The sequence below is a fragment of the Pedobacter cryoconitis genome (genome assembly GCF_014207135.1).
GTDB classification, from domain to species: Bacteria; Bacteroidota; Bacteroidia; order Sphingobacteriales; family Sphingobacteriaceae; genus Pedobacter; species Pedobacter cryoconitis_D.
Genome location: NZ_JACHCC010000013.1, coordinates 115,343 through 173,013 on the forward strand (window position 1 = coordinate 115,343; position 57,671 = coordinate 173,013).

Genomic DNA, 57,671 nt, shown 5'->3' on the forward strand with positions numbered 1-57,671 from the left:
AAAGGTCCAGGTAAATAAACTCTGGCCCCGCTGATGATACATATAAATTAAGCCTACTGCCAGTGAGGCACTGTCAAAGGTCAGTGAGGCTGCAAAATAAATCAGCGGCATTTTAAAGACCACCAGTAAGACCTTAACTACAGCCGAAAGTACGACACAGACATTCTGCACCTTAACCACATATTTTGAGGCGACCTGCGATTGAAAATAAGAGTCAATTACATTAAACGATTTGAAAAATGCAGCGAAAGATAAAATCAGTATCACCCAGGTCAGCGGATCTCCCGGTTTTTCAGAATAATGATGAAAAAGTAGGTAAATGCCAACTGTAACAGGAATTAAAAACGCGGTCACACCCAGACGCATGAATAAAGAAGTACCTAAAATTTCATCTTTCTGGTGGGGTTCATTAATAATCTCCCGGATAATAAAAGTATCCAGTCCCAATGCGCCTACAGCGGCTATAATCGTGGTAAACGCATCAGCAAAACTCAGTTCCCCGAAGGAAGAAGGCCGCAGATAAATCGCAATAACGAAACCAATCACCATGCTCAGGATTTTCCCAAACATCAGCCAGCCAGTATTTTTAAAATACTTGTTGAACGCTTCTTCATCAAAACCTTTTAAACCGGGTAACTTCATCTGCGCAAAGATGTGAAATTAAAAGCTCTTCTCAATCCGCTTTAATTGCTTGAGATGATGTTTCAGGTGGATCTCTGTAAAACGAAACCACTGTTCTGCATTCAGGTACCCTAAACGGGGATGCCGTGTTTTGAGAGCGGGATCTGCAGTGTTCATACCTGGGTAAGTACTGTCCAGCAGCTTTGTAAATCTTTCTATAAACGCTGCTGCGGCTGCTTTATCTATCTTTTTCTCCCTGTCTAAAAGTATTTTTGGTACTTTGTACCTTGCAGCAGGAGGAAAACTTCCGAAGAATAGAATAACCTTTACCACAAAAGCAGTAGATTTTATCTTTCCTTCTCCCCGGACACAATTTTTAACTTCCTCCAGACTGAGTATACTTGCATCAAATATATGCGAATAGACTTCACTGTAAGACCAGCCGCCGATAGGAGGAGTGGTTTGAAACTGCCCTTCCGGGATGCGCTGTAATACGGCTTTATAGGCCGCTGAAATCTTTTTCAGCGAAGAAAGGACTGAAGAATTGCTCATGTGATGGGATAAAGGTTCAGCTACTAAACAGCAGAGCATTAAAAATGGTGCATTAATTCATCCAGCTTTAAAATCTGCCATTCCACATCTGCCGGCGGGTCTATGTTCAGCGGATTAAAGAAAATAGCTTTGATACCGAAATTCTGCGCACCGCGGATATCAGCTTCCAGACTATCACCAATCATGATACTTTCATCTTTCTCTGCACCGGCTTTTTCCAGTGCATATTCAAAGATTGCCCTGTCTGGTTTATTGACACCTACATCTTCCGAAATAATCACATTTGTAAAATAAGGGTTTAAGTTGCAGGTATCCATTTTAGTCAGTGTAGTTTCCTTGAACCCATTCGAAATAATATGGAGCGTATATTTTTGCTGCAAATAAGCCAGTACTTTTTCTGAGCCTTCAAAAAGATTCTTTTTCCTGGGGCTGAGTCTTACATATTCGGCTTCAAATTGTGGAGGGACCAGATCTGCTGAAACACCCAGCTGTACAAAAGTTTTACTGAACCGTTCCGATCTTAACGTTTCCTTGGTTATCCGCCCTAGATGATAATCGGCCCATAACAGGTGATTGTTCTCTGTATAAACATCAATGAAGGTCTCACAAGAGGATAGTCCTAATGTATTCAGTTCGTACCTGTGATATAATTCTGTCAGGGTTTCTCTTGCGTTTTTATCAAAATCCCAGATCGTATGATCCAGGTCAAAAAAGATATGTTTAATCATCCGATACTAGATTTTGGATCCGTAGGCAAGATCACCTGCGTCACCCAGTCCGGGTACGATATACGATTTGACAGTCATCTCATCATCTATAGCCCCCAACCATAATTTTGCATGAGGCAAATGTGCGCGGACGTGTTTCACACCTTCCGTACTGGCAATTGCCGCAACAATATGGAGTTCTTTAATTTTATACTTCGTCATTAATTCTTTGCAGCATAATACCATGCTCAGGCCTGTTGCCAGCATTGGATCTGCCATAATCAGGATTTTGTCAGTCAGGTCAGGAGAAGAAATATAGTCAACCAGGATTTCGATAGTCCCGGATGGATTTGATTTTCTGTAAGCAGTTACAAAAGCAGCATCTGCACGGTCAAAAACATTCAGCATGCCCTGTTGCATAGGTAATCCGGCGCGTAAGATCGTAGCCAGTACCGGTTGGTGGTCCAGTATTTTGGTTTTTGCTATACCCAGTGGCGTTTGTGTTTCCGAATCGCTGTAAGTCAGGTTTTTGCTGATTTCCCAGGCAAAGAATTCACCGAGCCTTTCCAGGTTTCTGCGGAAGCGCATCGTGTCTTTCTGTATATCTACATCGCGTAATTCCGCCATGAAAATATTCGCTATGGAATTTGTTTTACTCAGGTCAAATATCATTTGACAAAGATAAAAAATTGCTTAACAATTGCGTGTATAGTCTTCTGCCAACTTTTCCCTTACCTGATTCAGGAAGCGATTCCCGATGCCATAAGATATAAAAATGACCGTTAATCAATTTCACATTTTCAATGAGCTTACCCCATTTACCATTGATTTCATCGATATTAAATGTCCTGTTTTGTAAAAGAATTGTATCGTTGACCGCTACCGGAAACACTTGCAGGTGCGTGGTCTTTTCCAGTTGAAGATCGTACCAGTGAAAAGGGGTACAGGTACCTGCCCTGAAACCGATAGTCGTGGTATAACCCATCCGGTAATCTTTATCAATCCCATTTTTTAGTAATTGGAGATAACTTCTGGGAAAAATTAGCTGTTTATCGCAGGTCAGGTCAATTTCGGGAGCTGGTTTGAAGAAATAAATGGGGTTTAATTTATATTTCTCATGCTGTTCATTCAGGAAAATTGGTAATCCGCCATTTTTTGTTGCTGCTACAGGTTTTGAACCGGACAGCAATTGGAATTTTCGCAGGAAACTGAATACATGTTTAAGGACGTTGAACGATCTGGCTCCCGGCGCTGTATACATACAGATCAGAGGGATAAACTCAAATTTTTTCTGACCAAAATGGAGTTTCGGATAACGCTTCAAAAGCATGTTTTTCAGCATCAGGGTCCAGCCGTCAATCACCGGGAATTCCAGTAGTTTAAGTTTAAACTGCAAACTCGCTTCGGGAGGAAAGTTCCCATCCTGATCGGCAGTAAAATCCATATACTCTTCATATCTGCTCACAAAATAGAAAGAAGCTGCAAAGACATCGAAAGGCAAACTACTGTGATCTACTGCAAAAGGCACAATCATATCCCCAAAGGTCGTCGTCTTGAGATGAGGCGGCGAAATGGTATGAGAGAGCAGAAAATCAGCATTCTTAAAAAAGAGTTCGTCTGCAACAGGCTGATCGGCATAAGTTATTTTTGGCAGGGCAGAAGCCTTGAATTCGGCCACATTTGAGCTGAACCCTACCTGCGTTCTGAGAATATCGTTGAAAATAAAGCTGAAGACATACTTAATCCTGGGTGTAAGTATGGGAACATAAACCAGTAATTTCATGATGCCACTAAATTTAGGATATAATCACGACAATCCAATACATCAATAATTGTTATCTTTGAATAGCTATGAAATTTCAACTTGTTTCAGATTATAAACCTACGGGTGATCAGCCCGGTGCCATCGAACAATTGGTTGCAGGTGTCAATGATAACGAAAACTATCAGACATTATTGGGTGTAACGGGCTCAGGTAAAACATTTACAGTTGCAAATGTGATCCAGCAAACCCAGAAGCCGACACTGATCCTGAGTCATAATAAGACTCTTGCTGCACAATTGTACGGAGAATTTAAAAATTTCTTCCCCGAAAACCAGGTTAACTATTTTGTATCCTATTATGATTATTATCAGCCGGAGGCTTATATGCCCAGCAGTAATACTTATATAGAAAAGGATTTGAGTATCAATGAAGAAATCGAGAAACTGAGGCTGAGGACAACCTCTGCTTTAATGTCCGGCAGAAGAGATATTATTGTCGTTTCTTCGATCTCCTGTATTTACGGTATGGGAAATCCGGAAGATTTCTCCCGCTCAGTGTTCCGTTTTGCAGTAGGAACGAGAATTTCAAGAAATTCATTTTTGCATAGTCTGGTTGAAATCTTATACGCCCGGACAATTAATGATTTTAAAAGAGGAACATTCCGTGTAAAAGGAGATACGGTGGATATCTTTCCGGCCTATCTCGATACCGCCTATCGCGTGTCTTTCTTTGGGGATGATATTGAAGAACTCAGTATTATCGATCCTGTAACAGGTAAAACCATTGAAAAGCTTGAGGATATGGCTATTTATCCGGCTAATCTTTTTGTGACCCCAAAAGATAGATTTACCTCATCGATCTGGGGAATACAGGAAGAGCTTGAAGTGCGTAAAAACCAATTGATCGGGGACAGGCAGTTGCTGGAAGCCAAACGGCTGGAAGAACGTGTCAACTTCGATATTGAAATGATGAAAGAACTGGGTTACTGTTCCGGAATTGAGAACTATTCCAGATTCTTTGATGGTCGTCAGCCGGGAATGCGCCCTTTCTGTTTACTGGACTATTTTCCGGATGATTATTTAATGGTTATTGATGAAAGTCATGTGACCGTTCCGCAGATCAGAGCGATGTACGGTGGTGACAGGTCCCGCAAGCTCTCACTGGTAGAGTATGGGTTCCGTTTACCATCTGCATTAGATAACCGGCCTTTAAATTTTGAAGAATTTGAGAGCCTGGCACCGCAAACGATTTATGTCAGCGCGACGCCGGCAGATTATGAACTTCAGAAATCAGATGGTGTGGTCATTGAACAGGTTATTCGCCCTACGGGTTTGCTGGATCCGTTGATTGAAGTCAGGCCAGCGATCAACCAGGTAGATGATCTGCTGGAAGAAATCGCACTGACAATTAAAATGGGTGACCGGGTACTGGTCACCACACTGACTAAAAGAATGGCTGAAGAACTGGCCAAATATATGGACAGGCTGAATATCAAGTGCCGTTATATACACTCTGAAGTCAAAACACTGGAAAGGGTAGAGATCCTGCGTGGTTTGCGTTTAGGAGAATTTGATGTACTGATCGGGATTAACCTTTTAAGAGAGGGACTGGATTTACCAGAGGTATCTCTGGTTGCTATACTCGATGCAGACAAAGAAGGATTTTTAAGATCTGACCGTGCCCTGATCCAGACTGTCGGACGGGCAGCCAGAAATGACAGGGGCAGAGTGATTTTATATGCGGACAAGATTACTGACTCTATGGCCAGGACGATGGATGAGACCAACCGCCGCAGGGAGAAACAGATTTTGTACAATACCGAGCATGGAATTACACCTAAGACTGTAGGCAAAAGCAGGGAAGCCATTCTGGAGCAGACTTCTGTTCTTGATTTCTCTGGTAATGCAGCGCATAAAAATACTTATCAGGAGATTGATCAGGTAAGCATTGCTGCAGATCCGATCGTGCAGTATATGACCAAGCCGGAAATGCAGAAATCCATTGATAAAACTCGTAAGGATATGGCCAAAGCCGCAAAAGATATGGATTTTCTGCTGGCCGCCAGGTTGCGTGACGAAATGTTCGCGATGGAAACCGTGTTTGCGGAAAGGTTTGGAAAGCAAAGTGTTAAAAAGGTATAATAATTAATAATGGACGGAAAAAACAGAGCGGATATTTATCCCGGACTAGAGGTGGATATAATTTTAAAGAAAGATCAGCGCAGCGGTAAGCTGACCAGGGGAATAGTAGCGAACTTATTAACTTCATCTGCTTTTCACTCCCGTGGAATTAAAGTAAGACTGGAAGACGGACAGATCGGAAGGGTTGCTGAGATTGTTGAAGAGGACTAAACGATGGTTTAAATTCCCGGTATTTGTTTGTAAATTGTAAATATAATATAACAAACAGCCGGGACTTGTAATAATCAGGATTGAATTCTGTCTATATTTGTAGATTAACTGAATATTAAATAATGGGACTTATAAAATTTCTTTTCTTTACTATACTGATACTCTGGATTATCCGTATTTTGTTGAGACTGATATTTCCAATGATCGTTAAAAGCGTTTTTGGGAAAATGCAGTCTTCTTCAGGTTACGCCGGACAGCAGCAACAACAACAGCAGAGGAGGCCTTCAAGACCTGAAGGATCATTGTCGATTGATTATGTACCACCACAACCTAAGCAGGGGAATGCTGATAAACTGGGTGACTTCGTTGATTACGAAGAGGTTAAATAAAAATATCCGTCTTATCGAGATATTTCCTTCCTAATCTGTATCAATTTTATATTTTTGGGGTTAGTTTAAATATAAACAGACCCTTAATGAACAATTGGTTAAAAAGGAATGGCATACACTTAGCCATCAGTGCATTTTTTGTAATTTTATGTTTCGCCTATTTTAGTCCTGTTTTACAGGGAAAAGTTCCGGATCAGGGCGATGTAATGCAGGCAAAAGCCATGCAGAGAGAGATCATGGATTACAAAGCCAAAGATGGCAAAGGCCCTCTCTGGACAAATGAAATGTTTGGCGGGATGCCAGCTTATCAGATCTGGGTTCAATATCCATTAAATTTAACAACTTACGGTATTTCGCTGATCAAAGATACCCTGCCTGATCCTGTTGGAACGGTGTTATTGTATCTTTTAGGGTCTTATCTGCTTTTCTGCGTGTTAAAGGTTAATCCCTGGCTTGCAGCGGCGGGTGCGATTGCCTTCTCCTTTACTTCCTATAACTTTATCATTATCGCCGCAGGGCATAGCAATAAGGCACTTGCGATTGGTTTTTTTGCCCCGATTTTAGCCGGAATTATTTTAACACTCCGGGGTAAATATTGGATGGGTGCAAGTTTAACTGCACTTTTCCTGGCATTGAATATCAGGTCTAACCATGTTCAGATGACCTATTATTTCCTGCTGGCGCTGCTGATTTACATTGGTATCGAAATCTACCATGCTTTCAAAGCAGGTAAAACCAAAGAAATTTCCAAAGCTATCGGGTTCCTGGCTGCTGCAGTACTGCTTTCAGTAATGGTCAATGCGAGTAACCTGTGGACGACCTACGAATACGGAAAAGAAACTATACGTGGTAAATCTAATCTGACTGCTGATGCAGCTGAACCGGCCAATGGTCTTCCTAAAGATTATGCTTATCAGTGGAGCCAGGGTGTTGGTGAATCCTTCACCTTTCTGATCCCTAATCTTTACGGTGGTGGTACAAACCGCCTGGATGCAAGTTCAAATGTAGCCAAAGCTATTCAGACAGTGGGAGCCTCACCAGAGCAGGCGGCTGATTTTGCGATGCGTATGCCTGTTTACTGGGGTGATAAACCAGGAACGGCCGGCCCTTATTATTTTGGGGCTATCATCTGTTTACTGTTTGTATTCGGTTTGTTTATTGTACGCAGCCGGATGAAGTGGTGGATCTTATCTGCTTCCATCTTGTGCCTGCTTTTATCATTCGGTAAAAACCTACCGTTCTTATCAGATATATTCTTTGATTACGTACCGTTTTATAATAAATTCAGAGCTGTAGAGTCAATTCTGGCGGTGGTTGGTCTGTTGTTCCCGATATTAGCTGTGCTTGCGGTAAAAGAAGCTCAGGAAGGACAATACGATCAGAAGTACCTGGTTAAAAAACTGATCTGGTCTGCTGGTATCACCGGTGGTTTTGCTTTGCTGGTTGCAGCTATGCCAACCTTGTTTTTTAGTTTCAGAACGTCTGATCACGAAGCGTTCCTGGGTTCATTGGCTCAGGCGTTAAATAACGATAAAAATATTGCAACGACGATCGGTAATGCGCTGATTCAGGACAGGGTAGAGCTGGCCAGGGCCGATGCTTTAAGAACTTTGCTGTTTATTGCCATAGGCTTCGGACTGACCTGGGCATTGATCACTAAAAAGATGAAAGCGGAAGTTGTCTGTGGTTTACTGGCCTTTTTTGTGCTGGTAGATATGTGGTCAGTTGACCGCCGTTATTTAAATAACTTAAATTTCGTGGCTAAATCAACATTGGACAGTCGTTTTCAACCAAGAGATGTGGATACTTTTATCCTTGCTGATAAAGATCCGGATTTCAGGGTATTTGATACCACTATACCTACTTTCACCAGTGCTGATGCTTCATATTTCCATAAAACTGTTGGTGGTGCCCATTCTGCAAGATTGAAACGTATTCAGGAACTAATTGATCATCAGTTTACCAAAAGCGTAAACCATGATGTTCTGGATATGTTCAATACGAAATATATCATTACCCAGGATCAGCAGACTGGTGCTTATAAAATGCAGCGTAATGAGTCGGCAGCAGGGAATGCCTGGATTGTGGACGGCGTACAGTTTGTGAAAAACTCTGATGAGGAAATGAAAGCAATCAGTAGTTTTGATCCAAAGAAAGAAGCTATTGTGGATATCAGGTATAAAAACTTAATTGATACCGCGAAAGCAGGATTGGGCGGACCTACTGCCAGTATTAAACTGGATAGTTATCATCCTGACCACATGGTTTATTCTTACAGTGCACCAAGAGATGTGATTGCCGTATTCTCGGAGATTTATTATGATAAAGGCTGGAAAATGCTGATAGATGGTGTTGAAAAGCCATATTTCAGAGCTGATTACGTATTACGTGCGGCACAGCTTGATGCCGGAAACCATAAACTGGAATTTGTTTTCCACCCGACTTCATATTATACCGGAGAGAAGATTTCTCTTGCAGGTTCCGTGCTGTTAATGCTGGGACTGGGATTTGCTGTTTACAGCGATCAGAAGAAAACTAAGAAAACTGTTTAAAATTCAGATCCGAGGATTTACCAGGGCCGTTAAGAAATTAACGGCCCTTTTTATTGGTGTCAAAACTAGCCGTATACAATGGGTTTGAATGCTATTTGGTTCGGACTTTGTTCGGAGATCGTTCGGAGATTGTTCGAAGATCCTTCGAATGCTGCCGAAGAAAATATGTACCCAATCCGAACCTTTTATCAGTCAGACCAAATCAGTAGTCAGATGAGCTACCTTCTTAGGCTTATCTATACGATAATGTTTACTTAATACATTGTTAACCTGAGTTTTGCACATTTGTGTATATAAACTGAAAAGCTATGCAGGAAGTAATTACGTTTGTCTGTGTCATTGCCCTGATAGCATTCTTTTTCAGCCCCTATGATTTGACAATAGATGAAGATGATGTGTAAAAGAGACGTTGATATCGTGGTAATTTCTGATGTCCATCTGGGCACATACGGTTGTCATGCTAAAGAACTTCTCAAATATTTAAAAAGCATTAAACCAAAAATGCTTATCCTCAATGGAGATATCATCGATATCTGGCAGTTCAGCAAGAGATACTGGCCCGAGACGCATATGAAAGTAGTCAGAAAACTGATGAAATTTGTTGTTGAAGGGGTACCTGTATATTACTTAACCGGAAACCACGATGAGTTGCTGCGTAAATTTGCAGATATGCACCTGGGGACTTTTCATCTTCAGAATAAACTGGTTTTAGAACTTGATGGTAAAAAAGCCTGGTTTTTTCATGGCGATATTTTTGATGTAACCATGCAGCATTCCAAATGGCTGGCTAAACTGGGTGCAGTAGGATACGATACACTGATTCTGATCAATAGTATGGTAAACTGGGGTTTAAAATTATTCGGCAGAGAAAAAATGAGCTTTTCTAAAAAAGTTAAGGCACAGTTTAAGGATGCGGTAAAGTTTATTAATAGTTTCGAAGATACAGCTGCTCAGTTAGCAGCGAAAAACGGATATGAATATGTGGTATGCGGACACATCCACCAGCCGGAAATGAGAACAGTGACTACCGAAGACGGACAGGTACTATACTTAAACAGCGGTGACTGGGTAGAAAATCTGACTGCCCTGGAATATAATCAGCAAGCCTGGACTGTCTTTAAGTACGATCATAAAGATTTCCAGACCGATGAGGTAGAAGAAGGAATTCTTTCTGATAGCGAGGATTTGCATAGTAAGCTGGATATCAATATGTTGCTACAAAAGATAAAATTAGAAATTGTCTAGCAAATAAAATTACAGATATTCGGCGGGAATGAAGATACTTTATGCTATTCAGGGTACAGGAAACGGCCATGTAAGTCGTGCAAGGGAAATCGTACCCTTATTGCAACAGCATGGTGAGGTTGATTTGCTGATCAGCGGTACGCAAGCCGATGTAAAACTTAATCAGGAGATTGCTTATCAGCTTCATGGCTTTAGTTTTATTTTTGGTAAAAAAGGTGGTGTAGATCATTATGCTACCTGGAAATCCATGAACCTTCCTAGGTTTGTGAAGGATATGCGCAGGCTTCCTCTTGATCAGTATAACCTGATCCTAAACGATTTTGAACCTGTCACAGCCTGGGCATGCAAGATGAAAGGTATTGAAAGTGTAGGTCTGAGTCATCAGGCTTCCTTCCAGTCAAATAAAGTACCTAAGCCCAAAAGCATAGACTGGGCACAACTGGTGATGAAGTATTATGCGCCGGCGACACATTATGTTGGTTTCCATTTTAAAGAATACGACAGTTTTATCCATACACCGGTTATCCGGTCAGAAATCAGAAACCTGGTTGTCAGTAATCTGGGGCATTATACCGTTTATCTTCCTGCTATAGATGATAAATTATTGGTGCCTATTCTGAAACAGATCCCGCATGTGAAATGGGAGGTATTCTCTAAACATACACACTCTAGTTTTACGGATGGAAACGTTTATGTCCGTCCTGTGAACAATGAACAGTTCAACAGCAGTCTGGCCAGTTCCGAAGGACTGTTTACCGGAGGAGGATTTGAAGGCCCTGCGGAAGCTTTGTTCCTGGGAAAAAAACTATTGGTTGTTCCGATGAAATTTCAGTATGAACAGCAATGTAATGCCTATGCCCTTCAGGAAATGGGTTTGCCTGTCATCTGGGGTTCTAATAAAAACTGGTTGCCTGTGATTCAGAAATGGGTATTTCAGCCACAGGAACACCGATTTGATTTTCCTGATGAAACCGCTGCGGTCATTGCAAAAGTTGTCAAAGAGTTTGCCAGATAAATTTCTTTACTTTGCCTTTCTATTTATGGCATGATTAATCAATTCAAAACGTTAAACCCCATTAACCTGCTCCTGTTATTTGCATATACTTTTTTTATGCGGATTTCTATTCTTATCCATCCGCCTGAGCGGTTGAATTTTGAATTCCTCGAGCCCTATACCAAGTTTCTGATCCAGATCCCTATAGGTGATAATTTTTCGGTGACTACGAATATACTGATTGCCGGAATTCTGGTTTATATACAGGCGATCCTCTTTAACAGGATTGTCAATAATCATACACTGCTTACAAAACCCAGTTTTTTACCCGCACTCCTTTATATCACTGCGGCAAGTTTATTTGGCCCTTTTCTGATTCTGAGCCCGGTGTTACTCTGTAATTTCATGCTGATCCTGGTTATGGATAAATTGCTGAAAATTGGTAAATCTCCGAATGCGATCATGCTGATGTTTGATATCGGGATATTTATTGCTGTAGGTACATTGATGTATTTTCCGTTTGTGATGATGCTACTGCTGATCTGGCTGAGTTTATTATTGTACAGATCGTTTAACTGGAGAGAATGGGTTTCGGGATTGATAGGTTTTTTATCAGTGATTTTTTTTCTGGCTGTTTTTTATTACTGGAATGATAACCTGGGGATGTTTTATAAAATATGGCTGCCTTTAAAGAATAAGTTCCCGTCCATGTTTAAAATCATGTATAATGATTATCTGGTTCTGGTCCCGGTAGGTATCATCATGGTATTGGCAACCTTACAGCTCCGCGAGAATTTCTTCAGAAGTTTTATCAGTACCCGAAAAGCTTTTCAGATGTTGTTTTTTATGTTTCTGATTGCAGTGCTGAGTGTTTATACCAAACCGAATTTTAAGTTGTACCACTTTTTATTGTGTGTGCCTCCGGGAGCAGTCTTACTTGCGTACTATTTTTCGAACGCAACAAAACGCTGGTTTTACGAAAGTTTGTTCTTCATTCTTGTCGTAACAATCCAGTTCTTTTTGTTTGTTTAACTTTTTTTAACAATTTGGCGGCTTGAAACTTGGTAAAGATTAATAGCTTTGTAGGATGAACTGTGGATTGGTAAATGCATAATCTTGTTATAGATATCGGCAATACTAACAGCAAGATAGCTGTTTTTAATGATAAGGTGCTGGTGTTTTTTCAAAGCCTGGAGCATTTAGATCAACAGGTCCTGACAACATTAATAGAGGAATATCAGATAGTAAATTCTACGGTTTCCAGTGTAAGGGAGGATGTGGAAGCTGTAATTGATGTTTTAAGAGCCAAAACCAAGTATAAGCAGTTTTCTACCCGGTTAAACACAGGAGTGAATAACTATTATAAAACAATATCTACCCTGGGTCAGGACAGATGGGCTAAAGTACTAGCTGTTCATGAGGCTTATCCCAAACAAAATTGTTTAATTATAGATGCAGGGACCTGTATTACCTATGATTTACTGAACAATGAGGGGAACTATTATGGTGGGAGTATAAGTCTTGGCGTGAATATGCGGTTTAAGGCCTTAAATCATTATACCGGCAAACTGCCTTTGGTCAGATGGGATAAGGAAATGCAAAATATTCCTCTGGGCACAGATACGGATACAGCCATTGCAAATGGCGTTTTACAAGGCGTAATCAACGAAGTTGAGGGTTTTATTGAACTTAACAATAAAAATAATAAAGAACTGAAGGTAGTTATAACTGGAGGGGATGCTACTTTTTTGCTGGAACAATTAAAAAACAGCATCTTTGCACCTCAAATTATACACGATCCCTATTTGGTATTAAAAGGATTAAATGAAGTCATTGTATTTGAATATGTACAAAAAAATTAATTATATAACTGCAGTTTTAGTTCTGCTGGCCAGCCTTTCTGTTAATGCGCAGGTTACTACACAATCGCCATATTCTAAATATGGGATCGGAAATCTCAAAGGCGAACTGCTTCCTCAGTTCAGGGCGATGGGTGGTATTTCCACAGCAATCAACAAACCTACAGGTTATAATAATATTAATATGCAGAATCCTGCTTCCTATGCGGGAATCACGATGACGACGATTGATGTTGGACTGGGAGGTACATTTACCAATCTGTCAAAAGGTTCTGCAAGTGATAACAGTTTCAATGGTACATTAAGTCACCTTGCACTTGCTTTTCCGGTTACCCAGCATTCAGCACTGAGTTTTGGTATCATTCCTTATTCTGAACTGGGTTATAATTTCACTAATCCACAGACGATAACCGGCTCAGCAGGTAACCCTTCTTCAGCGACGGTGAATAATGTATATTCAGGTGAAGGTGGTTTAACAAAAGCATATATTGGTTATGGTCAGCGATTTGGTGAGCATTTCAGAATAGGTGGTAATGTTGAGTATCTGTTCGGAAACCTGATAGAAAATAAAGCTGTTGAGTTTACTAACGATCCAAGTGCTTTCGCAACCCGTCTGCAGAATAAAAACAGTGTCGGTGGGATTACTTTCTCTTATGGTGCACAGTATGATATCCGTTTAGACAGAAAAACATTACTGACATTTGGTTATTCAGGTTCATCTCCATCCAACGTGAATTCAACGAGAACTTATTCGGCAAGCAAATACTTGTATGACGGAACCACGGGAGAGGGTAACGTAACAGTTGAGACTGTGGACTCGATCAACAATGCAAAGGCCCACCTGAAGCTTCCTTTAATCCATAATTTCGGTATCGCTCTTCAAAAAGATAATAAGTGGCTTGTAGGTGCTGATTTTAGAATGGGTAACTGGTCTGCTTTCACTATTGATGGTGCAGGACAGGGATTACAAAATAGCAAAGGCGCGTCTATTGGCGGTCAGATTACTCCGGATATTACTTCTATCAACAGCTATTTCAAACGTATTGATTACCGCTTAGGTTTTAGTTATGATCAGACCTATATTAAACTGGCTGATCAGAGTGTAAAACAGGCGGCACTAACTTTTGGTCTGGGCTTACCATTGGCAAATGCAATGTACAGAGGGGCATTCTATAAACTGAACTTTTCTACTGAAATCGGACGCAGAGGTACATTGACTTCTGGTTCTTTACAGGAAAACTATGTGAGTTTTCATTTGGGCTTTGCGATTAATGATACCTGGTTCAAAAGATTTAAATTCGATTAATGAAATTGGCCAGTATATTATCACGTATAGTTATACTGTGCTTTATTCCGCTTTTTTTAAGCTCCTGTAATGAGGATGACTTGAAAAAAGCGGCTACTATCTCTTCCAAAAAGCTGACCCTCAGCAGGGACAGATCCTTAAAAGTAGAAATCGTCTTCAGTGATTCGGCGGTGGTTAAAGCGAAAGGGTTTGCACCAATACTGGATCAGGTAAACCCATCTACGGGTAGTAAATATGAGGAAATGCCAAAGGGGATCAAGATCACCTTCTTTGACCCTCTTCAAAAACCAACAGGCACCATTACTTCAGATTATGCGATCAGGAAAGAAACTGAGCAGGTAACCATTTTTAAGAAAAATGTGGTTGTGGTCAGGGACGAACTGACATTTAATACAGAAGAACTTACCTGGAATCAGCAGAAAAAGATGTTTTTCTCTCCAAAAGGGATAGTGACCAGACCCGACGGCACTGTCTTAAATGCGATCAATTTTAAAGCCCCTCAGGATTTCAGTTCAGTTGATTTTGAACAGGGATCTGGAGAAACTTACGTTAAAGGGGACTTAACGCAGTAAAAATTCTAGTCTATTTTTCTTAATCTTATGTCTGAGAGTGATTTTTCGCTGCTGAAATTGCGTTGATCCTACTTTTTGGGGTAACATAGTAGAGTTTGTTTGGTGTGTTTTGGTAAAATACTGGTTTTTAATGTTATAACTGAATAATAACGTATATTAATATCAGATTAAAACCTAAACCAAAACTCATCTAAACCAAAATCTATGAAAAAATGGCTATTATTTATGATTACGTTGGTATTCCTTTCTGCGGGAGTAACCATGGCGCAAAAAAAGACAGTTAGCGGAACTGTTGTGGATGGAGGAAGTAAAGAACCCATTCCTGGTGTCTCTATACATATTAAAGGGAGCAGTCTCAGCACCAGTACCAATCAAAAAGGGCAGTTTGCGATCCAGGCCGGGCCGACAGATGAGCTGACTTTTAGTTATACGGGTTATACCGCGGTTACGAGAATTGCCGGTACAAATACAAAACTGGATATTACACTCGAAAGTAATACCGCCCAGCTCAATGAGGTGGTATTGATCGGAACGCGTTCTGCAGGAAGAGTGAAACTGGAGACGGCTGTGCCAGTTGATATCGTTAATGTCAGCAAATCTGCGACAACAACGGGGCGTATGGATCTAACAGATATTCTCAATTATGCAGCCCCTTCTTTTAATTACAACAAACAGTCAGGTTCGGATGGAGCAGATCACGTGGAACTGGGTACACTTAGGGGTTTAGGCCCAGATCAGACATTGGTTCTGATTAATGGTAAACGACGTCATTCAACAGCTTTTGTTTCAGTGTTCGGAACACGAGGAAGGGGAAATTCGGGTGTTGACCTTAGTTCTATACCCACAGCTTCAATAGAAAGGGTTGAGATCCTGCGGGACGGTGCATCTGCACAATATGGATCTGACGCTATCGCGGGAGTAATCAATATTGTTTTGAAGAAAACAGTAAATCAATTTAATATTAACGCTGGCTATTCTGGGTATTATGACCCGGCATTCAATAGTAAAAATAACATGGCTTCTGGTCAATATCCGCACGGAGGGGCTATCGATGGAAACGGGGTCAATGTAGATGCAAACTATGGATTGAAAATCGGGAAAGAAGGTTTCATCAATATTACTGCAGATTATTCCAAAAATGGTAAGACCTTCCGGCAGGTCAAAGATACGACTACATCGAATCCTAAAGCACTACCAATTAATACAGCCAGACGGGCTAATGGTGATGGATCATCCGAAAACGGTACTATATTTTTTAATAATGAGATACCGGTGAGTGAGAAGACTACCTTCTATAGTTTTGGTGGGTACAGCTACAAGGGATCTGATGCGTATGCCTTCTCCAGAAACTTTCTGGCCAGACCGGATCGTTTTCCAACGAACAATGGAAACCTGATCCCTGCACCGGGAATTATTTTTAATACCCCAAACGGTGATTCTTATTATAATCCGTTAATCCAGACACATAATACTGATGTTTCATTTGCAGCTGGTGTGAAAGGTACTTTCGGGGATGCCTGGGACTGGGATTTGAGTAATAACACTGGTAACAATAACTTTCATTTCTTTGGTGAAAAGACATATAATGCTTCTTTAGGAGCTGGAAAGACACATTTTGATGATGGCGGATCTGCTTTTCTGCAAAATACGAGCAACCTGAACTTCAGCAAACATTTTGATAAAGTACTCTCGGGTTTCAATCTTGGTTTTGGAGCAGAATACCGTTATGAACGTTATAAGATATTTCCTGGAGAAGAGGCTTCTTACAAAAATTATGACCCTAATGGTATTAAGGCAGCAGGTTCACAGGGATTTCCGGGTTTTCAACCAGGGGATGCTGTCAAAGCTAACCGCTCCGTTTTGGGTGCTTTTGTAGATTTTGAAGTAGATGTAACTAAAAAATGGCTGATAGATTTTGCAAACCGGTTGGAACATTACAGTGATTTCGGCTATAATTTCAGTACCAAGTTTGCCACAAGGTATAAAATAACTGATAATTTCAATGTTCGTGGTTCGGTTGGTACGGGATTCCGTGCGCCATCTTTGCAGCAGATTAATTATAGTTCAACCTTTACCAATGTACAGGGGGCGGTGATTTCTGAAGTTAAGATTGCACCTAATTACAGCCCGATCACCCAGGCTGCCGGAATCCCCAATCTAAAACAGGAAAGGTCAAAAAATGCCGGTCTGGGCTTTACCTTTAAGCCAGTTCCGGAATTCAGTGTGACTGTAGACGGGTATATTATTAAAGTAACTGACCGGGTAGTTTTGTCTGGACAATTCAGTGCTGATGATACCTCACTGGATCCTTCATTTACAAATGCATTGAAGGCACTCCATGTAGGCTCTGCACAGTTTTTTGCAAATGCAGTAAATACGACCAACAGAGGGCTGGATGTCGTATTGGATTACAATAAAACTATTGGTGATAACCGTTACAGATTATTGTTTACAGGGAATTTTCAGCACATGGATATCAATAAGGTAAATTATCCGCCGATCCTGGGAAGTACGCCGGTCCTTCAGGAGACTTTTCTAAGTTCGAGGGAAAAGAATTTTATCCTGGCTTCTGCCCCGCGTGCAAAGTTTTCTTTAAACCCTGAATTTGGTCATAAGGACTTTACTGTGGGTACAAGGTTTACCTATTTTGGTAAAGTAGCTATTTATGGATATGGAGATGGTACAACGTTATATCCTACAGTACCGCTGGATGACGGGTCGGGTAGGGTGCCGGATCTGTACAATTACGGTGGAAAAGTGGTGAGTGATATTTATTTCAGTTATAAACTGAATAAATTTGCCCGCATTTCTCTGGGATCAGATAATGTATTTAATGTTCATCCTGATCTGGGTTATGTAAAAGGAGCAAAAAACTGGGCATATAATAATGAACCCGCAGGCCCTTTTGATGCCGTTCAGATGGGGGGGAATGGCAGACGTTTCTTTTTTCGGGTGGGTTTAACCCTGTAGATTTCGGATATTAGACATCAGAAACCACACCAGCCGGCCATGCCGGTACGTGTGGTTTCTGTTTATTTGAGCATTGATAAAATTATTATTAAATCAAATTCAGACAGTGGTTTATTCAAAAACATTAAATTGTTTTCTTTTTTTGGCAAAAGTTGTATCTTGCGCCCTCTTTAAAAAATATAAATAATAGATATTATGGGTTTTATGACATTTTTGCGGAATCGCATGGGCATTATCTTAGTGGGCGCCATCGGTTTTGCAATTGTTGCATTTTTAGTCGGTGATGCAATTAACGTAGGAAAGCCTTTCTGGGCAGCATCTCAAAAAGTTGTTGGATCAGTGGATGGTGAGGACATCAACATCGATGAATTTGGTCCTAAAGTAGATCAGAATTTACAACAGTTCAAACAACAATACGGTGGCAGTGCCAATCCACAAATGACAGCTATGGCTGTTGACAATGCATGGAATGGTGAATTAGCAACAGTCTTATTGTCAAAAGAATACCACCGTTTAGGTTTAGGTATTTCCAGCGAAGAATTGTTCGATTTATATCAGGGTAAAAATCCCAGCCCGCTTATCGTTCAATATTTTGGTAATCCTCAGACTGGTCAGGTTGACCGTGCTGCAGTGATTAACTCCCTGAAACAACAAGCGTCTAATCCTCAGTTGAAACAACAATGGGATTTACTGGAAGCAGAAGTTGAAAAACAGGCTTTACAACAGAAATATGGTAACTTAATTAAAAACTCTGTTTATGTAACTTCTCTGGAAGCGAATGATGAATATCAGAACAGAAATAAACTGGCGAACTTCAACTATGTAGGTTTAGACTATGCAAGTATTCCTGATGCATCAGTTAAACCATCAGACGCTGATTTTGCTGATTACTATAACAACAACAAAAAGAGATTTGATAACCCTGCTGAAACCCGTTCATTTGAATATGTTTCATTCAGCGTTAATCCAACTAAAGAAGATTCAGCTGCAGTGAAAACGCAGGTGGAGAAATTAGCTTCGGATTTCAAAGCTTCAAAAAGTGACTCATTATTTGCAGCAGTTAACTCTGATGTGAAAGTTCCATATACTTATATCGGTAAAGGTAAACTGGATCCTAAAATTGATTCAGCTGTATTTGCATTGCCGGCAGGTAGTTTCTACGGACCTGTATTTACTGGTAATTCTTATAAACTGGTAAAAGTGATTGACAGCCGTTTTTCTCCTGATTCAGTTAAAGCAAGTCACATCCTTTTAGATGCGACCAAACTGGGTGGCGTGGACAAGGCAGTGAAAATGGCTGACTCTTTAAAAACCTTAATCCAAAAAGGAGCAAGTTTTGCTGATCTGGCTAAAACTTACAGTGTAGACGGATCTAAAGATAAAGGTGGTGAACTGGGTACCTTCGCAAGAGGACAAATGGTTCCTGAATTTGAGAATGCAGCATTTAACGGCCAGGTTGGTGAGCTTAAAGTGGTACGTTCACAGTTTGGTGTACACCTGATTAAAATTGAAAAACAAATTGGTTCTTCTAAAGTAGCTAAACTGGCTTACATAGAGAAAAACCTTACGCCAAGCAGCAAGACTAAAGATCAGGCTTATAAAAAAGCTTCGAACTTCCTGGGTATTGCTAAAGGTGATAACTTTAGTGCAGAAGCTAAAAAATTAGGTTACACTGTAGCTATCGCAGATAGAATTACAGGTAGCCAGGGATATGCTCCGGGATTAGATAATCCACGTCAGCTGATCCGTGATGGTTTCGCAGCTAAAAAAGGAGATGTGTTAGCAGAAGTTTATCAGATGGATAATGCTTTCGTTGTAGCACGTGTTACTGACATTAAATCAAAAGGTATCCTGCCACTGGAAGCAGTGAAAAAAGATATCACGCCGATGGTGATCAATGCGGTTAAAGGTAAGATGCTTGCAGAGAAATTAAACAATGCAGCTAAAGGTGCAGGAAATCTTGCACAGGTAGCTCAGAAAGTTGGAAAAACTGTTGTACCGGTTTCGAACATTGTATTCTCTAACCCGATCCTTCCAGGTGCGGCACAGGAAAATAAACTGATCGGAAGTATATTCGGTTCAGCACCAGGTAAAGTATCTAAAGCCGTTGAAGGTGAGCATGGCGTATATGTGTTTACAGTGAATGGGTTTACTAACCCGGCTCCAATCGGAAATACCTACAAACAAAAAGAAATGATGCGTCAGGCAGTTGCTCAGAAGTCATTAGGAGCAGCATTCCAGGCATTACAGGATAAAAGTGAGATAAAAGACAATAGAGTGAAATTCTATTAATCTTATTTTACGTAATTTTGAAACCGGAAGTACATCGCTTCCGGTTTTTTTATTTTTACGAACATGGATATTCAGGAAAATATAGTCAATAAGGTTGCTGCCAGTGGTTTAGTTACTTTCAATCTGGAACTCTATTATGATAAAGGGGAACGGGTTGTCTATGATATCAAAGAAAACCTGTTTCATGGTCTGATGCTCAGGGAAAAGGATTTCAGAGAGTTTATCAAAGAACATGACTGGGCATCCTATACCGGTAAGAATGTAGCTGTCATTTGCAGTGCAGATGCCATTGTGCCTACCTGGGCGTATATGTTGCTGGCTAATAAGTTGAAACCTTATGTCAATGAGGTTGTATTTGGTAACCTGGAAACACTGGAAGCTGTTTTGTTCAGTAAAGCACTGGCTAAGGTTGACCTTTCAGTTTATCAGGATGCGCGTGTTGTCGTTAAAGGCTGTGCTGATATTGAGGTTCCTGTATCAGCTTATGTCGAAATCACTACGCTGCTGACACCAGTAGTTAAAAGTATTATGTATGGGGAACCATGTTCCACTGTCCCGATTTTTAAACGAAAGGATTAGGATTTTGGATGAGTTTTTGTTAAGATCGGGTATGAGAAAATTATTTTTGCTGTTAGTGTTTTTGATTACTCTGGTTCATGCCGAAGCTCAGGAATTGCCATTAAAGAAAGAACCCATTTTTAAGGCTGGTGAAGTTTTGCAGTATAAACTGAAATATGGGTTTATCACAGCGGCCGAAGCGACTATAAAGGTGCTGAACTCTGATCTTAAATTTGATAATAATGAAACTTACAGGCTGGTTGTCGATGCAAAGACTTCCGGTACTTTTGATGTATTCTATAAAATAAGGGACCATTATGATTCCTATATAGATAAAACGACACTGACACCTTATTTTTACCAGGAGGATGTAAAGGAAGCAAGTTATACCAGGAAAGATAAAGCCCGGTTTACCCAAGACACGAAAAAGGTAGTTTCCAATAAAGGAACTTTCAATGCAGCGACTACCCAAACCTTCGACCTGGTCTCTGCTTATTATTTTGCCCGCAGTCTGGACATTTCCAGACTCAAAATCGGAGAGAAGTTTAAACTTCATTATTTTCTGGGTGACGGTATTCATCAGCTGGAAATAAAATATGTAGGAAAAGAGGTTGTAAAAAGCAAACTCGGTAATATACGCTGTCTGAAATTCAGCCCCTCTATTGAGCCAGGCAGGATTTTTAGAAAAGACAGTGCTTTGTATCTCTGGATTACTGATGATGGCAACAGGGTGCCTGTAAAGGCTCAGGTAGAGATTATAGTTGGGGCAGTAACCATGGAAATTAAATCAGCTGATGGATTGTTATATCCTTTGGCAAAAGAAAATTAAGAAGATGATAGAAGTACAAAACACACTTATTCATGAAGATGTTATACGCGAGAATTTTGTGTGTAATCTCAATAAGTGTAAAGGAATTTGTTGTGTAGAGGGGGATGCGGGAGCTCCATTGGAAGTTGCAGAAACAGCTATCTTAGCTGAGATTTATCCCAAAATCAAACATATGCTCGCACCTAAGGGTATCGCAGCAATTGAGGAATACGGTACATCGGTGGTAGATGCTGACGGAGATCTGACAACTCCATGCGTAGATGGAAATAAAGAATGTGCGTATGTGACTTTCGAAAATGGAATTACGAAATGTGCCATTGAGAAAGCGCATGAGCAGGGAATTGTAGACTGGCAGAAACCAATTTCCTGTCATTTATATCCCATCCGGATAACCAAATATCCGGAATTTGATGTGCTGAATTACGATCGCTGGCATATTTGTTCAGATGCCTGCGCATTTGGAAGAGAACTTAAAGTACCTGTTTATACTTTTTTAAAAGGACCACTGATCAGAAAATATGGAGCAGACTGGTATGAGGAATTGGAAAATAGTGTAACTTCAACTTTATAACCATAAAAACATAAAATCTTGAAAGGAATAATTTTAGCAGGGGGAAGCGGCACCAGGTTGCACCCTTTAACTCTGGTCATGAGTAAACAAATGATGCCTGTTTACGATAAACCAATGATTTATTATCCGTTGTCAACATTAATGCTGGCCGGAATCAAAGAAATATTAATTATTTCTACTCCTCATGATCTTCCGAATTTTGAAAAACTTTTAGGTGATGGCAGCAGTTTAGGTTGTAAATTCTCTTATGCTGTTCAGCATGAGCCAAATGGTCTTGCGCAGGCTTTTGTAATCGGGGCAGATTTTATCGGAACAGATAAAGTTGCATTGGTACTTGGCGATAATATTTTCTATGGAGATGGGATGGCTAAACTTTTACAGGGCAGTTCTGATCCGGATGGCGGAGTTGTTTTTGCTTATCGTGTATCTGATCCTGAACGTTATGGTGTTGTAGAGTTTGATACAGATAACAAGGCTATATCAATTGAAGAGAAACCGGCAGACCCAAAATCTGATTTTGCAGTTCCTGGTCTCTATTTTTATGATAACAGTGTGGTAGAGATAGCGAAAAACATCAAACCTTCACCTCGTGGTGAGTATGAAATTACTGATGTCAATAAGGTTTATCTTGAGCAAGGTAAACTAAAAGTTGGTGTACTAAGCCGCGGGACTGCATGGCTTGATACCGGAACTTTTGCTTCATTAATGCAGGCTGGGCAGTTTGTACAGGTTATTGAAGAACGTCAGGGACTTAAAATAGGGTGTATTGAAGAGGTAGCCTACAGAATGGGATTTATAGATAAAGAACAACTTCGTAAAATAGCCACACCACTTGTGAAAAGTGGTTACGGAGTTTATCTGTTAAAAATAACAAAATAAAAAATCTAGCTTAAACCATAAACATGAATAATAAATCGCCTGAACTACCCTATATTGGGGTGGATATTGGAGGCTCTCATATTACAGCAGCACATGTAGGTGCTGCTGATTTGAAAGTAATAAAAAGTTCACTGATCAGAGAACGGGTAGCTTCTATGGAAGGTGCAGATGTCATTATTAAATCCTGGGTAGATGCTTTGTCTCCGCTGGTTGAAAATAAAGGTGAGCAAACTACCTATATTGGTATTGCAATGCCTGGACCCTTTGACTATGAAAAGGGGATTTCTTTAATGAAAGGAACTAAGAAATATGACTCTTTATACGGACTTAATGTGCTGGAAATTCTAGCTGAAAAATTAGGTATTCCAACTAGTCATATTCTTTTTCGAAACGATGCTGAATCGTTTTTGCATGGAGAATTGGCCTCTGGGGCCGTTGCTGGAGAGAAAAGGGCACTGGGAATTACTTTAGGAACGGGATTGGGATCTGCCAGTAACTGCCAGGGTAAAACTGTAGATTCTGACCGTGCATTTATTCCGTTTAAAGACAGTATAGCTGAGGAGTATATTTCGACGAGATGGTTCTCTAAAAGATATAAGGAACTGACAGGAGAGGATATTAAAAATGTAGAGTCTTTGCTCGCTACAGCCGAGGAAGGGGTCAAGACACTGATATTCGAAGAATTTGGAATAAACCTGGCTACATTCCTGAATGATTTTATAGCCGAGGAGCAGCCGAATGCCATTGTAATTGGTGGGAACATAGCCAAGACCTGGGATAACTTTATTCCTGTTGTTTTGAAGCACCTGAAGGATAAAAACGTGGTGCTGAAGCAAAGTGTGATGTGGGAAGATGCAGCTTTGGTTGGTGCGGCGTATAGCTGGCAGCAGGCATAAGAAGAATTTTAAGCGTCGTTCCTGATCAGGAACGACGCTTTTTTTTACTGTATGAATAGTGTTTTTGCCCGGATTAAATCGGCTGGTTTGTCTTTTGGGATTTCCAGGAAATAATCCAGTTGCCATTGCTGGGTTTTTTGTGCTTGTTTATTTGTTGTCTGATCCCAGGGTGGGTACACCCTGATCCCTCTCTTCCCATTTTTACTTCCGCTGGATAGTATCCCTTTTTCAACCAGGATATATTCAGGGAAAATAAACTGCCCGAAATGTTCATCATTGCGGGTATTGATAATATAAAAAGCAAAATCATCTTTCAGGTCAAAGGGCCGGGTAATTCCACCTTCATTTCGCTTCCATAAAGTCACAAACTGCCCCGTTTTAGCCGGAGTGATTTTTGCTACACGCCAGACTACTGGTAAAGCGTTTATTTCAAAAATACCCGCCCCGTAACCGGCGCTTTCAGACTCTGGTCTTAGTGGTGTATAACTGAAACCGCAGTTTTTGTAAACCAATTCACTGGCAATTAGAAAATCTCTTTGAATGATTTGCATTATATCGCTTTGGTAGCCTCTTTCAGCCAGTCACTCTCTTCCTGACTTAACCTCGGGTTTAGTTTTTCAAAAACTTCAGCATTATAAGCATTCAGCCAGTTGATTTCTGATTGATCCAGTAGTTCTTTTTTAACAATGGTGGTGCTGATCGGCGCAATAGTCAGGGTTTCGAAACCGTAGAACTCATTGAATTCGTTCGTTTCTACAGTAATCGTCCGGACAAGGTTTTCAATGCGGATACCATGTCTTCCCGGGCGGTATATCCCAGGTTCTATAGAGGTAATCATACCTAATTCTACTGCTACCGGAGTATTGGTTGGATTAAATACCTGAGGTCCCTCATGAACGTTCAGGAAGTAACCTACACCGTGACCTGTACCGTGTCCGTAGTTAATGGCGTAATCCCATAATGGTCTTCTGGTAATCGCATCAATCTGGTAACCGCAGGTGCCTTTAGGGAACTTGGCTTTACAACCGTCTATCATCCCTTTGAGTACAAGTGTATAATCAGTTTCTTCCTGTTCAGTGGTAATACCCATCGGAATAGTACGGGTAATGTCGGTTGTACCGTAAAAATACTGACCTCCCGAATCAACCAGGAACAAACTTTCAGGAATTACTTCTGCATCGCTTTCTGCAGAGGCCGAATAGTGTGGCAAGGCCCCATGAGCTCTGTAGGCGCTGATCGTATTAAAACTGTCTCCAACAAAACCTTCCTGTGCTGATCTGTATTTGCGTAGTTGTGCAGCTGCAGAAAGTTCAGTGATTTTTACCTGACCAATATTTTCTGACAGCCATTTTAAAAACTGAGTGATCGCAACACCGTCTTTCAGCATAGCTTCAGCAGTGTTTCTTAATTCAGTTTCATTTTTTATGGCTTTCAGATTAGTTGAAGGGTTGATTTCTTTAATGATTCTTACCGATGCGGGGATCAGCTTAGCATAGGCATAGCAGTTACGTTTAGGATCTATCAGGATGGAGCTGTCAGGTGAGATTTGTGTCAGCGTACGCTCTATCTCTTCATAAGGTAATACCTCAACACCGCTTTTCAGCAAGGTCAGTTTTTCAGCTTCTGTCAGTTTGGATGGATTAATAAACAAGGTTGCATGATCCTGATTAATTAAAGCGAATCCTAATACCACTGGATTATAGCTTACATCTTTCCCGCGGATATTAAAAATCCATGCGATGTCGTCCAGGGAAGAAACCAGGTGATGGTCTGCCTGATGACTGGCCATTGCTGCTCTTATTGTTTTGAGCTTACTGCTCACAGTTTCTCCGATATGTTCGTCTGCAATCAGAAATGCAGGGTCAGCTGGTAGTTCCGGACGGTTTTCCCAGATCGGGCTCAGATAGTCTTTATTGACTAGCTGAATGCCGCTGGAAGAGAATTGTTGTGTAAGTAAATCACCCAGTAATACCGAGAGCAATTTTTCATTAGTTGCAACAGTAGCCCCTTTTTCCAGTTTTTCATTTAACCATTGTATATATTCTGGTGCATGCTGAACTTTTTGTCTGACCAGTTCAAAACCACTACCTTTCAGCTGTTCCGGGCCTTGTTCAAAATATCTGAAATCAGTCCACAGGCCAGCAAAGTCGGCTGTGATAACCAAGGTGCCGGCAGAACCGGTAAATCCTGAAGTAAAAGGGATACATTTATAATGTTTTGGCAGGTACTCACTGATATGAGGATCAGCAGAAGGAATAATATAGGCCTGTACATTATCGGCCTTCATTTGTTTACGTATTTCGCGCAGTTTATCCTGGTATGTCATATGCAAATATTTGAATAGAATTTGATGACCAAATCTAAGTAATTTATTTACACCTCCCGAATAAAGGATTTTTGATGCTGCATACCTGAAAAAAATATTTCACATTTTTTTGATCAATAGCAACAAAAACACGCTGTTATAGGAGTTTTAATTTATCTTTGGGGTCGAGGAGAAGAATATGGGATTGAAAATGCGTATAACGTATGGAGACACAGATTATGTGTACGAAATTATAAATGGTGCTGCAATAAATAAGGAAACTACCGAGTTAAAAATAATTTTAAATGGGCAGCCAATAACTTTATTGAAAAATGTGAGCCAGGTATGGATGCAGCAGGAAAGTGAATTTACCATTGAACCTGATCTTGCCCAGGCTTTAGGGAGATCAGTATCCTTACGTTACCGGATGTAAACACCGGGACATAAAGATCATTTAAATGTTTTTTGTCATATCAGCATAAATTTTGCGGGACAAGCTTCTCTAAGCAGCAGCAATAAACCCCGGACTGGGATTTTGTTGTTAACTTAGATTAAATGATAAAGGATTCTTTTAACCGGGTGCATAATTACTTACGGATATCTCTTACAGATAACTGTAATCTCCGTTGCTTCTATTGTATGCCCGACGAGAATTATGAGTTTACCCAGGCCTCAAAGCTGATGCAGGCCGGGGAAATTGAAAAACTTGCTACCCTGTTCGTTAGTGAAGGGGTTAATAAAATCAGACTTACGGGAGGAGAACCTCTTGTCCGTAAAGATGCAGCACAAATCATCTTATCTCTCTCCAGATTACCTGTAGAACTTTCTTTGACTACCAATGGTGTGCGTTTGCATGATTTTATAGATGTCCTGCTGGAATCTAAAATTAAAAGCATCAATATCAGCCTGGATACATTGGATGCCGATAAATTTAAAATTGTTACCAGAAGAGATCTTTTTCAGCAGGTCAGGGCTAATATTGATCTTTTGCTGAAGCATGATATCAAAGTCAAGATTAATGTGGTCATGATGAAAGAATTCAATGATACTGAGATCCTTGATTTTATTGCCTGGACAAAGGATGAGCCTGTAGAGATCAGGTTCATAGAATTTATGCCTTTTGAAGGGAACCGCTGGACAGGTAATAAAGTGATATCCCTCGAAGAAATTCTGGTTGAGATAACTAAAAAATATACGTTTACTGCGCTTGAGGGTGGTCAGAATGATACCGCTAAACACTACCAGATTACCGGACATGCCGGTACATTCGCAATTATAAGCACCATGACGGCACCATTTTGCGGAACCTGTAACCGGATGCGTTTAACAGCTGATGGTAAACTGAAAAATTGTCTTTTTTCAGTTTCCGAAACAGACTTGCTTGGACCTTTAAGGAGGGGTGAACCTGTTTTGCCTTTAATCCACGAATGTATTGCGCATAAAGCAGCGGCGCTTGGCGGTCAGTTCTCCGGTCTTTTTGAAAATATAATACCCGATACCATTCATAACAGAAGTATGATTACTATCGGTGGTTAACAGTTTAAACTTGTCTCTATGATTTCGGTACACCAGGCCAGACATTTAATACAAGAACAAATTAATGCATTACCAGTTCAGCGGGTATCTCTGAGAGATGCTGCCGGACATATCCTGGGTAATGATATTTATGCCATTACTGATATTCCTGCATTTGAACAATCATCTATGGATGGTTATGCGATCCGTTTCGAGGATCGCGAAAAGAATTTACTGATCAGTGGTGAAATGCAGGCAGGTTCAGTAAATCAATCTGTTTTATTACCCGGTCAGGCTGCACGTATTTTTACAGGAGCTCCCTTACCTGTTCATGCAGATACAGTTGTGATGCAGGAAAAGGTAAAGGTGGAAGCTGGCAGGCTGACTATCCCGGATACACAACTGACCAGGGGGGCCAATGTCAGAAACAAAGGCGCAGAAATAAAAAACGGGGCATTAGCAATGTCAGCGGGCTGCAGGCTGACTCCAGCGGCCATAGGATTCCTGGCTGGCATAGGAAAGACTGAAATTGAGGTTTATCAGCGTCCATCTGTTGGTATCATTGTTACCGGGAAGGAATTACAGCAGCCCGGTAAAGAATTAACTTTTGGCCAGGTATATGAATCAAATTCTTATTCTTTAACGGCGGCTTTAGGGCAGACACAAATCACGGAAATCAGCTATTATAGTGCAGATGACAAACTGGATGAACTGACAGCAGTCTTACAGGAGGCATTGGGGCAACATGAAGTCGTTTTGCTTACAGGGGGGGTTAGTGTAGGTGATTATGATTTTGTGCTGAGAGCAGCAGAGCTGGTGGGCATAACACAGGTTTTTCACCGGGTGAAACAAAAGCCTGGAAAACCATTGTATTTTGGTAAGAAAGGGAATCAGGTGATCTTTGGTCTTCCTGGTAATCCATCTTCTGTACTGAGCTGTTTTTATCAGTATGTGTTACCTGCATTACGCAAGTTATATGGCGATCAGGGAGGACTCCTGTGCCAGGAAGCCATCTTAACCCATGGATATTCAAAAAATGCAGGTCTGACGCATTTTTTGAAGGCCCATTTTGAAAATGGAAATGTTACACCTTTAAATGCACAGGAATCCTTTAGAATGAGTTCTTTTGCACAAGCGAATTGTATGATTGAACTACCAGAGGAAGAAACTACATTTGATGCAGGAAAAAAAATGATTATTCATCTTTTTCCTGATTAAGGCTTTAATATTATAATGAACATAGAGGTTTTATTATTTGGACGGCTTGCTGAACTTTTGGGATCTGAACGTCTTCATCTGGAAGCGGTTGCAGATACAGATGCTGTATGCAGTCAATTGGAAGGATTATGTCCGGCACTAAAACAACTGAATTATCAGATCGCTGTTAATCATATGATTATTCATGATAATCAATGGTTAACAGACGGGATGACTGTTGCTTTAATGCCGCCATTTTCGGGAGGGTAAAATGAATATAAAAGGAGAAGCCCGTTATCAGCGGCAAATGTTACTGAAGGATTTTGGACGTACCGGTCAGGAAAAGCTCTTCCAGGCAAAAGTACTTGTCATAGGTGCCGGTGGACTGGGCTGTCCTGTTTTACAGTATCTGGCAGCTGCGGGGATAGGAACATTAGGTATCGTAGATCATGATGTGGTTGAACTGAGTAATCTGCACCGGCAGATTTTATATTCTGTTGCTAATGTAGGTTCGCTCAAAGTTAACTGTGCGGCAGAGAGATTGCGGGAATTCAATCCGGATATTACAATTCTGACCTATCCGGTACAGTTGAATAACCAGAATGCACTATCAATTCTGAGTGAATTTGATATCGTCATTGACGGATCGGACAATTTTCCGACCAGGTATATGATCAATGATGCCTGTGTGTTGTTAAATAAACCTTTGGTTTATGGGGCATTGTCTGAAACCGAAGGACAGGTGTCTGTTTTTAATGTAGCTGATGAGTCTGGTATAAAGGTAAATTACAGGGATGTTTTTCCTGCGGCTCCCCAGCCGGGTGAAGTGCTGAACTGTTCTGAAGCAGGAGTTTTAGGGGTTTTACCGGGAATTATTGGGATGATGCAGGCTAATGAAGCGATTAAATTAATTTCAGGAACAGGAGAGACATTATACAATCAGCTGATGATTTATAATCTGTATACCAGCCAGACCTATAAAATCAAACTCTCACCAGGTGATCCGAACTTAACTGATTTGCCTTCGGATATACCGTCATTTATGAAGATGGACTATAACTGGTTTTGCGGGATAAGGACGCTGAACAGGGAACTGAAAGAAATGGGACCGGACGAGTTTCATCAGGTTTTGCAGGAGGACAGTTTTACAATCATTGATGTACGGGAACCGGGAGAACTCCCCGCGGCATCTGGTTTTGAGTATATCAGTCTTCCTCTATCTGAATTAAAACGTGAAATTCCGCTGATTAAAGGAGATAAGGTTATCCTGTTCTGTCATTCGGGAATCCGAAGTATAGTTGCAGGAGAGTTATTACTGGAAGCTTATCCTGAAAAGGAATTTTACAGTCTGAAGGGTGGAATTTTACGGATGAAATCATAACCTGATGAAGGAAAGAAAGCTTAAAAATATATTTGTCAATGGTGCAGTCTCTGCTCAGTTTATTGCAGAAAGCATTGAAAAACATCAGCATAGTACAACGATCGGTGCGCACAGTATTTTTTTAGGTCAGGTGCGTGCTGATGAGATTGGAGAAGAACGGGTTGCCGGGATCAATTATACAGCTTATGAAGAAATGGCCCTAAAAAAAATGGATGAAATGCGGGAAGCCATTTTTGAGAAGTATGCGCTTAGCTGTTTACATGTGCATCACAGTCTGGGGCTGGTACCGGCCGGGCAGGTCTGTCTTTTTGTGTTCTGCTCTTCCCCACACCGTAAAGCAGCAATGGAGGCCTGTGATGAACTGGTAGAGCGGATTAAAGCTGAACTCCCTGTCTGGGGCAAGGAAATTCTGACAAATGAAGCTCATCAATGGAAGGAAAATAAATAATGGTCAATATCACAGCTAAACAACACACACTTAGAAAAGCAATTGCTACGGCAAAACTGAAAGTTTCGGACAAGCGGACTATTGAAGCTATTCTTCAAAAAAAGGTGCCTAAGGGTGATGTTTTTGAGTTTTCGCGAGCTGCAGGTTTATTCGCGGTAAAAAAAACAAGTGATGTTATCCCGGATTGTCACCCACTGCCTATAGAATATACCGCGATCTCCCATGAAATTGACGGATTGTACATTATCATTCGCGTAGAGGTACATACTATTTACAAGACTGGGGTAGAAGTAGAGGCTATGCATGGTGCTTCGGTTACTGCACTGACTATTTATGATATGCTTAAACCTATAGACAAAGGGATTGAAATTGAGAATATTCGTCTTGAACATAAATCCGGGGGGAAAAGCCAGTACAAGGCTGATGAACAGGATCAGTTTAAATGTGCAGTGATTGTTTGTTCAGACAGTGTCAGCGCAGGTGAAAAACAAGACGGTTCAGGTAAAGCGATTATACAGAAGCTGGAGCAGTATAAAATAGAAACCAATTATTATGATATTGTTCCTGATGATTTTGAACAGATTCAGCAAAAAACACTATCGCTGGTGGATCAGCAATTTGATTTGTTGATTTTTACTGGTGGTACTGGTTTATCTCCAAGGGATGTGACCCCGGATGCCATCGCAGCACTGCTGGAGAGAGAAATTCCGGGAATGATGGAAAACGCAAGGAGTTATGGACAGGCACGTACCCCTTATGCGATGTTGTCCAGAGGTGTTGCCGGGTTTATTCAATCGACGCTCGTTATCACTTTACCTGGTTCAGTAAAAGGAGCAGAAGAAAGTATGGATGCTTTATTTCCTGCGGTTTTACACGTATTTAAAGTAAAAGATGGTGCAAAACACGACTAGTTTTACACCATCTGAGTTTTATTCGTATCTCAGGGCTTCAATCGGGTCGAGACGAGAGGCTTTTAAGGCTGGATAATAACCGAAAAATATACCTGTAACTGCGCAGACCACAAATGAGATTACGATTGAAAACTCTGAGATGACCGTTGGCCAGTTCAACATTTTGGGGACGATTATAGCTGCTGAAACACCAATGACCACACCGATTACCCCGCCGGTAATACTGATCATGACCGCCTCGATCAGAAACTGAAGGAGGATGTCGATCCCCCTGGCTCCAATAGACATTCTCAGTCCTATTTCGCGTGTTCTTTCTGTAACCGAAACATACATTATATTCATGATGCCAATCCCGCCGATTACCAGTGAAATACTGGCTACAGCAGTGAGCAATGCAGTCATCATACTACTTGTAGAATTCATCATTGTCATTAATTCTGCTTGTGTCCTGACCTGGAAATCATTATCCTGATTGTCTCTTAAACGGTGGCTTTCTCTTAAAATGGCACTGATTTCTGTAACTGCAATATCTGAAGCCCCTTCGTTAATTGCTGAGGCATAGATGCTCCCGAAATAAATAGTGGAAGTAATCCTTTTCTGTACGGTTGTATAAGGGGCGATGATCAAGTCATCCTGATCCTGTCCGAAATTACTGTAACCTTTAGGAACCAGTACCCCTATAATCTGAAAAGGGATATTGCCAAAACGGATGACTTTTCCAATTGGATCTTCTCCGCCAGGGAAAAGATTGTCGACTACGGTCTTTCCCAGCAGACAGACCTTTGCAGAAGCCCGTACATCCTGATCGGAAAACATAATTCCATCCTTAATCACCAGTTTACGGATGTCCATATATTCCGGACTGACCCCCTGAATATTGGTTGGCCAGTTACTGGCTCCGTTGATCGCCTGTCCGCTGGAAGAGGCCAGCGGTGAAATGATGGAGATATCGGGTGCATCTTTTCTCATGGCATCAACATCTTTCATGGTTAAAGTTTTGAAGCTGCTTCCACCCAGTCTTGCACCGCCGGGTTCGTTACTATATGGGGTGATGGTAATCATATTAGAACCCATACTAGCCAGGGAAGCATTGATACTTTCCTTAGAACCTTCACCAATGGACATCATTGTGATTACTGAAGCTACACCTATAATAATACCCAGCATAGTCAATAAGGCACGTAATTTATTGCGTTGCAAAGCTCTGATAGCTAATCTGATTAAATTGAGGAGTTTCATGGTAGCTGATTTAGTAGTCGTCTGCAGCTGGTAACGAAGCCAGAGCCTCTTTTGCTGAACGATTGTTGGTATTCATGGAATCTTTCTGAACTCTTCCATCCTTCAGGGTAATTGTTCTGCTGCTGAAACCGGCGATATCCGGTTCGTGCGTAACAAACACAATTGTTCTGCCGTTCTGGTTCAGGTCTTGCATGAGGGACATAATCTCGTACGATGTACGGGTATCCAGGTTTCCGGTCGCTTCATCTGCGAGAATCATTACTGGTTCGTTAACTAATGCCCTGGCAATAGCCACACGCTGTTGCTGTCCGCCTGAAAGTTGATTTGGTGTGTGGTCAAACCTGCCGTCCAGTTTAACTGCCTGAAGAGCGGCAATAGCTCTTTCTTTTCTCTCTTTTGTACTGACTGTGGGGTTATAAAGCAAAGGTAGTTCTACGTTTTCCAGTGCTGTAGTCCTGGGCAGTAAATTGTAGGCCTGGAAAACGAAACCAATCTTTCTGTTTCTCAATTTAGCCAGTTCGTCTCTGGAGAGCTCTTTGATATTCACCTTATCGAGCATGTAAATGCCATCTGTCGGTTTATCCAGGCAGCCGAGCATATTGAGTAAAGTGGTTTTCCCGGAGCCGCTGCTTCCCATAATGGTGACGAATTCTCCTGAATTAACTTCAAATGAAACACCTTTTAGTGCTCTTACAATTTCAGTACCCATCGTAAATTCACGCTTTACGTTCAGGATCTCTAGGATTTTGTTGCTCATCGTTTTTTTCCTCCTGGTCTGGTTGGCATAAACGGACTTTTTACTGCCGCTGCATTGGCTGCTGCTGCACTTTCCATTCCGGTAATAACCACATCATTTGTACTTAAACCATCCAGTACCTGTACATGGTTATTATCATTCAGGCCGGTTTTTATTTTTTTCTGTACCAGCTTATTCCCTTGCAGTAACCATACATAGCTATCAGGTACTTTCACTGTTTCAGCTTTTATTGAACCCGGGGTTTTAGGCTTCATCGCATTTTTGTTGCCCACCTTAGCTTCTTTTTTCTTTTCGGGAGCAGGGACAATCTGATATTGTTTCTTCAGGCTGGAGTCAGGATTAAACTTGATAGCCTGTACAGATATCAGTGAGGCGTCACTTATCTCTTTGGTATAGATCACAATATTAGCTGTCATTCCAGGCTTTAGTTTCTTGTCATCATTGGGGGCGTCAATCAGCGTTGCATAAGTCACTACGTTTGCCGAAATAGAAGGTTGTAACCGGATTTCTTTCACAGTTCCGTTAAAAGTATCGTTAATAAAAGCATCCACGGTAAAACTGGCTCTCAGCCCTTTGACTACATTACCTATGTCGGCTTCATCTACCTTAGCCTGTACCTGCATTTTGGTAATATCCTTGGCTATCGTAAAGATTGTTGGTGTATTGAAACTTGCAGCCACGGTCTGGCCGATATTAACGCTCCTGCCCAATACAACCCCATCGATAGGCGAGTAGATCTGGGTAAAGGATAAGTTTCTTTCCGCGGCACGTAACTGTGCCTGTGCGCTATTGACATTAGCTTTGGCTACCTGATAGGTGTTGAGGGCAATATCATAATCAGCCTTACTGATAGATCCTGTTTCGAAAAGTTGTTTCTGACGGTTAAAGTTCGCTGCCTGGTAAGCCTGATTACTTTGTGCCTGTACGAGCCCGGCTTTAGCCTGATCGACTGTTGCCATAATCAGTGTTTTATCCAGTTCAGCAAGCAGCTGCCCTTTTTTTACGACAGAATTGAAATCTGCATATAAGGCAGAGACTGTTCCGGATACCTGGGTACCTACAATTACAGTATCTACTGGTTGTATTGTTCCGGTCGCAGTCACACTGGTAGAAATTGCCCCTTTACTCAGTGTTTCTGTTGTTAATACAACGGGTTTATCCTTATTCCTTAGAAAGAAATACCAAACCAGACCAGCTAAAACAATTACTGAGGCTATGATTAAGATTGTTTTTTTAGACTTCATGACTTATAGTTTAATGGGTATTCCAAGATAAAATTCATAGATTCTTTCGGCCAGGGCAGCGTTATATTTGGCTTGTATATAAGCCTGCATGGCCTGCACATAGAGATTTCTCTGCTGATAAAAGTTAACAAGATTGACCGAACCAATTTTTAGCTCCTGCGTAGCTATCCGGTAGACTTCGGTATTATACTTTAACTGTTCAATAGCAGATACAAACTGATTCTGTGAATTCTGGGCCGTGATATAAGCTTTCTCCGTAGTTAGTGCCAGCGTAGTTTTCGTGTTTTCAAGAGCCAGCTGAGATTGTGCAACTTCTATCTTCGCCTTTGCGACATTGGTTTTATTCTGTCTGTTCGTAAAAATAGGGATAGAAAGAGTTAAGCCTGCCTGTTGATAAAAGTTGTTGTCAAACTGCCTGAATGCATTATAGGTGGGGTCGTTGGCATAACTTGTACCAATTCCGGCACCCAGGGTTAAAGTCGGCAGATAACCGGATTTTGCTTTATCGAGGTCAAAACCTGATATCCGTACTGCCAGTTCAGCATTTTTAACTTCGGGACGGTTCTGTAAAGCATACTGTTGTACAGTTTGCAGGTCTGGTATGCGCTGATCAGAGATTACGGTATCTGGTTTAACAATGTCAAAATCGTGTGTTGCGGGTAACTGTAACAATTGTTTCAGGGTTATTTTATCCTGACGTTCGGCATTTTGAGCCGCTGTAAGATTATACTTGTCACCGGCAAGCTGGGCCTGGAACTGGGCAACATCTTTTTTTGCCGACGAACCAACATCGTAACTACGTTGTGTCTGCCCCAGTTGTGCGGTTGAAGTTTTAACAAGGTCCTGATTGTAGATAATACTTTCCTTGTCGACAAGGATACTCAGATAAGCTTGTGTAATCTGTAAAGTAATATCATTCTCACTTGTCAGAACAGCATAATTGGCCGACTGAACGGAAAGGTCTTTTTGTTTGATATCAGTTTTCAGATAACCTGCTCTGTATAAGGTCCAGGTTGAACTTAATCCATAGGCTCCGGAATAGTTAATGGCATTTGTTGTACCAGAAGTATTCAGGTTATAGTGATTAAAGGATTGTGAGGCAGAACCAGAGAGATTTGGCAACAAAGCCGATTTCGATTGTAAAAGGTCTTGTTTTGAGCTTTCCGTAGTCAGTCTCAGTGTTTTTAACTGAATGTTATTCTGCTTTGCATATTGAAGACAGGTTGCCAGGTCCCAGAGTACCGGAACAGGCTTAGCTGTAGTATCCTGGCCATACCCCTTCAAAGAGGAGAATCCCAGAAATAAGAGGAGCAGATTTTTAATGGTTAATTGTGACATATAGCTGAGTATAAAAATCCGGTTTAACAGATCTAATTAACGCTTATTTACAAGGTTAAAAAAACATAATCGACTGGAGGAGAAAACATACCGACAAAGAACAGTTTCTGGACGACGGAAAGATTTGCACCTAAGCCCTAAGGTTGATTACCTTGTCCATCATTAAATATACTTAAATTTCTGATTAGATGAACCCGGTTAAAAGCAGATCTTATATTACCATACTTCTCCATTTGTTATTGTGGATGCTGTTTGCTTTTGTGCTGTTTTTTTATATTCCTTTATCCTGGAATATTGTGATACCGCCACAGTTCTGGGTCAAGCAATTTGTGATATTGTTTATCCTCATGTTTGTGTTTTATCTCAACAGTTATGTCCTTGTTCCCAGGTTATTATTGAAGGATAAGATCATGACATTTGTAGTTACTATGGTCATTATCTCGGTTGTTACAGGTTTGTTAACCAAAACACTGGATAATGCGTTGCATTTACCCGCGTTGCTGGATAAAGCATTTAAGGGAGGAGGAGGAATAAAGTTTCAGCGCCGGCAGGATAAACTTGATATCTTTCTGGCGATGTTAACCCTTTTTATTTTTGGTATCAGCACAAGTGTCACCATGATTTTGAAGTGGCAGTCTGATAAACAACTAAGAGAGGCCCTCGAAAAAGAGAAGATAGGTTCGGAGCTGTCCTTTTTAAAGGCACAGATTAATCCTCATTTCTTCTTTAATACACTGAATAATATTTATGCTTTGACACATGTGGATGTAGAAAACTCGCGCAAAGCACTACATAAATTATCGAGAATGATGCGTTACCTTTTATATGATACGCAGGCTGGAAGTACACCTTTGAGTAAGGAAGTGTCTTTTATTGTGGATTATATTGAACTAATGAAGCTTCGTCTGAATGATACGACTAAAGTGACTTTTGAAGGCCCTCTGATTAACAATGATATACAGATTGCGCCTATGTTATTTCTTCCTTATATAGAAAATGCCTTTAAACACGGGGTAAGTTCAGTGAAACCTTCGGTGATTGCTATAGAGCTGAGCATGGAGGATAATACACTGGATATGACAGTGCGGAATTCGATTTTTGCCGAAAACGCAGAAATTGCGGATAATTATGGCGGAATAGGCCTGACTAACACCAAAAGACGACTGGATCTGTTGTATCCGGGAAAACATACTTTTTCAGCTGAAAAAGCTGAAGATACGAATGAGTTTATTGTTCATTTAACCTTAGTACTTGATGATATTGAATTGCATAGCAGTAGACGATGAGCCTCTAGCCCTTGGGCTGGTGTGCAGTTTTATTGAACAAACCCCGTTTCTTAATTTAGTAGGGAGTTTTTCGAGTGGGGTAAAAGCCCTGACATTGATCCATGAACAGCAGATAGATCTGATCTTTCTGGATATTCAAATGCCTGACCTGACGGGTATTCAGTTAGCAAGAATTCTGGACAGGCAGCCCGGCAGTAGCGGGCCAAGGGTTATATTTACAACCGCCTTTAATAATTTTGCGCTGGAAGGATATAAGGTTGACGCATTGGATTATTTGCTGAAGCCATTTAATTACGAAGAGTTCCTGATTGCTGCAAACAAAGGAAGGGCTTATGCTGAATTAGTCAGGCCCATACAGGCCCCGGCTTCGGCTCCTGCGGAACAGGAAGAAGAATATATATTCTTGAAAGTTGAATATCAACTGGTTAAGGTAGCTATTAAAGACATCCTCTATATAGAGGGATTGAAAGACTATGTAAAGGTGTACCTTGAAGAAACTGAGCGCCCCATTCTGACGCTGACCAGTCTGAAGGTCCTGGAGCAAAAACTTTCTTCTAAAATATTTATGCGGGTTCACCGCTCTTATATAGTTTCTCTTGATAAAGTGAATTCTGTAACTAAAAACAGTCTGCATATCGGGGTTCTCAGCATTACTGTCGGAGACCAATACAAAGAAGCATTTAATAGTTATCTAAGTCGCTGGATGTAAGTAGATTGTAGGGTTGACTCCTGCTGCAATAATATTATTGTTATTTTGCAGGATCTAATCTGTCAGTCTATGTCGAATCCTTTGAAGTTAATCTTCCTGTTAACGCTCCTCTTTTTTGCTTCTTGTTCTTCTGTGTATGTACCTAATGTACCCAACACACCTATGTTAAGTACACAGGGTGAATTTAGCGGGGGGGCGCATATCAATCTGAAAGGAGATGCCAACTTTAACGGGGCTTATGCTGTGGCCAGTCATATTGGTGTTTTGGCTGGGGGAGCGTATATGAAGGATGAGCGTACCCGTAAAGATATAAACCGTAAACAGGTAGAAGCTGGCGCGGGTTACTTTAATACTTTCGGTCCTGAGAATAACAGGATCCTGGAAATATATGCGGGTATTGGAAGAGGGACAACCAACCGCACTTTCAGAACATATGATGATAATATTTTAACGAATACAGAATTTCAGCAGGTTAATTATAATAAAACCTTTTTGCAATTCAACTATAGCTCTAAGAAGAACAAAAACTTCCATCTCTTCGGGAACAACTACCCTTTAAATTATGGAACTGCAATACGTGTGAGTCACGTAAGTATGAGCCGGTTTCTGATTAATGGTGCTATGCAGCCCAAAGAAGACAACATCTTTGTGGAACCCATATTCTTTACCCGTATGCGCCTGAGTAAAGCTGTTCAGTTACAGTATACCACCAGCTATAATCTGGGACTGAAAAACCGTAAATATATGACAGCAGGGAACTCGATTTTCAGCATTGGTGCGGTAATTAATACCGGCGGCCTGAAGAAGAAAGATTAACAGAAAAATATACTATTTAACTATTTGTTTTTCTGGTTGTTATCTTTTGGTTTTAAAATATAATCAAGGTGTAAAATTAGTATTACCTGGATATTATTTTTAATTACTATATACCTTTTATTGTGTTTTGGGAAAGTAATAATTTTTCTCTAAATTATTATACCCATAATAAGGTATTTAAGCAGTGTAATTAGGTATTTTTCAATCTCTTTTCAGAATATATTAAAAAATTAATTAACTGATACACAGTTAATTATGTAATTAAGTTGCTTAATGTTTGGATAATTTTGCTTTTAGTGCAATTAAATTCCGTTTCGGAATGGTAGATTAGCTCCCAAATTGACAGATTTTTGTAGATACTGGCTTACCTATGGGCTCTGAAATACAAATGTTCAATGCTTAAATGATATTAAGTAAATATATTTCCAGCAATGAAAAACCATCTAAAGTACAACAGAAACGGTCTCTCTCCGAACCTCTTCATTCCACCTGAACGGTGTGATGTTTCAGAAGATTCCCAGTCGCAATTTTAAGTTATTAATAGAAACCAAATAAGAAGATGAATAAAGGGTGTGCTCTATAGCTGAGCGGGCCCGTTTATGCTTGTTTCCTGTTTTTTGGTTTAAATATATTCTACTATTTTATACAATACGCTCATGAACAAAAAAGTTAAGCATTTCGCTATGCTTATCGGATTGCTGTTTGCATTCGGTGCTAAAGCTCAGGTTGGAATAGGTACTAACGTTCCCGACGCCAGTGCCCAATTGGAAGTACTGTCTACCTCAAAAGGTCTCCTTATCCCAAGATTGTCGCTTACACAACGTAACGATATCAATAATCCTGCCAATGGTTTATTAATTTATCAGACTAATAGTTTACCGGGATTTTATTTCTACAATAATGGACAGTGGCAAAGACTGGTAAATAACTCTGAGTTAACTTCAGGAGGTAATGGAACGAGCGGAAATACGATCTTAAACGGAAACGTTGCTCCTTCGTCAAATATGGGTTCAAATGGTGATTTCTATTTGAATACCAGTACAAATACGTTATATGGACCTAAAGCATCAGGAAACTGGCCTTCTTCAGGAATTCTGCTGGTAGGTCCGAAAGGGGATCCTGGACTTCCGGGGAATTCTTTGCCCGTAACCGGGAAAACAGTCACATCGGGTGGTACAATCCTGATTGGTAATGGTCAGGAAGCGGTATTGAAGGACATTACGCTGGATCTGGCGGACAAGGCTGTTACTTCGGCAAAAATTGCAGATGGAACGATTGCTGACGTAGACCTGGATAAAACAAATATTCCACTGAGTGGTTTCGGGGCACCAGTTAAACATGTGTCCTTGGGAGGATACAGAATAACTAATCTGGCTACACCGACAAAAGATCAGGATGCGGCAACAAAGAAATATGTAGATGACCTATTCACAGGACCAGCTGTCCCGGGACAACCTGGACAAGCGCCAAGCCTGAGTTTTGATGCGGCTTATAATTTATCTGTTAAAGGAGGTAATTCGGTAAGTCTTGCAGATCTTAATCAGTCTTTAAGTCTGGTGGGAACAGTGCTTTCTATCTCCGGACCAAGAAACAGCCAGGTAGATCTTTTCTCTTTATTAAGTGGTGGAAGCGGCGGTGGCCTTGTGGCTCATGATGCCACGCTTACTGGACTTGGGAACCTGGGTAGCCCGTTGGGATTGGCCAATTCGGGAGTTGTTCCGGGTGTATATAACTCTGCAAATATTACCGTAGATGCAAAGGGAAGAATTACTGCCGCAGCAAATGGCAGTGGTAGCAGTACAGGTGCAGTGACTTCGGTGGCTGTAACCTCAGCAAATGGTTTAACAGGTTCGGTGATTAATCCTTCAACTACTCCTAATATCACTCTGGGAACTTCTGTTAACGGAGTTTTAATGGGGGCGGCTGGTGCAATTACTGCCGCGCCGACAACAGGTTCGGGAGCTGTGGTTTTAGCGAATTCACCAACATTGATTGCACCAAATATCGGAAATGCAACGGGTAATATTGATGGGACTGCACGTAATGTGACTGGGATAGTTGGTCTTGTAAATGGTGGTACCGGTGCAAATAATGCCCCTGATGCAAGGACGAATTTAGGACTGGGAAATGTAGATAATACTTCGGATATCAATAAACCAGTCAGCGATGCGACAAGAACTGAACTGGATAAAAAAATAAATGCGAATGCACCGGTGACGGCTGCAACTAAAACAAAAATAACCTACGATGTCAATGGTTTAGTGATCAGAGGTGAAGATGCGACGACTGCTGATATTGCAGAAACTACAAATAAGAGATATATAACAGATGCCCAGCTTACTTTAATTAATAACGTAACCAATACAAACACAGGTGATCAGATTGCACTTACAGTGCCGGTAACGCCAAATGGGGCTTTGATCTCAACCAATGTTCAGGCTGCATTAGAAGAATTACAGGGGAAAATCACGACTTCAGCTGGTGGTGGTTTAACTGCGGTTAAACATGACGGAACTTTAACGGGTGATGGTAACACAACACAGCTGGGATTGGCTGACAAAGCTGTAATGCTTACAAAAATGGCAGATATGGGAGCTAATTCACTTATCGGAAGAAGTTCTGCCGGTACTGGAAGCCCTGAATATCTGACTGTCGGATCAGGAATCAGTTTAAGCGGTGGTGTATTATCTGCGAATGTTCCGGTTGCAACACCAGCTACTCCCGGATTAATGAATCCTGCTGATAAAGCTAAACTGGATGGGCTGACTAATTATAGTCTGCCTGTTGCTTCGGCTTCTGTATTGGGGGGTGTTAAAATAGGTGCAAACCTTAGTATTGATGGCAGTGGCGTACTATCTGCAATCAGTTCTGGTAGCAGTGGTATTACTGGCGTAACTGCAGGAGCTGGTCTGGCTGGTGGTGCCCTGACTGGGAATGCTACTTTAAGTCTGGCTACGATCCCTGGGAATACAATTCTGGGAAACATCGGAACAACAGATGCAGTGCCGACAGGCCTGACTGCATTAACTGTTAAATCAATTTTGTCTTTAGATAATGTTAAAAACCTGGATCAAACCAATGCGGATAACCTGACTACCGGAACTATCAAGTCCGGTCTTTTCGGAAACGGAACTATTCCTGTCGGTGCATTGAAAACTACGGGTACTGCTGACGGAACAACTGTCCTTCGCGGAGATGGAACCTGGGGACCTATCACTGCTGGCTCACTGACTGGTATACTTCCGGTTGTAAATGGAGGAACAGGTATCGGATCATATACTGCAGGAAATTATATTAAGGCAGGAAATGCAACTACTTTAATCGAGGTTACGCCAGCGGTTTTAAAAACCGATCTTGGAATAGACCAGAAAGAGGATACCGCCAATAAAAGTATAGATGATACTTTCTCCGGTAATTCAGATACTAAATTCCCAACAGAAAAAGCAACAAAGACTTATGTTGATAAAACTGTTGCTGCAGCGGTAAAAGCGGCGGAAATAGGGGCTGGTGCTGTACCTGATGCAGATGCCATCACTAAAGGAAAATTAAAGCTGACGGGTGATCTGGGTGGAACTGCAGATGTGCCACAGGTAAACTTTGTAGGTGGTGTAACTGCTGGTGTGATTAAAGACGGCGTAACGCTCGCAAATGCAGCGACAGCGGTTAATACACCAAACACAATTGTCAAAAGAGATAACAGCGGCAACTTTTCTGCTGGTAAAATTACAGCAGATCTGTTGGGGAACGCAACTACGGCTACAACTGCAGGATCAGCAACTACTGCGGTTAATGTAACGGGTGTTGTGGCTATCGTAAATGGCGGAACAGGTGCAACAGATGCGCCGGGTGCCAGAGCAAATTTAGGTCTGGGTAATGTACAGAATACAGCAGATAAGGATAAAATTGTAAGTGATGCTACACTGGCAGCATTAAATGGAAAAATAAATACATCGGATAAAGGTGCACCATCGGGTGTAACCCCGCTGGATGCATCAGGTAAAATTGATACTAAATATTTACCAAATTCTTTAACAGGCGCTGTAACTTATCAAGGCACTTATAACGCGGTCACCAATTCACCTGCACTGGCTTCTCCTTCTGGTTCTAATAAGGGTTATTATTTTGTAGTTACGGCAGCCGGAACGCAACAGGGTTTATCTCTTGGGCTGGGTGACTGGGTAATTTCAAATGGTACAACCTGGGATAAAGTAAGCAGTAGCAGTACGATCTCAACTGTATTTGGCAGAACAGGCGCAGTTGCCGCTGCAGCTGGTGACTATAATACTGACCAGGTAACAGAAGCAGGGAATAAATACTATACTGATGCAAGGGTAAGTGCGAATGCGACAGTGGTTGGTAAAGAAAACTCTTCAAACAAAAGTACTGATGGCACACTGGCCAGTAATTCGGATACTAAATTTCCGACGGAAAAAGCAACAAAAACATATGTTGACAGTAAGATTCCAGCATTTACAGCTGCTGATGCCAGCAAGGTTCTAACAGTAAATGGTGGTGGTACAGCAGCAAGCTGGGTTACCCCGGTTGGCGGTGGCGGTAGTGGAACAGTAACTTCAACCTCGATTGTGAATGCAAACGGGATTAGTGGTACTGTGGCTACACCAACTACCACACCAGCGATTACATTGGTTTTAGGAGATATCAAACCTATATCTGTCACAGCTACAGGAGCGATTTCTACAACGGGAACTATGAGTGCAAGTAATCTGAAAGGTACTAATACAGGAGACCAAACAGATATTACCGGTAAAGCGGGAACTGTAGATACCAATGCACCGATATCAGGTGATGTGACTACTACAGCTAAAAATACAGTGGCTATTAACCCTAATGCGGTGACTTATGCTAAAATGCAGGCTATGACCCCTAATAAATTATTAGGATCAGGTGCGTCGGGAACAGGGGTCAGTGAAATTACGCTGGGTACTGGTTTAAGTTTCTCAGGGAATACACTGAATGCAGCGACTGGTGGTGGTGGCGGATCAGTAAATAGTGTATCTGTGGTCTCCGCTAACGGAATCAGTGGGACAGTTTCTAATCCGACAACAACACCGGCAATTACACTGGCGCTGGGAGATATCAGACCAACTTCTGTGGTCTCGGCAGGAGTCATCAGTGGAAGTAACCTTTCTGGTACTAATACAGGAGATCAGAACATCATCCTTTCGGGTGATGTAAATGGCAGTGGTTTTGGCGCAATAACGACTACCATTGGTGTTAATAAAGTGACTTCTTCTCATATTCTGGACGGAACTATCGTTGCGGCTGATATAGCCAATCAAACGATCACTGCCACTAAACTGAATAACATTACAGCAAACGGGACTGCAGGACAAGTGCTTTCTTCAAACGGAAGCGGTGGATTTACCTGGGCAACCGCTGGAGGTGGCGGAGGTACTACAGATTTAACTTATACTGCTGCGCCGACCCAGGGAACAATTACGCCGACTACTCCCGGAAAAGCGGTTATTATTCCGGGAGCAACAGCAGTTGCAGCCGGTCTGATGCCAAATACAGATAAATCTAAACTGGATAAGATTGATGATATCGTACAGGCTACTGATGCGAACAAAGTGTTAACGGTAAGCGCTGATGGTTCAAAGGCCAGCTGGGTAACGCCGGCGGCTTCCGGAGGTAGTTCATTGATTACTTATTATCTGAACAATAAGAAATACTTTATCAGGGCAACAGGCCCGGGTGTAACAGCTACTTTATCTGGTAATACAGTTACTGTAGTGATTCCGACAGGTGTAACCTTAGATTATTTTAAAGTCAAAACCAGCTATTCAGAACTGGGCAGTCAGGCCTTCATGAATATTATTATTACAGATAAGAATGCGCTTTGGAATAACGGACCGGATGATTTAGTCGTACCTGTTGTTCAGATTATCGATATCAACTCTGCATCACCGGTTGTGAATGCAGTAACGATGATGGGTGGTACCAACTTTGGTTTTACACTACAGGGATATTCGGGTGGAACGATTAATCTGCAGACAAATAATATCAGTAACCACACAGGATCACTTGGTTTTTTTATCACAGTAAGACCTTAATCATATGAAAGCATTTAAAGTTTATGCAGCTGTTCTATTTTTAATGATTTGTACGTTTCGAAGTCAATCACAAACAATAACTCAGTTTAACGGTCAGTTCAATATTCTGTTTATCAATACCGGACAGGAACCCAATGTCTATTATATTAACGGATCGTTTTCTGATGCTGCAAATATGTTTAATGCTAATCAGGTACGTAAAGGTGACCAAATCATTGATAAAAGTGGAAATACCTTCGAAATTGTAGATGTCACTATTGATGGGACAAATATCAATACAACTTCGAAAGCTTTTGATGGTATTCCTCCGGGAATTGGTCTGGGGCTGATTTACAGGCCAAGTCCGCGGGGATTTCCGCTGACAACGATCAATACACCGGCAGCTGCACTGACCAGTGCTTCAAATACGGCGATACTGGCGATCAATACAGCTATACCAAATTATACTGCGGGAGATGCACTTCCATCTTCCACGGGAACAGTTGGGGATATCATTTTTAATTCAGGAGATCAGTTACTGTATCAGTTAACCAGTGATGGCTGGAAAAGTATTCCTCCGGGTGGTATCCGTACGGAATATGCTAATCCACCATCTTCAGCTGATCCGGGAACAAAAGGGGATATCTTTACTTCTTACTGGGATAGTAAATATTATGTTTTTGATGGCTCAAGCTGGGCTCAGCCAAAAACTCTGGCGGCTTTGCCAACTTCTTCAAAATATGGGGATGTGTTTTTTGTCAAAGGAGAGATGAAGCTCTATATGATGGGCGGGGATAATAAGTGGAAAGTGATCAGTAGCTCGTCTATCCCAGGTGGTCCGGGAACAGACTTGCCAACGCAATCCAAGCCTGGTGATATGTTCTTTAATACTGATCAGAACATTTTATATGTTTATGATAAAAACGGGAAATGGGTAGAGGTTTCTACTAATGGTTCAAATCCTTCAGGAAGTGTTAATCCTGATCCTTCGGCAACGGTAGTTAAGGAGGGCAATTTATTTTACAATACTTCAGACCATAAGCTTTATGTTTATAATGGTACAGCCTGGGTACCGATTGATCTGAGCCTGCGTACCGGACAGGTTTTTGTTGGAAATAGTTCTAATATTGCAAGCGGGGTTACACTGGCAGGGGATGCTACACTTAATGCATCGGGAAGATTATTAATTAAAGACCATGCTGTAACAGATGAAAAACTGGATAAGGCCAATATCCCTTTAAGTGGTTTTGCCATTCCTACTGACAATGTCTCATTCGGAGATGGGACAACAAATTATAAAATTGTAAATATTGCAAGCCCTACAGGTCCTTCTGATGCGACAACTAAAGGATATGTAGATGCTTTGTTTTCCTCGCCAAGTCTTTTGTCTCTGCCATTAAATAACTTTTTTGTAGGTAACTCTTCGAGTAAGGCTACGGCAACTGCAAAAAATATGATCCCGATCAGTGGGTTTGACAGGGCCTATGCAAATGTATCTATGGGGACAGGAGCATTAGGACCTAATTTTAAAATTATCAATATGGCCGATCCTGCCTCCGGACAGGATGCCGCTACTAAAAATTATGTAGATACACATGTATTTGCACCAGCAAACCTGAATCTTCCAAAAGGAAATATGTTTGTCGGAAGTGATATCAGTACTGCGGTAGCAGTAGCAAAAAATACAATCTTATGGAGTGAATTCGGAGCTGCGGCAACTGATGTCTCTGTGGGTGGTTTCAAAATTAATAACCTTGCAGATCCGGTAGCTGTACAGGATGCGGCAACTAAAAATTATGTAGACAAGAAGGTTATCAGTCCGGCAAGTCTTACACTGACCAAGGGGAATTTCTTCATTGGAGATGCCACTGGAAAAGCGGCAGATGTAGCTAAAAGTACTATTCCTTTAAGTGGCTTCGCGGCAGCAGCTACTGATATTTCTATAGGTGGATTCTTACTGAATAATGTAGCTGCACCGTTAGCCGATGCAGATGCATCCACCAAAAAGTATGTGGATGATCTTTTCAAAACTCCGGCTTCTCTTCTGGCTTTACCAGCGGGGAATTTCTTTGTGGGTAATGCAGGGGGAAAAGCTGAAGCAACAGCAAAAAAACTAATCCCAATCAGTGGATTTGCTAAAGCAACTGACAATATTTATATGGGTGATGCGGCTACGCAGTATGGGATCAGCTTTTTGGCGGAACCATTGTTTGCCCAGGATGCGGCCACTAAAAACTATGTGGATACAAAGACTTCATCTGTAGGATCAATCATTTTACCAACCGATCATATCCTGGTAGGGGATGCAACTAATAAGGCTGTAGATATTGCTAAAAATGCTGTTCCTCTAAGTGATTTCGGTACTGCAACAACAGATATTTCTCTGGGTAACGGGACAGCAAATTTCAAAATTACCAATCTGGCTGATCCTGCTGCGGATCAAGATGCTGCCACTAAAAAATATGTGGATTCCAAATCTTCAAAAATACCAGTTGGGCCAACTGCACCAGGTACTGCTGTTGCCGGGGATACTTATTACAATACAGCTGATAACCGCTTATATGTTTATAATGGTACATCGTGGGTACCGATGGACAATAAGCTGGCCGACCAGCAACTGTACGTAGGTAATTCTGCTGGCGTTGCAGTGTCTACACCAAAAAATGTAATTCCACTCAGTGGGTTCGGTTCGGCTCAGGCGGATGTATCCATGGGTAATTTTAAACTGACTAATCTGGTTGATCCTTTAGCGGATCAGGATGCGGCTACAAAAAAATATGTTGATGCAGGATTACTGACTGCGGGAGCTAATGCAAAAGATAACCTGGGTAACCACAGGGCAACAGAGAATATCAAGCTATCGGTATTTGCCATAAGTAATGATGGAGCAGATGGAAAGGGAGTGACTTTTGACACGCAGGGAAATGCCAGTTTTGGCCAGGACTTAACGATTAATGGAAATCTTTATACCCCATCAGACAGGAGACTGAAGACCAATATTGAAACCCTGGGAAATGTACTTCAGAAAATAGATCAGTTAAGAGGAGTAAGATTTGAATATAAGGACCAGCACAAGTATGCTGCGGGACAGAAAATCGGGGTGATTGCCCAGGAACTGCAAAAGATATATCCTGAAATGGTAACCAAAGGTAAAGACGGCTTTTTAAAAGTTGATTATACTCAGCTTACCGGTATGTTGATCCAGGCAGTAAAAGAACAGGAGCAAAAAATTGATGAATTGCAGATTCGCATGAATCAGCAGCAGGAACAGATTAACAGTATCCTGAAAAGAATGCAATAATAAAATTAGGACAGCAGAATTTTGAAGACATTATACCATACGATAAAGATTATAATTTTCTTATTGCTTGCCGGAACTGCTTCAGTTTCGGCACAGGCATTTTTTAGGGTTATTGGTGGTGTTCCTCATCTTCCGGCGATTGATCCTGTAACAGTGGCTACTCCTTTACCCGGAATGCTGATCTACAGTAATACGGATAAACAGCCAATGATCTATAATGGGGCAACCTGGGAAACGTTATGCAGCAGTAATATTAATACTGCTACAGTGAAGGATTACCTGGAAGTCAAAACCGGAATCCCATATTTATCTTCTCTGGATGCTGAACCTGCAGGAGCTGCTTCCTCGGGAGGAGTCTATTTTTCCAAAACGGATCATACCATGAGAGTCAATGATGGTAATTCGTGGTATGCAGTAGCCGAATTACTGGCAAAGAGTAGTTTTACGCCTCACAATGGTTTTTCAACAAACAGCGGGCTGAAAATTTCTAAGCTCCCGGTGCTGACAACTAACCCTGCGCCTCTGGGTTTATCGGCCGGGGCAATTTATATTAACACAGTATCCAGGGCTATTCGTTATTATGACGGTACGGTGTGGAAAGACGTCAGTTGCCTGCCGGTAATTTCAACAATTATACCTACTAAAATCACGAATGTTTCTGCAATAAGCGGAGCAAATATTATGAACAATGGGGGTTCAGCAGTAACTCTCCAGGGGATATGCTGGAGCACCAGTATTTATCCTGATACAACATTAACGACTAAAACAAGAAACCTGATATTCGGAACTGATGTGGGCTTATTTCCCGGGATTATATCCGGTTTGCAGGCGAATACGGTTTATCATGTTCGCGCCTATGCAGTAAACAGTTCGGGTGTGGTCTATGGAGAAGATCTGACTTTTACTTCGGCAATGGCTTCATTGCCATCAATTATTACACTGGATATAGATAATATTTTCCCGATTATGGCCAATAGTGGCGGGATAATCAGCAGTGACGGTGGGGCACCGGTTACTGCCCGTGGTATCACCTGGAGTTCGACAGGAGATCCAAAAGATGATCAGGATGCAGTAATTAGTCTGGATGGTTCTGGTGTTGGAACATTTCCAAGCCGGCTGATTGACCTGCTCAAAAATACAACTTATTATGTACGGGCATATGCCGTCAATATTATTGGTAAGGCTTATGGTAACCTGTTGCAGTTTACAACACCCGCAGCCACGGCACCTGTACTGAGCTCACCAAATATTAAGATTGTAGATATTACCGATGTTTCAGCAGTTAGTGAAGTAACCATTATTAATAATGGGGGAGAGGTCGTGACTGAGCGCGGAATGAGCTGGAGTACTGACAGGGTGAACTTTACCTATGGCCCTTCGACTACGGTTAATCCTACTGATATTGGAACGTTTGTCTGCAATATTACTGGTCTGAAGCAAGGAACACTGTATTATGTACGGGCTTATGCAAAAAATAGTGTCGGGATAAGTTATAGCAGTGAATCCAGTTTTATCACCACCTCTCTGCCCACTTTAACAACACTGGCTCCATTAAATTATGATGCAGCAAGTCATGTGGATGGTAACTTTGCAAGTTATGACGGAACAATAGCCATGAGTGGCGGAGATATTACCAGCAATGGTGTCTCGCTGATTACTAAACGGGGAATTGTATGGAGTACAGATCCGAATCCTACTACAGATTTAACTACTAAAGCTGAACAAAATGTGACCAATGGTGGTAAGGGTGTATTCAGGAGTTACCTGACTTCTTTATCTCCGGGAACCATGTATTACGTGAAGGCTTATGCGATTAATAGTATGGGGACAGCTTATGGAGAAGAATTTAAATTCAGAACCCCACAGGTCCCTGATCTGACGACAAACCCTGCGGTTCTGCTGACTAATATTACGGGAAGCGGCGGTGGAAATATTGTGGATGATGGCCGGATGCCGGTGAATACCCGGGGGGTATGCTGGAGCACGACAAATAACCCTTCTATTGATGATCCGCATAGCACTAATGGCTCTGGAAGCGGTACTTTTGTAAGTGACATCACTGGATTGATGGGGAATACCAAATATTATGTGAGAGCTTATGCAATCAATAATGTCGGGATCAGCTATGGAAATGTAAGTTCATTCGTAACCGGGCCACCCGATAAGCCGGCTGTGGTTACATCCCCTATTCTGGCAACATTGGCAGCTACTGCAACGGGCGGTGGAGTGGTGACTTCAACCGGGGGAGCAGAAATCACTTCAAGAGGAGTGGTGTGGAGCCAGACGGCAAATTTCACACCCAGTCTTTCTCTGTCCACCAAAACTCAGGAAACGGGTGGCCCAGGTCAGTTCAATAGCACAATTACAGGGCTTGTACCTAACAAAACATATTATGTAAGAGCCTATGCAGTGAATAGTATTGGGGTCACTTTCGGTGAGGAAGTCAATTTTAAAACTTTTACAATTCCTTCACTGATTACGACTCAGGCAAGTAGTATCACCAGTATAGACGCAGTAAGTGGTGGTGATATTTTTAGTGACGGAGGGGATAAAGTAACCAGAAGCGGAATCGTGTGGAACACGAAACCAAATCCAACTATTGATCTACCTACCAAAACACAAACTGGTTCAGGGGTCGGCACATTTATACATACTATCCCTAAATTATTAGGAAATACAACATATTATGTCCGTGCCTATGCGATTAACAGCGCGGGTATTGCTTATGGAAATGAAATTACTTTTAGTACCAGTGCGCCGGTCCTTCCGATAATTACGACGAAAGAAGCAACAGAGATTAATGGGACCAATGCGCTAAGTGGCGGGAAGCTCATCAGTAATGGCGGGGCTTTACTGACAATGAATGGAATTGTCTGGAGCACAGTTTCGGGTTTTCAGCCGGATACGGCTACCAGGCAGAAAACTATTCAGCAATCTACTGATGATTTTGTCAGTATGTTAAACAATTTATCACCTGGAACAACCTACTATGTGCATGCCTATGCGATCAATCCGGTTGGTCTGGTATTTGGTAATGAGATTGTTTTAAGAACGCCAAGTGTACCTTCACTGACTACACTGAAACCAATTACTTCAACAATTACCAGCACATCGGCTACCAGCGGAGGTAGTATTATCAGTAATGGCGGAACTTATATCAGTAGTAATGGTATCTGCTGGAGTACTTCAAAAAATCCTAGACTGAGTGATCAGAATACTATAGCAGGTTCGGGTACGGGAAATTTTACTGCAGCACTTAAAGACCTGATGGGTTCAACGACTTATTATGTACGTGCTTTTGCCACCAACTTTGCTGGTACGGGTTATGGAAACCTGGATAGTCTGACCACAAAACCACCGGTTCCAACTACGGTAATTACAGCAAAGGCAACAGAGATCACAGCTACGACTGCAACTTCAGGTGGTGAGATTACCAGCAATGGTGGTGCGCTGGTGAGTACCAGAGGAATTGTATGGAGTACTGACCCTGATTTTGCACCAGATACAGTTACAACAAACAGGACTGCAGATACAGGTTATGAGAAGGGGATTTTTGTTAGCTATATGAAAAAACTGGTTCCCGGAACAACTTATTATGTTCGTGCTTATGCGGTCAGTATTGCCGGAACCTCATATGGAAATATAATCAGTTTTACGACACCTGATTATGCAACGCTGACTACGAATTCACCTGCTCAGGTTTCAAATACTTCTGCAATGGTGGGTGGAACAGTTACGGCTGCTGGAGGTTCACCGGTTACTGGAAGGGGAGTCGTATGGAGTACAGTCTCTAATTTTACACCGGATGCTTCTTCAGCAAATACAACCAGTAACGGTGCAGGTATCGGAAGTTTCGACAGCCAGCTAAAGGATTTGCTTCCTGATACTAAATATTATGTCAGGGCTTATGCGATAACGATGGCTGGTGCAGCTTATGGCCAGCAGGTAAGTTTTACTACCTATCCTCCGGGATTGAGTACTTTAACTACTATAGCGCCTACACAGATCACAGGAAATACGGCATCCAGCGGTGGGATTATCAGTGATGAGGGAGGTGTCGTTGCCGATACGCGCGGGGTGGTCTGGAGTACTCAGCCGGGCTTTAATCCTGACCTGGTTCCGGCTTCAGGCAGAACGGTTCAGGCGGGAGCGGGTAAAGGACAATTTATCAGTAAACTTACCGGACTGATTCCTGGAACAACTTATTATATACGGGCTTATGCTTCGAACCGGGTAGGTACAGCCTATGGAGATGAAATTAGTTTTACAACACCGGATATTCCTTCACTGACTACGATCAATATCTCTTCTGTTACCGGAACGACGGCAGTAAGTGGAGGTGTGATCAATCAGACAGGAGGAACACCTTTAACTGCACAGGGGATATGCTGGAGCATCAGCCCTAATCCAACAATTGGTCTGATCACTAAAACGAGTGACGCCGGAAATGGTGTGTTCACCAGCAGACTGGCAGGATTGAAACCAGCTACCAAATATTATGTCAGAGCTTATGCGACCAATTCTATTGGTACTGCCTATGGTAATGAAATCAGTTTTACCACTACACCTATTCTGGCGAGTGTGACAACGAATGATGCGGTGGTTACTTCAGATAATTCCATTAGCAGCGGAGGGACTATCACTTCGGATGGTGGAAATCCGGTTACTGCACGCGGTTTGATCTGGAGTAAAAGAGCAAATTTTAAACCTGATACAGTTGTCACGAATAAGACGGTTAATGGAACGGGTATAGGGAATTTTATCAGTGAGATTAACCCTATGGACAGGAGTACCACTTATTATATACGTGCTTATGCCACTAACAGTGCAGGGACAGCTTATGGAAATCAGCTGATGACTTCTATATTTCCTACTTCACCTATTCTGAATACCAATATCATTACATCAATTACAGGCGTAACGGCTGTAAGTGGTGGAGAAATTGTGAAAGATGGTGGTGCGCTGGTCACCAAACGGGGAATCGTCTGGAGTACTTCACAAAATCCGACAATATCTTTATTAACCAAGACCAGTGATGTGGATTTTGGGGATGGAACTTTTACCAGTAGTATGACTGGTTTGTTGCAGAATACTACTTATTATGTAAGGGCCTATGCGGTTAATGGTATCGGCGTGGCCTATGGATTGGAAAAATCATTTACAACACTGGCTGTTCCTACCTTAACAGCGACTACTCCTGCAACTAACATCTTGGCTACAAGTGCAGTCAGTGGAGGGAAAATCACTGATGACGGACGGACGGCTATTACCAGTCGAGGAATTGTATGGGGCACCTATGATAATCCAACTATTGATCTGAGTACAAAAACTGTAGATCAGCTGACTCAGGGAATAGGTAGTTTCACAGCGACGCTTACTGGTTTAAAAGCAAATACTACTTATTATGTAAGAGCCTATGCAACGAATATGGTAGGGATAACTTATGGTAGTCAGATCGTTCTTAAAACCAATACTGTAATGTTGCCAACATTAAGTACGGTACCAGTTACAGCAATACAAGGTATTTCGGCCGTAGGTGGTGGAATAGTCACAGATGACGGAGGGATGCCGGTTGTCACCAGAGGTTTAGTCTGGAGCTTAACCAGTTCGCCAACTATCGCACTGCCAACCAAGATTATCAATGGTACAGCAGGTACGGGTACATTCAGCAATGTCTTTGCCGGACTTATACCGGGTACTACTTATTATATCCGCGCATTTGCAACGAATAGCGCAGGAACTGCTTATGGTAATGAACTGACCTTTACAACTTCGGCCATTGTGCCCTCGTTAAGTCAGGTGGCGATTGCTAATCTGAAAATGAACAGTGCAGATGGAACTGCGAACCTGGTCTCAGATGGCGGATCGGCGATCACAGATCTTGGTCTGATCTGGAATACCGCAGATGTAATTCCTGACTGGTTAAATAACAATCTGTCAGTAGGTGCTTCAGGTACATCAATTACGGGTACAATGACCAGTCTATTACCAGCCACAAAATATTTTGTATGGGCATATGGTAAGAATGTAATTGGTACGGGTTATAGTGCGAAATCAACTACGTTCACAACACCTTCGCTGGCTTCATTGACTACAACGAAACCTAGTCTGGTCACGACAATAACAGCCAATTCGGGAGGAACAATTACGAGTGACGGAGGGGTACCGGTAACTGCCAGAGGACTGGTTTGGGGTATTGTGCCAAATCCGGTAATTGGTGGGGTTAATCAGTCATCGAATGGTACAGGTGCAGGTGGTTTTGTAACCAATATTACAGGATTGATAAAAGGTACAAAATATTATGTCAGGGCTTATGCTACCAACAGTATGGGAACTAGTTACGGTAACCTGGATAGCTTAACCACATTGGATATACCAAGTGTGAAAACAAGTCCGGCAACTAATATCCTAAGTACTTCGGTTACAAGTGGTGGTGAAATTACGAATGATGGTGGTGCGACTGTTACGGCAAGAGGGGTAATCTGGGATGTTGCTAAAGATCCGACAACAGCTTTAACAACCAAAACAGCCGATGGTACTGGCCCAGGGGTATTTACCAGTAAGGTTGGTCCGTTGGCCTTAGCTACCAAATACTATTTCAGGGCATATGCTACTAATAGTGTGGGGACTGCTTATGGTAAACTGGATAGTTTAAATACACCTGCAGTACTTCCTGTAGTTGGTCCAGTGACTATTAGCAATATGACCCAGAATACGGCTACAGGAACGGCTGCGGTAACTTATGATGGTGGAGCTGATGTTACTGCGAGAGGTTTTGTCTGGGATACTTCAACGGGTCCTTCACTGGATAATAATGTGATTTTAAGTGGTACGGGTATAGGAAGTATGAGCACGGTATTTACCGGACTGGTAGAAGGCCCAACCTACTATGTCAGAGCCTTTGCAACGAATAGCGTGGGAACAAGCTATTCTGCTGAAATGAGTTTCAAAATATGTAAACCTTTTACTGTAATTCATAAGGCTGGATTAAATGGTGCACCTGTTGATAAAACAGTGACTTATGGTTCATTCAATAGTATTATGTCAGGTGAGGCTAAATGCTGGATTACTAAAAATCTGGGGGCTGATCAGCAGGCAATTGCAGTAAATGATAACAGTGAGGCAGCTGCCGGATGGTACTGGCAGTTTAACAAGGTACAAGGATATAAAAATGACGGAACAAACCGTACACCTAATAATGCCTGGACTCCATGGATCACAGGTAATAGTGAGAATTCAAATTGGTTAGCAGCAAATGATCCTTGTGTTCAGTTACTTGGTGGCGGCTGGCGTATTCCAACATCAACGGAGTGGGTAAAGGTAATCGGATCACCGCAAAACTGGACTAGTATTGCTGATGCTTTTGCTACAGAATTAAAACTCCATGCTGCAGGTTTAATGGCGAGTAATAATGGTGTTTTAGCTTCAAGAGGGGCAAACACAAGTTACTGGAGCAGCACACAGTATAGCAGTTCTCCTTATGCTAATTATTTTTACAATGGAAACCAGGTGAGTTATGCTGATAAAGCCTATGCTATGCCAATCCGTTGTCTGAGGGATGCACAGGTGAAAAGTATTCCTTCTATAAGTAATGTGACTTTGCCGGTAGCCAGTATGACGGCTAATTCGGCAAATGGTTTGGCTACTGTGACCAACGACGGAGGGGCTTCGGTCACTAAAAGAGGATTGGTATGGAATACGACAGGTTTACCTACCCTGGCCGACAATGTTGTTCTCGTTGGTAAAGGAACAGGTGATATTACTGGTACAATTACTGGTTTAGTGGAAGGACCTACTTATTATGTTCGTGCATTTGCAACTAATAGTGAGGGTACTGCTTATAGCCCGCTGATCAATAGCTTTAAGATTTGTATTCCTTTTACTGCCATTCACAAGGCAGGCTTAAATGGAGCGCCTGTAGATAAAACAGTAACTTATGGAGTCGTAAATACTAGTATTTCGGGAGCTGCCAGATGCTGGATCACCCAAAACCTGGGCTCAGATCAGCAAGCTGTTGCTGTAAATGATAACAGCGAGGCATCTGCCGGATGGTACTGGCAGTTTAACAGATTACAGGGGTATAAAAATGACGGGACTAACCGCACACCAAATAATGCCTGGACCCCATGGGTTGGAAGTAACAGTGAGAACTTAAACTGGTTACCTGCTAATGATCCTTGTATACAATTGTTAGGTGGTGGATGGCGTCTTCCTACATCAACCGAATGGGCTACGGCGCTTGCACCTCCGCAAAACTGGACAGGTGCGGCATTAGCGTATGCGTCAGAGTTAAAAGTGCATAACGCAGGATTAATGGCTAACAACACGAGTGTGTTAAGTGCGAGAGGTACTAACATGAGTTACTGGGCCAGTACGCAATACAGCAGCGCTTCTTATGGTAATTATTTCTATAATGGTTATACCGTAAGTTATGCTGATAAAGCTTATGCTATGCCAGTCCGTTGTCTGCGTGATACATTGACGAAAAATCTTCCTTCGGTAACGAATGTAACTGTACCAGTTCCTGAGATGACAGTGAATACGGCTAATGGTTATGCTACAGTTACCAATGATGGCGGTTCTGCAATAAGCGCGCGAGGTCTGGTATGGAATACTACGGGTACCCCTACGCTTGCGGATAATATAGTTAATCTGGGAACAGGAACTGGCGCAATCAAGAGTATACTGGCCAACCTTGCAGAAGGGCCAACTTATTATGTTCGTGCATTTGCAACTAATAGTTCAGGAACAAATTACAGTCAGCTGGTGAGCAGTTTTAAAATCTGTAATCCATTTACAGTAATTCATAAAGCCGGACTAAATGGTGCACCTGTTGATAAAACAGTGACTTACGGAACAATAAGTACTAATATTTCGGGTGCTGCCAGATGCTGGATTACGCAAAACCTGGGTTCGGATCAGCAGGCTACTGCTGTCGGTGATGCTACTGAAGCTTCTGCCGGATGGTACTGGCAGTTTAACAGATTACAGGGTTATAAAAATGATGGAACTAACCGTACACCGAACAATGCCTGGACCCCATGGATTGGAAGTATAAGTGAAAATCAATCCTGGTTACCTGCCAATGATCCTTGTATATTACTTCTAGGTGGCGGATGGCGTCTGCCAACCTCAGCAGAGTGGGCAGCAGCAGCGGCACCTCCTCAAAACTGGGGTGGTACAGCGGCAGCTTATGCATCGGAATTAAAACTTCATAATGCAGGATTATTGGCCTATAACACGGGTGCTTTAACTGTCAGAGG

At 41.7% G+C, this 57,671-nt stretch carries 41 protein-coding genes (2 of these 41 running past the window's edge); 30 read left to right on the plus strand and 11 right to left on the minus strand.

Annotated features, from left to right (window positions below):
• The 5 genes in view from HDF25_RS22145 to HDF25_RS22165 are tightly spaced (at most 38 nt apart) and all read right to left on the minus strand, a layout consistent with a single transcriptional unit that may run on beyond the window.
• On the minus strand, positions 1-642 hold the beginning of the coding sequence (locus tag HDF25_RS22145) for a flippase (protein ID WP_184628584.1). 687 nt of this gene lie to the left of the window's left edge; only the first 642 of its 1,329 coding nucleotides appear in the window; it begins with the start codon at positions 640-642; its stop codon lies beyond the left edge, outside the window.
• 18 nt (positions 643-660) lie between these two features.
• The gene (locus HDF25_RS22150) at positions 661-1,173 is read right to left on the minus strand and encodes a DinB family protein (protein WP_184628585.1); all 513 of its coding nucleotides are present in this window, start codon (positions 1,171-1,173) and stop codon (positions 661-663) included.
• Between the two features lie 38 nt (positions 1,174-1,211).
• Positions 1,212-1,901, minus strand: a complete 690-nt coding sequence (locus HDF25_RS22155) for a YjjG family noncanonical pyrimidine nucleotidase (protein ID WP_184628586.1) — start codon at positions 1,899-1,901, stop codon at positions 1,212-1,214.
• A gap of 6 nt (positions 1,902-1,907) precedes the next feature.
• Positions 1,908-2,552, minus strand: a complete 645-nt coding sequence (upp, locus tag HDF25_RS22160; protein WP_184628587.1) for a uracil phosphoribosyltransferase — start codon at positions 2,550-2,552, stop codon at positions 1,908-1,910.
• Positions 2,542-3,663 carry a DUF7033 domain-containing protein gene (locus tag HDF25_RS22165; RefSeq protein ID WP_184628588.1) on the minus strand — a complete coding sequence of 374 codons (1,122 nt, stop codon included), beginning with the start codon at positions 3,661-3,663 and terminating at the stop codon, positions 2,542-2,544. The genes upp and HDF25_RS22165 overlap by 11 nt, the downstream gene beginning before the upstream one ends.
• Before the next feature lie 68 nt (positions 3,664-3,731).
• Here HDF25_RS22165 and uvrB point away from each other — a divergent pair, with 68 nt between their 5' ends.
• The 17 genes from uvrB to HDF25_RS22250 all read left to right on the plus strand — a co-directional run bounded on the left by uvrB (position 3,732) and on the right by HDF25_RS22250 (position 23,908).
• The gene (uvrB, locus tag HDF25_RS22170; RefSeq protein WP_221450997.1) at positions 3,732-5,786 is read left to right on the plus strand and encodes an excinuclease ABC subunit UvrB; all 2,055 of its coding nucleotides are present in this window, start codon (positions 3,732-3,734) and stop codon (positions 5,784-5,786) included.
• 9 nt (positions 5,787-5,795) lie between these two features.
• Positions 5,796-5,996, plus strand: coding sequence for a YwbE family protein (locus HDF25_RS22175; RefSeq protein WP_184628589.1), 201 nt, complete (start codon positions 5,796-5,798; stop codon positions 5,994-5,996).
• Positions 5,997-6,118: 122 nt separating this feature from the next.
• Positions 6,119-6,385, plus strand: a complete 267-nt coding sequence (locus HDF25_RS22180; RefSeq protein ID WP_184628590.1) for a DUF4834 family protein — start codon at positions 6,119-6,121, stop codon at positions 6,383-6,385.
• A gap of 86 nt (positions 6,386-6,471) precedes the next feature.
• Positions 6,472-8,937 (plus strand): hypothetical protein, encoded by a 2,466-nt coding sequence (locus HDF25_RS22185; RefSeq protein WP_184628591.1) that lies wholly within the window; start codon positions 6,472-6,474, stop codon positions 8,935-8,937.
• A 393-nt stretch (positions 8,938-9,330) separates the two neighbouring features.
• Positions 9,331-10,182, plus strand: a complete 852-nt coding sequence (locus HDF25_RS22190) for a UDP-2,3-diacylglucosamine diphosphatase (RefSeq protein WP_184628669.1) — start codon at positions 9,331-9,333, stop codon at positions 10,180-10,182.
• Positions 10,183-10,210: 28 nt separating this feature from the next.
• On the plus strand, positions 10,211-11,197 hold the full coding sequence (locus HDF25_RS22195) for a glycosyltransferase family protein (protein WP_184628592.1): 987 nt from the start codon (positions 10,211-10,213) through the stop codon (positions 11,195-11,197).
• Positions 11,198-11,227: 30 nt separating this feature from the next.
• Complete coding sequence (locus HDF25_RS22200) at positions 11,228-12,208, plus strand: DUF6427 family protein (RefSeq protein WP_184628593.1); 981 nt, start codon at positions 11,228-11,230, stop codon at positions 12,206-12,208.
• 74 nt (positions 12,209-12,282) lie between these two features.
• Positions 12,283-13,038, plus strand: coding sequence for a type III pantothenate kinase (locus HDF25_RS22205; RefSeq protein ID WP_184628594.1), 756 nt, complete (start codon positions 12,283-12,285; stop codon positions 13,036-13,038).
• Positions 13,001-14,341 carry a hypothetical protein gene (locus tag HDF25_RS22210; RefSeq protein WP_260409442.1) on the plus strand — a complete coding sequence of 447 codons (1,341 nt, stop codon included), beginning with the start codon at positions 13,001-13,003 and terminating at the stop codon, positions 14,339-14,341. Before HDF25_RS22205 ends, HDF25_RS22210 begins: the two co-directional genes overlap by 38 nt.
• Entirely contained in the window at positions 14,341-14,913 is a 573-nt protein-coding gene (lptC, locus tag HDF25_RS22215) for an LPS export ABC transporter periplasmic protein LptC (RefSeq protein WP_184628595.1), read from the plus strand. The genes HDF25_RS22210 and lptC overlap by 1 nt, the downstream gene beginning before the upstream one ends.
• Positions 14,914-15,117: 204 nt before the next feature.
• Complete coding sequence (locus tag HDF25_RS22220; protein WP_184628596.1) at positions 15,118-17,883, plus strand: TonB-dependent receptor; 2,766 nt, start codon at positions 15,118-15,120, stop codon at positions 17,881-17,883.
• Between the two features lie 204 nt (positions 17,884-18,087).
• Positions 18,088-20,175 carry a peptidylprolyl isomerase gene (locus tag HDF25_RS22225; RefSeq protein WP_317618245.1) on the plus strand — a complete coding sequence of 696 codons (2,088 nt, stop codon included), beginning with the start codon at positions 18,088-18,090 and terminating at the stop codon, positions 20,173-20,175.
• A gap of 63 nt (positions 20,176-20,238) precedes the next feature.
• Entirely contained in the window at positions 20,239-20,754 is a 516-nt protein-coding gene (locus HDF25_RS22230) for a DUF2480 family protein (protein ID WP_184628598.1), read from the plus strand.
• Between the two features lie 31 nt (positions 20,755-20,785).
• Positions 20,786-21,562: a DUF3108 domain-containing protein gene (locus HDF25_RS22235; protein WP_184628599.1), complete on the plus strand. Its 777-nt coding sequence runs from the start codon at positions 20,786-20,788 to the stop codon at positions 21,560-21,562.
• Positions 21,563-21,566: 4 nt separating this feature from the next.
• Positions 21,567-22,133: a DUF3109 family protein gene (locus HDF25_RS22240; RefSeq protein WP_184628600.1), complete on the plus strand. Its 567-nt coding sequence runs from the start codon at positions 21,567-21,569 to the stop codon at positions 22,131-22,133.
• A gap of 18 nt (positions 22,134-22,151) precedes the next feature.
• On the plus strand, positions 22,152-23,012 hold the full coding sequence (rfbA, locus tag HDF25_RS22245; protein WP_184628601.1) for a glucose-1-phosphate thymidylyltransferase RfbA: 861 nt from the start codon (positions 22,152-22,154) through the stop codon (positions 23,010-23,012).
• A gap of 23 nt (positions 23,013-23,035) precedes the next feature.
• Entirely contained in the window at positions 23,036-23,908 is an 873-nt protein-coding gene (locus HDF25_RS22250) for an ROK family protein (protein ID WP_184628602.1), read from the plus strand.
• A 44-nt stretch (positions 23,909-23,952) separates the two neighbouring features.
• On the opposite strand, the gene HDF25_RS22255 is transcribed toward HDF25_RS22250, so the two are convergent.
• Positions 23,953-24,459: a MepB family protein gene (locus tag HDF25_RS22255; protein ID WP_184628603.1), complete on the minus strand. Its 507-nt coding sequence runs from the start codon at positions 24,457-24,459 to the stop codon at positions 23,953-23,955.
• Positions 24,459-26,234: an aminopeptidase P family protein gene (locus HDF25_RS22260; RefSeq protein ID WP_184628604.1), complete on the minus strand. Its 1,776-nt coding sequence runs from the start codon at positions 26,232-26,234 to the stop codon at positions 24,459-24,461. Before HDF25_RS22260 ends, HDF25_RS22255 begins: the two co-directional genes overlap by 1 nt.
• Positions 26,235-26,424: 190 nt before the next feature.
• Between HDF25_RS22260 and HDF25_RS22265 the strand changes: the two genes are divergently transcribed.
• From HDF25_RS22265 to moaCB, 7 genes are all read left to right on the plus strand, one after another.
• Positions 26,425-26,646, plus strand: a complete 222-nt coding sequence (locus HDF25_RS22265) for a hypothetical protein (protein ID WP_260409443.1) — start codon at positions 26,425-26,427, stop codon at positions 26,644-26,646.
• A gap of 122 nt (positions 26,647-26,768) precedes the next feature.
• Positions 26,769-27,749 carry a GTP 3',8-cyclase MoaA gene (gene moaA / locus HDF25_RS22270; protein ID WP_184628606.1) on the plus strand — a complete coding sequence of 327 codons (981 nt, stop codon included), beginning with the start codon at positions 26,769-26,771 and terminating at the stop codon, positions 27,747-27,749.
• An 18-nt stretch (positions 27,750-27,767) separates the two neighbouring features.
• Positions 27,768-28,946 (plus strand): gephyrin-like molybdotransferase Glp, encoded by a 1,179-nt coding sequence (glp, locus tag HDF25_RS22275; RefSeq protein WP_184628607.1) that lies wholly within the window; start codon positions 27,768-27,770, stop codon positions 28,944-28,946.
• A 15-nt stretch (positions 28,947-28,961) separates the two neighbouring features.
• Positions 28,962-29,195: a MoaD/ThiS family protein gene (locus HDF25_RS22280; protein WP_184628608.1), complete on the plus strand. Its 234-nt coding sequence runs from the start codon at positions 28,962-28,964 to the stop codon at positions 29,193-29,195.
• A 1-nt stretch (position 29,196) separates the two neighbouring features.
• Positions 29,197-30,306 carry a HesA/MoeB/ThiF family protein gene (gene moeB, locus HDF25_RS22285; protein WP_184628609.1) on the plus strand — a complete coding sequence of 370 codons (1,110 nt, stop codon included), beginning with the start codon at positions 29,197-29,199 and terminating at the stop codon, positions 30,304-30,306.
• A 4-nt stretch (positions 30,307-30,310) separates the two neighbouring features.
• The gene (locus HDF25_RS22290) at positions 30,311-30,754 is read left to right on the plus strand and encodes a molybdopterin synthase catalytic subunit (protein WP_184628610.1); all 444 of its coding nucleotides are present in this window, start codon (positions 30,311-30,313) and stop codon (positions 30,752-30,754) included.
• A complete protein-coding gene (moaCB, locus tag HDF25_RS22295) occupies positions 30,754-31,665 on the plus strand; it encodes a bifunctional molybdenum cofactor biosynthesis protein MoaC/MoaB (RefSeq protein WP_184628611.1) in 912 nt (303 codons plus the stop codon). Before HDF25_RS22290 ends, moaCB begins: the two co-directional genes overlap by 1 nt.
• Positions 31,666-31,683: 18 nt before the next feature.
• Here the strand turns inward: moaCB and HDF25_RS22300 are convergent, their stop codons facing one another.
• Genes HDF25_RS22300 through HDF25_RS22315 form a run of 4 tightly spaced genes read right to left on the minus strand, consistent with a single transcriptional unit; the run spans position 31,684 to position 36,243 of the window.
• A complete protein-coding gene (locus HDF25_RS22300; protein WP_184628612.1) occupies positions 31,684-32,904 on the minus strand; it encodes an ABC transporter permease in 1,221 nt (406 codons plus the stop codon).
• Between the two features lie 10 nt (positions 32,905-32,914).
• Positions 32,915-33,661, minus strand: coding sequence for an ABC transporter ATP-binding protein (locus HDF25_RS22305; protein WP_221450998.1), 747 nt, complete (start codon positions 33,659-33,661; stop codon positions 32,915-32,917).
• The gene (locus HDF25_RS22310; protein ID WP_184628613.1) at positions 33,658-34,905 is read right to left on the minus strand and encodes an efflux RND transporter periplasmic adaptor subunit; all 1,248 of its coding nucleotides are present in this window, start codon (positions 34,903-34,905) and stop codon (positions 33,658-33,660) included. Before HDF25_RS22310 ends, HDF25_RS22305 begins: the two co-directional genes overlap by 4 nt.
• Positions 34,906-34,908: 3 nt before the next feature.
• The gene (locus HDF25_RS22315; RefSeq protein WP_184628614.1) at positions 34,909-36,243 is read right to left on the minus strand and encodes a TolC family protein; all 1,335 of its coding nucleotides are present in this window, start codon (positions 36,241-36,243) and stop codon (positions 34,909-34,911) included.
• Between the two features lie 188 nt (positions 36,244-36,431).
• Here HDF25_RS22315 and HDF25_RS22320 point away from each other — a divergent pair, with 188 nt between their 5' ends.
• The 6 genes from HDF25_RS22320 to HDF25_RS22345 all read left to right on the plus strand — a co-directional run.
• Complete coding sequence (locus HDF25_RS22320) at positions 36,432-37,529, plus strand: sensor histidine kinase (RefSeq protein WP_184628615.1); 1,098 nt, start codon at positions 36,432-36,434, stop codon at positions 37,527-37,529.
• On the plus strand, positions 37,498-38,238 hold the full coding sequence (locus HDF25_RS22325; protein WP_184628616.1) for a LytR/AlgR family response regulator transcription factor: 741 nt from the start codon (positions 37,498-37,500) through the stop codon (positions 38,236-38,238). Before HDF25_RS22320 ends, HDF25_RS22325 begins: the two co-directional genes overlap by 32 nt.
• Positions 38,239-38,307: 69 nt before the next feature.
• The gene (locus HDF25_RS22330) at positions 38,308-39,054 is read left to right on the plus strand and encodes a hypothetical protein (protein ID WP_184628617.1); all 747 of its coding nucleotides are present in this window, start codon (positions 38,308-38,310) and stop codon (positions 39,052-39,054) included.
• Positions 39,055-39,710: 656 nt separating this feature from the next.
• Positions 39,711-45,128 (plus strand): beta strand repeat-containing protein, encoded by a 5,418-nt coding sequence (locus HDF25_RS22335; protein ID WP_184628618.1) that lies wholly within the window; start codon positions 39,711-39,713, stop codon positions 45,126-45,128.
• A 4-nt stretch (positions 45,129-45,132) separates the two neighbouring features.
• Positions 45,133-48,408: a tail fiber domain-containing protein gene (locus HDF25_RS22340; protein WP_184628619.1), complete on the plus strand. Its 3,276-nt coding sequence runs from the start codon at positions 45,133-45,135 to the stop codon at positions 48,406-48,408.
• A 21-nt stretch (positions 48,409-48,429) separates the two neighbouring features.
• A protein-coding gene (locus tag HDF25_RS22345; RefSeq protein ID WP_184628620.1) for a hypothetical protein crosses the window boundary here: on the plus strand, positions 48,430-57,671 show its 5' portion. It continues 1,957 nt past the right edge of the window; 9,242 of the gene's 11,199 nt are visible here — the first part of the coding sequence; its start codon is at positions 48,430-48,432; its stop codon lies beyond the right edge, outside the window.

Excerpts from the sequence above, each read along its gene's own strand:
- HDF25_RS22150 (WP_184628585.1), bottom strand. The coding sequence starts at position 1,173 with ATGAGCAATTCTTCAGTCCTTTCTTCGCTGAAAAAGATTTCAGCGGCC.
- HDF25_RS22155 (WP_184628586.1), bottom strand. The coding sequence starts at position 1,901 with ATGATTAAACATATCTTTTTTGACCTGGATCATACGATCTGGGATTTT.
- upp (WP_184628587.1), bottom strand. The coding sequence starts at position 2,552 with ATGATATTTGACCTGAGTAAAACAAATTCCATAGCGAATATTTTCATG.
- HDF25_RS22165 (WP_184628588.1), bottom strand. The coding sequence starts at position 3,663 with ATGAAATTACTGGTTTATGTTCCCATACTTACACCCAGGATTAAGTAT.
- uvrB (WP_221450997.1), top strand. The coding sequence starts at position 3,732 with ATGAAATTTCAACTTGTTTCAGATTATAAACCTACGGGTGATCAGCCC.
- HDF25_RS22175 (WP_184628589.1), top strand. The coding sequence starts at position 5,796 with ATGGACGGAAAAAACAGAGCGGATATTTATCCCGGACTAGAGGTGGAT.
- HDF25_RS22180 (WP_184628590.1), top strand. The coding sequence starts at position 6,119 with ATGGGACTTATAAAATTTCTTTTCTTTACTATACTGATACTCTGGATT.
- HDF25_RS22185 (WP_184628591.1), top strand. The coding sequence starts at position 6,472 with ATGAACAATTGGTTAAAAAGGAATGGCATACACTTAGCCATCAGTGCA.
- HDF25_RS22190 (WP_184628669.1), top strand. The coding sequence starts at position 9,331 with ATGTGTAAAAGAGACGTTGATATCGTGGTAATTTCTGATGTCCATCTG.
- HDF25_RS22195 (WP_184628592.1), top strand. The coding sequence starts at position 10,211 with ATGAAGATACTTTATGCTATTCAGGGTACAGGAAACGGCCATGTAAGT.
- HDF25_RS22200 (WP_184628593.1), top strand. The coding sequence starts at position 11,228 with ATGATTAATCAATTCAAAACGTTAAACCCCATTAACCTGCTCCTGTTA.
- HDF25_RS22205 (WP_184628594.1), top strand. The coding sequence starts at position 12,283 with ATGCATAATCTTGTTATAGATATCGGCAATACTAACAGCAAGATAGCT.
- HDF25_RS22210 (WP_260409442.1), top strand. The coding sequence starts at position 13,001 with ATGAAGTCATTGTATTTGAATATGTACAAAAAAATTAATTATATAACT.
- lptC (WP_184628595.1), top strand. The coding sequence starts at position 14,341 with ATGAAATTGGCCAGTATATTATCACGTATAGTTATACTGTGCTTTATT.
- HDF25_RS22220 (WP_184628596.1), top strand. The coding sequence starts at position 15,118 with ATGAAAAAATGGCTATTATTTATGATTACGTTGGTATTCCTTTCTGCG.
- HDF25_RS22225 (WP_317618245.1), top strand. The coding sequence starts at position 18,088 with ATGACATTTTTGCGGAATCGCATGGGCATTATCTTAGTGGGCGCCATC.
- HDF25_RS22230 (WP_184628598.1), top strand. The coding sequence starts at position 20,239 with ATGGATATTCAGGAAAATATAGTCAATAAGGTTGCTGCCAGTGGTTTA.
- HDF25_RS22235 (WP_184628599.1), top strand. The coding sequence starts at position 20,786 with ATGAGAAAATTATTTTTGCTGTTAGTGTTTTTGATTACTCTGGTTCAT.
- HDF25_RS22240 (WP_184628600.1), top strand. The coding sequence starts at position 21,567 with ATGATAGAAGTACAAAACACACTTATTCATGAAGATGTTATACGCGAG.
- HDF25_RS22250 (WP_184628602.1), top strand. The coding sequence starts at position 23,036 with ATGAATAATAAATCGCCTGAACTACCCTATATTGGGGTGGATATTGGA.
- HDF25_RS22255 (WP_184628603.1), bottom strand. The coding sequence starts at position 24,459 with ATGCAAATCATTCAAAGAGATTTTCTAATTGCCAGTGAATTGGTTTAC.
- HDF25_RS22260 (WP_184628604.1), bottom strand. The coding sequence starts at position 26,234 with ATGACATACCAGGATAAACTGCGCGAAATACGTAAACAAATGAAGGCC.
- HDF25_RS22265 (WP_260409443.1), top strand. The coding sequence starts at position 26,425 with ATGCGTATAACGTATGGAGACACAGATTATGTGTACGAAATTATAAAT.
- moaA (WP_184628606.1), top strand. The coding sequence starts at position 26,769 with ATGATAAAGGATTCTTTTAACCGGGTGCATAATTACTTACGGATATCT.
- glp (WP_184628607.1), top strand. The coding sequence starts at position 27,768 with ATGATTTCGGTACACCAGGCCAGACATTTAATACAAGAACAAATTAAT.
- HDF25_RS22280 (WP_184628608.1), top strand. The coding sequence starts at position 28,962 with ATGAACATAGAGGTTTTATTATTTGGACGGCTTGCTGAACTTTTGGGA.
- moeB (WP_184628609.1), top strand. The coding sequence starts at position 29,197 with ATGAATATAAAAGGAGAAGCCCGTTATCAGCGGCAAATGTTACTGAAG.
- HDF25_RS22290 (WP_184628610.1), top strand. The coding sequence starts at position 30,311 with ATGAAGGAAAGAAAGCTTAAAAATATATTTGTCAATGGTGCAGTCTCT.
- moaCB (WP_184628611.1), top strand. The coding sequence starts at position 30,754 with ATGGTCAATATCACAGCTAAACAACACACACTTAGAAAAGCAATTGCT.
- HDF25_RS22300 (WP_184628612.1), bottom strand. The coding sequence starts at position 32,904 with ATGAAACTCCTCAATTTAATCAGATTAGCTATCAGAGCTTTGCAACGC.
- HDF25_RS22305 (WP_221450998.1), bottom strand. The coding sequence starts at position 33,661 with ATGAGCAACAAAATCCTAGAGATCCTGAACGTAAAGCGTGAATTTACG.
- HDF25_RS22310 (WP_184628613.1), bottom strand. The coding sequence starts at position 34,905 with ATGAAGTCTAAAAAAACAATCTTAATCATAGCCTCAGTAATTGTTTTA.
- HDF25_RS22315 (WP_184628614.1), bottom strand. The coding sequence starts at position 36,243 with ATGTCACAATTAACCATTAAAAATCTGCTCCTCTTATTTCTGGGATTC.
- HDF25_RS22320 (WP_184628615.1), top strand. The coding sequence starts at position 36,432 with ATGAACCCGGTTAAAAGCAGATCTTATATTACCATACTTCTCCATTTG.
- HDF25_RS22325 (WP_184628616.1), top strand. The coding sequence starts at position 37,498 with ATGATATTGAATTGCATAGCAGTAGACGATGAGCCTCTAGCCCTTGGG.
- HDF25_RS22330 (WP_184628617.1), top strand. The coding sequence starts at position 38,308 with ATGTCGAATCCTTTGAAGTTAATCTTCCTGTTAACGCTCCTCTTTTTT.
- HDF25_RS22335 (WP_184628618.1), top strand. The coding sequence starts at position 39,711 with ATGAACAAAAAAGTTAAGCATTTCGCTATGCTTATCGGATTGCTGTTT.
- HDF25_RS22340 (WP_184628619.1), top strand. The coding sequence starts at position 45,133 with ATGAAAGCATTTAAAGTTTATGCAGCTGTTCTATTTTTAATGATTTGT.